The 56,659-nt window shown below is 70.0% G+C and carries 53 protein-coding genes and 1 pseudogene (1 of these 54 cut by a window edge); 24 read left to right on the forward strand and 30 right to left on the reverse strand.

From position 1 onward, the window contains the following. Positions 1-395: 395 nt before the first annotated feature. Together ACYVD1_RS11485 and ACYVD1_RS11490 are read left to right on the forward strand one after the other, a co-directional pair. Positions 396-902: a VOC family protein gene (locus ACYVD1_RS11485; RefSeq protein ID WP_460771186.1), complete on the forward strand. Its 507-nt coding sequence runs from the start codon at positions 396-398 to the stop codon at positions 900-902. A gap of 28 nt (positions 903-930) precedes the next feature. Next, complete coding sequence (locus ACYVD1_RS11490) at positions 931-1,731, forward strand: MerR family transcriptional regulator (protein ID WP_460771189.1); 801 nt, start codon at positions 931-933, stop codon at positions 1,729-1,731. Position 1,732: 1 nt separating this feature from the next. Here the strand turns inward: ACYVD1_RS11490 and ACYVD1_RS11495 are convergent, their stop codons facing one another. Then, the gene (locus ACYVD1_RS11495; RefSeq protein WP_460771191.1) at positions 1,733-3,529 is read right to left on the reverse strand and encodes an acyl-CoA dehydrogenase; all 1,797 of its coding nucleotides are present in this window, start codon (positions 3,527-3,529) and stop codon (positions 1,733-1,735) included. Between the two features lie 133 nt (positions 3,530-3,662). Here ACYVD1_RS11495 and aroQ point away from each other — a divergent pair, with 133 nt between their 5' ends. Further along, positions 3,663-4,118: a type II 3-dehydroquinate dehydratase gene (gene aroQ, locus ACYVD1_RS11500; RefSeq protein WP_460771195.1), complete on the forward strand. Its 456-nt coding sequence runs from the start codon at positions 3,663-3,665 to the stop codon at positions 4,116-4,118. Between the two features lie 99 nt (positions 4,119-4,217). On the opposite strand, the gene ACYVD1_RS11505 is transcribed toward aroQ, so the two are convergent. Further along, positions 4,218-4,853: a histidine phosphatase family protein gene (locus ACYVD1_RS11505; protein ID WP_460771197.1), complete on the reverse strand. Its 636-nt coding sequence runs from the start codon at positions 4,851-4,853 to the stop codon at positions 4,218-4,220. A 174-nt stretch (positions 4,854-5,027) separates the two neighbouring features. On the opposite strand from ACYVD1_RS11505, the gene ACYVD1_RS11510 reads away from it, so the two are divergent. Then, positions 5,028-6,230, forward strand: a complete 1,203-nt coding sequence (locus ACYVD1_RS11510; protein ID WP_460771199.1) for an FUSC family protein — start codon at positions 5,028-5,030, stop codon at positions 6,228-6,230. Here the strand turns inward: ACYVD1_RS11510 and ACYVD1_RS11515 are convergent. Continuing rightward, positions 6,227-8,542 (reverse strand): FdhF/YdeP family oxidoreductase, encoded by a 2,316-nt coding sequence (locus ACYVD1_RS11515; protein WP_460771201.1) that lies wholly within the window; start codon positions 8,540-8,542, stop codon positions 6,227-6,229. The two genes, ACYVD1_RS11510 and ACYVD1_RS11515, sit on opposite strands and share 4 nt — an antisense overlap. Positions 8,543-8,663: 121 nt before the next feature. Between ACYVD1_RS11515 and ACYVD1_RS11520 the strand changes: the two genes are divergently transcribed. The 3 genes from ACYVD1_RS11520 to ACYVD1_RS11530 all read left to right on the forward strand — a co-directional run bounded on the left by ACYVD1_RS11520 (position 8,664) and on the right by ACYVD1_RS11530 (position 11,343). Next, positions 8,664-9,626, forward strand: coding sequence for a LysR family transcriptional regulator (locus tag ACYVD1_RS11520; RefSeq protein WP_460771203.1), 963 nt, complete (start codon positions 8,664-8,666; stop codon positions 9,624-9,626). 199 nt (positions 9,627-9,825) lie between these two features. Further along, a complete protein-coding gene (locus ACYVD1_RS11525; RefSeq protein WP_460771206.1) occupies positions 9,826-11,175 on the forward strand; it encodes an L-lactate MFS transporter in 1,350 nt (449 codons plus the stop codon). A 3-nt stretch (positions 11,176-11,178) separates the two neighbouring features. Beyond that, on the forward strand, positions 11,179-11,343 hold the full coding sequence (locus ACYVD1_RS11530) for an MFS transporter small subunit (protein WP_460771210.1): 165 nt from the start codon (positions 11,179-11,181) through the stop codon (positions 11,341-11,343). Between the two features lie 75 nt (positions 11,344-11,418). Here ACYVD1_RS11530 and ACYVD1_RS11535 read toward each other — a convergent pair whose 3' ends face one another. Beyond that, positions 11,419-12,030, reverse strand: a complete 612-nt coding sequence (locus ACYVD1_RS11535) for a hypothetical protein (RefSeq protein ID WP_460771212.1) — start codon at positions 12,028-12,030, stop codon at positions 11,419-11,421. A gap of 183 nt (positions 12,031-12,213) precedes the next feature. Between ACYVD1_RS11535 and ACYVD1_RS11540 the strand changes: the two genes are divergently transcribed. Both ACYVD1_RS11540 and ACYVD1_RS11545 read left to right on the forward strand, forming a co-directional pair. Continuing rightward, on the forward strand, positions 12,214-12,678 hold the full coding sequence (locus ACYVD1_RS11540; protein ID WP_460771215.1) for a hypothetical protein: 465 nt from the start codon (positions 12,214-12,216) through the stop codon (positions 12,676-12,678). A gap of 271 nt (positions 12,679-12,949) precedes the next feature. Continuing rightward, positions 12,950-13,318 (forward strand): hypothetical protein, encoded by a 369-nt coding sequence (locus ACYVD1_RS11545; RefSeq protein WP_460771219.1) that lies wholly within the window; start codon positions 12,950-12,952, stop codon positions 13,316-13,318. 127 nt (positions 13,319-13,445) lie between these two features. Here the strand turns inward: ACYVD1_RS11545 and ACYVD1_RS11550 are convergent, their stop codons facing one another. Then, entirely contained in the window at positions 13,446-13,928 is a 483-nt protein-coding gene (locus tag ACYVD1_RS11550; RefSeq protein WP_460771221.1) for a YbaK/EbsC family protein, read from the reverse strand. A gap of 105 nt (positions 13,929-14,033) precedes the next feature. Between ACYVD1_RS11550 and ACYVD1_RS11555 the strand changes: the two genes are divergently transcribed. Beyond that, entirely contained in the window at positions 14,034-14,564 is a 531-nt protein-coding gene (locus tag ACYVD1_RS11555; protein ID WP_460771224.1) for a GNAT family N-acetyltransferase, read from the forward strand. 12 nt (positions 14,565-14,576) lie between these two features. On the opposite strand, the gene ACYVD1_RS11560 is transcribed toward ACYVD1_RS11555, so the two are convergent. The 5 genes from ACYVD1_RS11560 to ACYVD1_RS11580 form a co-directional block, all read right to left on the reverse strand. Continuing rightward, positions 14,577-15,230, reverse strand: coding sequence for a YdcF family protein (locus tag ACYVD1_RS11560; protein WP_460771226.1), 654 nt, complete (start codon positions 15,228-15,230; stop codon positions 14,577-14,579). Positions 15,231-15,291: 61 nt separating this feature from the next. Then, positions 15,292-15,747 (reverse strand): MaoC family dehydratase, encoded by a 456-nt coding sequence (locus ACYVD1_RS11565; RefSeq protein ID WP_460771228.1) that lies wholly within the window; start codon positions 15,745-15,747, stop codon positions 15,292-15,294. A 23-nt stretch (positions 15,748-15,770) separates the two neighbouring features. Beyond that, entirely contained in the window at positions 15,771-17,276 is a 1,506-nt protein-coding gene (locus ACYVD1_RS11570) for an acyl-CoA synthetase (protein ID WP_460771231.1), read from the reverse strand. Positions 17,277-17,280: 4 nt separating this feature from the next. After that, on the reverse strand, positions 17,281-18,171 hold the full coding sequence (locus ACYVD1_RS11575) for an amidohydrolase family protein (RefSeq protein WP_460771233.1): 891 nt from the start codon (positions 18,169-18,171) through the stop codon (positions 17,281-17,283). Continuing rightward, a complete protein-coding gene (locus ACYVD1_RS11580) occupies positions 18,171-19,088 on the reverse strand; it encodes an SDR family NAD(P)-dependent oxidoreductase (protein WP_460771235.1) in 918 nt (305 codons plus the stop codon). The genes ACYVD1_RS11575 and ACYVD1_RS11580 overlap by 1 nt, the downstream gene beginning before the upstream one ends. A gap of 186 nt (positions 19,089-19,274) precedes the next feature. Between ACYVD1_RS11580 and ACYVD1_RS11585 the strand changes: the two genes are divergently transcribed. Beyond that, on the forward strand, positions 19,275-20,123 hold the full coding sequence (locus tag ACYVD1_RS11585) for a PaaX family transcriptional regulator (protein ID WP_460771237.1): 849 nt from the start codon (positions 19,275-19,277) through the stop codon (positions 20,121-20,123). Here the strand turns inward: ACYVD1_RS11585 and ACYVD1_RS11590 are convergent. The 12 genes from ACYVD1_RS11590 to ACYVD1_RS11645 form a co-directional block, all read right to left on the reverse strand. Next, positions 20,110-21,177, reverse strand: coding sequence for a branched-chain amino acid ABC transporter permease (locus tag ACYVD1_RS11590; RefSeq protein WP_460771239.1), 1,068 nt, complete (start codon positions 21,175-21,177; stop codon positions 20,110-20,112). The genes ACYVD1_RS11585 and ACYVD1_RS11590 overlap by 14 nt on opposite strands. Continuing rightward, positions 21,174-22,037: a branched-chain amino acid ABC transporter permease gene (locus ACYVD1_RS11595; protein WP_460762630.1), complete on the reverse strand. Its 864-nt coding sequence runs from the start codon at positions 22,035-22,037 to the stop codon at positions 21,174-21,176. Before ACYVD1_RS11595 ends, ACYVD1_RS11590 begins: the two co-directional genes overlap by 4 nt. Further along, positions 22,034-22,696, reverse strand: coding sequence for an ABC transporter ATP-binding protein (locus tag ACYVD1_RS11600; RefSeq protein WP_460771241.1), 663 nt, complete (start codon positions 22,694-22,696; stop codon positions 22,034-22,036). Before ACYVD1_RS11600 ends, ACYVD1_RS11595 begins: the two co-directional genes overlap by 4 nt. Then, positions 22,693-23,466, reverse strand: coding sequence for an ABC transporter ATP-binding protein (locus tag ACYVD1_RS11605; protein ID WP_460771243.1), 774 nt, complete (start codon positions 23,464-23,466; stop codon positions 22,693-22,695). The genes ACYVD1_RS11600 and ACYVD1_RS11605 overlap by 4 nt, the downstream gene beginning before the upstream one ends. 2 nt (positions 23,467-23,468) lie before the next feature. Continuing rightward, positions 23,469-24,647: an ABC transporter substrate-binding protein gene (locus ACYVD1_RS11610; RefSeq protein WP_460771245.1), complete on the reverse strand. Its 1,179-nt coding sequence runs from the start codon at positions 24,645-24,647 to the stop codon at positions 23,469-23,471. Positions 24,648-24,990: 343 nt separating this feature from the next. Beyond that, positions 24,991-26,301: a YeeE/YedE family protein gene (locus ACYVD1_RS11615; protein WP_460771247.1), complete on the reverse strand. Its 1,311-nt coding sequence runs from the start codon at positions 26,299-26,301 to the stop codon at positions 24,991-24,993. A gap of 286 nt (positions 26,302-26,587) precedes the next feature. Next, entirely contained in the window at positions 26,588-27,445 is an 858-nt protein-coding gene (locus tag ACYVD1_RS11620; protein ID WP_460771250.1) for a hypothetical protein, read from the reverse strand. Beyond that, positions 27,445-27,906, reverse strand: a complete 462-nt coding sequence (locus ACYVD1_RS11625) for a hypothetical protein (RefSeq protein ID WP_460771253.1) — start codon at positions 27,904-27,906, stop codon at positions 27,445-27,447. The genes ACYVD1_RS11620 and ACYVD1_RS11625 overlap by 1 nt, the downstream gene beginning before the upstream one ends. A gap of 191 nt (positions 27,907-28,097) precedes the next feature. Continuing rightward, positions 28,098-28,868 carry a DUF4097 family beta strand repeat-containing protein gene (locus ACYVD1_RS11630; RefSeq protein WP_460771255.1) on the reverse strand — a complete coding sequence of 257 codons (771 nt, stop codon included), beginning with the start codon at positions 28,866-28,868 and terminating at the stop codon, positions 28,098-28,100. Positions 28,869-29,081: 213 nt separating this feature from the next. Next, positions 29,082-29,966 carry a glycoside hydrolase family 16 protein gene (locus tag ACYVD1_RS11635; RefSeq protein WP_460771259.1) on the reverse strand — a complete coding sequence of 295 codons (885 nt, stop codon included), beginning with the start codon at positions 29,964-29,966 and terminating at the stop codon, positions 29,082-29,084. Between the two features lie 285 nt (positions 29,967-30,251). Next, the gene (locus ACYVD1_RS11640; protein ID WP_460771263.1) at positions 30,252-30,698 is read right to left on the reverse strand and encodes a hypothetical protein; all 447 of its coding nucleotides are present in this window, start codon (positions 30,696-30,698) and stop codon (positions 30,252-30,254) included. 2 nt (positions 30,699-30,700) lie between these two features. Next, positions 30,701-31,957, reverse strand: a complete 1,257-nt coding sequence (locus ACYVD1_RS11645; RefSeq protein WP_460771266.1) for an MFS transporter — start codon at positions 31,955-31,957, stop codon at positions 30,701-30,703. Between the two features lie 71 nt (positions 31,958-32,028). Between ACYVD1_RS11645 and ACYVD1_RS11650 the strand changes: the two genes are divergently transcribed. Then, entirely contained in the window at positions 32,029-33,051 is a 1,023-nt protein-coding gene (locus ACYVD1_RS11650) for a GlxA family transcriptional regulator (RefSeq protein WP_460771269.1), read from the forward strand. On the opposite strand, the gene ACYVD1_RS11655 is transcribed toward ACYVD1_RS11650, so the two are convergent. Then, positions 33,026-33,631 (reverse strand): TetR/AcrR family transcriptional regulator, encoded by a 606-nt coding sequence (locus tag ACYVD1_RS11655; RefSeq protein WP_460771271.1) that lies wholly within the window; start codon positions 33,629-33,631, stop codon positions 33,026-33,028. The genes ACYVD1_RS11650 and ACYVD1_RS11655 overlap by 26 nt on opposite strands. Before the next feature lie 128 nt (positions 33,632-33,759). On the opposite strand from ACYVD1_RS11655, the gene ACYVD1_RS11660 reads away from it, so the two are divergent. After that, positions 33,760-34,773, forward strand: coding sequence for an SDR family NAD(P)-dependent oxidoreductase (locus tag ACYVD1_RS11660; RefSeq protein ID WP_460771273.1), 1,014 nt, complete (start codon positions 33,760-33,762; stop codon positions 34,771-34,773). 272 nt (positions 34,774-35,045) lie between these two features. On the opposite strand, the gene ACYVD1_RS11665 is transcribed toward ACYVD1_RS11660, so the two are convergent. Continuing rightward, positions 35,046-36,530 (reverse strand): acyl-CoA synthetase, encoded by a 1,485-nt coding sequence (locus tag ACYVD1_RS11665; protein WP_460771275.1) that lies wholly within the window; start codon positions 36,528-36,530, stop codon positions 35,046-35,048. Between the two features lie 499 nt (positions 36,531-37,029). Here ACYVD1_RS11665 and ACYVD1_RS11670 point away from each other — a divergent pair, with 499 nt between their 5' ends. From ACYVD1_RS11670 to ACYVD1_RS11695, 6 genes are all read left to right on the forward strand, one after another. After that, positions 37,030-39,882, forward strand: a complete 2,853-nt coding sequence (locus ACYVD1_RS11670; RefSeq protein WP_460771279.1) for a cellulosome protein — start codon at positions 37,030-37,032, stop codon at positions 39,880-39,882. Between the two features lie 120 nt (positions 39,883-40,002). Beyond that, positions 40,003-41,073: a LacI family DNA-binding transcriptional regulator gene (locus ACYVD1_RS11675; protein WP_460771281.1), complete on the forward strand. Its 1,071-nt coding sequence runs from the start codon at positions 40,003-40,005 to the stop codon at positions 41,071-41,073. 85 nt (positions 41,074-41,158) lie between these two features. Further along, on the forward strand, positions 41,159-42,412 hold the full coding sequence (locus ACYVD1_RS11680; protein WP_460771285.1) for a sugar ABC transporter substrate-binding protein: 1,254 nt from the start codon (positions 41,159-41,161) through the stop codon (positions 42,410-42,412). Between the two features lie 35 nt (positions 42,413-42,447). Continuing rightward, positions 42,448-43,437 carry a carbohydrate ABC transporter permease gene (locus tag ACYVD1_RS11685; RefSeq protein WP_460771287.1) on the forward strand — a complete coding sequence of 330 codons (990 nt, stop codon included), beginning with the start codon at positions 42,448-42,450 and terminating at the stop codon, positions 43,435-43,437. Beyond that, positions 43,434-44,249 carry a carbohydrate ABC transporter permease gene (locus ACYVD1_RS11690; RefSeq protein WP_460771289.1) on the forward strand — a complete coding sequence of 272 codons (816 nt, stop codon included), beginning with the start codon at positions 43,434-43,436 and terminating at the stop codon, positions 44,247-44,249. The genes ACYVD1_RS11685 and ACYVD1_RS11690 overlap by 4 nt, the downstream gene beginning before the upstream one ends. An 80-nt stretch (positions 44,250-44,329) precedes the next feature. Further along, a complete protein-coding gene (locus tag ACYVD1_RS11695) occupies positions 44,330-46,267 on the forward strand; it encodes a glycoside hydrolase family 127 protein (protein WP_460771292.1) in 1,938 nt (645 codons plus the stop codon). A 365-nt stretch (positions 46,268-46,632) separates the two neighbouring features. Here the strand turns inward: ACYVD1_RS11695 and ACYVD1_RS11700 are convergent, their stop codons facing one another. Continuing rightward, positions 46,633-47,319, reverse strand: coding sequence for an RraA family protein (locus ACYVD1_RS11700; RefSeq protein WP_460771294.1), 687 nt, complete (start codon positions 47,317-47,319; stop codon positions 46,633-46,635). Between the two features lie 169 nt (positions 47,320-47,488). Between ACYVD1_RS11700 and ACYVD1_RS11705 the strand changes: the two genes are divergently transcribed. The 4 genes and pseudogenes from ACYVD1_RS11705 to ACYVD1_RS11720 all read left to right on the forward strand — a co-directional run bounded on the left by ACYVD1_RS11705 (position 47,489) and on the right by ACYVD1_RS11720 (position 48,788). Then, a complete protein-coding gene (locus ACYVD1_RS11705) occupies positions 47,489-47,650 on the forward strand; it encodes a hypothetical protein (RefSeq protein ID WP_460771296.1) in 162 nt (53 codons plus the stop codon). Beyond that, a pseudogene (locus ACYVD1_RS11710) lies at positions 47,647-47,763 on the forward strand (glutamate synthase-related protein); the annotation flags it as partial. The gene ACYVD1_RS11705 and the pseudogene ACYVD1_RS11710, both read left to right, overlap by 4 nt. Next, positions 47,721-48,245, forward strand: coding sequence for a glutamate synthase-related protein (locus tag ACYVD1_RS11715; protein WP_460771405.1), 525 nt, complete (start codon positions 47,721-47,723; stop codon positions 48,243-48,245). The pseudogene ACYVD1_RS11710 and the gene ACYVD1_RS11715, both read left to right, overlap by 43 nt. 105 nt (positions 48,246-48,350) lie before the next feature. After that, a complete protein-coding gene (locus ACYVD1_RS11720; protein WP_460771298.1) occupies positions 48,351-48,788 on the forward strand; it encodes a PPOX class F420-dependent oxidoreductase in 438 nt (145 codons plus the stop codon). 50 nt (positions 48,789-48,838) lie between these two features. On the opposite strand, the gene ACYVD1_RS11725 is transcribed toward ACYVD1_RS11720, so the two are convergent. Genes ACYVD1_RS11725 through ACYVD1_RS11740 form a run of 4 tightly spaced genes read right to left on the reverse strand, consistent with a single transcriptional unit; the run spans position 48,839 to position 54,023 of the window. Beyond that, complete coding sequence (locus ACYVD1_RS11725) at positions 48,839-50,569, reverse strand: ABC transporter ATP-binding protein (protein ID WP_460771301.1); 1,731 nt, start codon at positions 50,567-50,569, stop codon at positions 48,839-48,841. Continuing rightward, on the reverse strand, positions 50,566-51,450 hold the full coding sequence (locus ACYVD1_RS11730; RefSeq protein ID WP_460771304.1) for an ABC transporter permease: 885 nt from the start codon (positions 51,448-51,450) through the stop codon (positions 50,566-50,568). Before ACYVD1_RS11730 ends, ACYVD1_RS11725 begins: the two co-directional genes overlap by 4 nt. Continuing rightward, a complete protein-coding gene (locus ACYVD1_RS11735; RefSeq protein WP_460771308.1) occupies positions 51,447-52,403 on the reverse strand; it encodes an ABC transporter permease in 957 nt (318 codons plus the stop codon). The genes ACYVD1_RS11730 and ACYVD1_RS11735 overlap by 4 nt, the downstream gene beginning before the upstream one ends. 3 nt (positions 52,404-52,406) lie before the next feature. Further along, on the reverse strand, positions 52,407-54,023 hold the full coding sequence (locus ACYVD1_RS11740; RefSeq protein ID WP_460771311.1) for an ABC transporter substrate-binding protein: 1,617 nt from the start codon (positions 54,021-54,023) through the stop codon (positions 52,407-52,409). A gap of 240 nt (positions 54,024-54,263) precedes the next feature. Between ACYVD1_RS11740 and ACYVD1_RS11745 the strand changes: the two genes are divergently transcribed. Beyond that, entirely contained in the window at positions 54,264-56,051 is a 1,788-nt protein-coding gene (locus tag ACYVD1_RS11745; RefSeq protein ID WP_460771313.1) for a gamma-glutamyltransferase family protein, read from the forward strand. Positions 56,052-56,361: 310 nt separating this feature from the next. Here the strand turns inward: ACYVD1_RS11745 and ACYVD1_RS11750 are convergent, their stop codons facing one another. Then, positions 56,362-56,659, reverse strand: the end of a protein-coding gene (locus ACYVD1_RS11750; RefSeq protein WP_460771317.1) for a family 16 glycoside hydrolase. Its footprint extends 2,696 nt past the window's final position; only the last 298 of its 2,994 coding nucleotides appear in the window; its start codon lies off the right edge, out of view — the gene reads right to left on this strand; the stop codon is at positions 56,362-56,364.

The following is a 56,659-nucleotide window of genomic DNA, read 5'->3' on the forward strand; positions in this document are numbered from 1 at the left end:
TGGCCCGCCAACGCATCAATGTGCTGTTCGCGATGCTGCGGGACGGGACCTTCTACCAATCACGCACGCCAGCGGTCGATCTGGCCGCGTGAAGGGCTTGACGAAAAACATAGAGGCACCCTTTCCCGATAGCCGCCAACCCGCCGTCGGAGCGGAGCGGGTCAAGGTGGAGCGCCGTTGACGCGCGAAGCGCTCGATGGCGACGACCTTGAGGCGCGTAGCGGAGACGGCCACAATCGGGCGGCGGGAAAGGAGGACACCCCAAGGCAACAAGGCAACCCCCAACCAAAGGAGAACCCCCTAAACACCGTCCTCACGCTTGACTCTCACGCGTGACTCTCACGCTTGACTCTCGCACTTGACCCTCACGCGACGTGAGGGTTCACGATGACGACATGAGCGAATACTTTTCCGCATTCAGCATCAGCCCTGTTCCGCAGCCCGGCCCCGGCGCCGTGCCGCCCGAGCAGTTCCGTGGCATCTACGGCATGCCGATGTTCCTGAACGTGCCGAGTGGGGACCTGGCCGATTCGACAGACTTCTGGGTGCGCGGCCTGGGGTTCATCGACCTGTTCTCGATGCCTGAGCAGATCACGCATCTGCGGCGCTGGGCGTTCCAGGACGTGTTGCTGGTGCCGGGCGAGCCGCCGTCGGAGGCTCCTGCGGCGGGTGTGAGCTTCTCGTGTGTGCTGAGCCAGATCGACGGGATCGCCAAGGCCTGCGAGGAGCTGCGCCCCGGCTGCACGAGGGGGCCGCGGCAGACGCCCTGGAACACGGTGGACGTGGAGGTGGTGACCCCGGAGAACACCCGGGTGATCATGACTGCTGCACGCCCGCACGACCCGGACAGCGCTGAGGCGCAGTACATCCGTGACATGGGCATCGAATACCCCGGGAAGTAACGGGGGACCGACTGGCACACTGGGACCTGTGAAGGACCAAGAGGGGGCCGCGGTGACCGTTGGGGCCGCGGCCTCGCTGGTGGGCGTCACTGTCCGGGCGCTCCACCACTGGGACGAGATCGGGCTGGTCCGCCCGTCGGGGCGCACGGCCGCGGGGTACCGGCTGTACACGACCGAGGACGTCGCCCGCCTCCACCGGGTGCTCGTGTACCGCGAGTTGGGCGTGTCCCTTGAGGACATCGCGGCGTTGTTGGACTCCCCTTCCGAAGAGGCGGCCGAAACCCTGCTCCGCCAGCGCGACCAGCTGCGGGAGCGCATCGGGCGGTTGCGGCGTATGGCGGACGGCCTCGACCGCATGGCTGAGGCCAGGCGCGCCGGGATCCTGCTGTCGGCGGAGGAACAGGTCGCGATATTCGGCAAGCAATGGCAGCCCTCGTGGGCCGCTGAGGCGCGTGAGCGCTGGGGCCACACCGACCAGTGGGCACAGGCGGCCGAACGCGCGGCCGAGCGCACGCCAGAGGACTGGAAGGAGATCGCTCGGCGGGTCGAGGATCTCGACGCCGACCTCGCCGCTGCCAAGGCCGAGGGGGTGGCCCCCGGGAGCGAACGGGCCAACGCTCTGGCGGAACGGCACCGCGCGTCCATCGGGGCCTACTTCGACTGTACGCACTCCATGCACGTGTGCCTGGGCCGCATGTACACAGAGGATCCCGGTTTCCGCTCCCACTACGACAACATGGCCCCGGGTCTGGCCGCCTGGCTGCGTGAGGTGGTCGACGCCAACGCGCGGTCCCGGGGCGTGGACCCCGAGACCGCGGTCTGGGAGTAGCTCAGAGGACGTCGGGGGACACGTCCAGGACGGTGCGGTCGCGGGAGGCCACCAGGTCGAACTGGGGTCCGGTACGGGGCAGCTCGTGGTGGAAGAAGTACGCCGCCGCGGCCCGCTTGCCCTCGTAGAAGCCGCCCGACTTGCCGTGCGCCGCGACCAGCTGCTCGAGCCAGAGCCAGGCGATCACCACGTGTCCGACGGCCTCGAGGTACGGCGTCGCGTTGGCGAGGGCCACCGCGGGGTCGCCCTCGGACCAGGTGGCCGCCGCGGTCTCGGCAATGCGGTTCAGAGCGGCGTCGAGCAGGTCGGCGTATTCGGCCTCATGGCCGCCCAGCGCGCGGGCGCGTTCGGAGGTGGCGCGGGCGGTCTCCACGAGGACGGTCAGCCGGGCTCCGCCGTCCTGGACGGCCTTGCGTCCGAGCAGGTCCAGGGCCTGGATGCCGTGGGTGCCTTCGTGGATGGCGTTGAGGCGGTTGTCGCGGTAGTGCTGCTCCACGTCGTACTCGCGGGTGTAGCCGTAGCCGCCGTGGACCTGGATGGCGAGGCTGTTGGCTTCCAGGCACCACTGGGAGGGCCAGCTCTTCACGATCGGGGTGAGCGTGTCGAGGAGCAGCTGGGCCTTCTTCGCGGCCTCGGGGTCGTCGGTGCTGGCCCTCTCGTCCACGAGCCGGGCGCAGTACAGGACCAGGGCGAGCGCGCCTTCCACGTAGCTCTTCTGGGCGAGCAGCATCCGGCGGACGTCGGTGTGCTCGATGATCGGGATCTGGGGCTCTTCGGGGTCCTTCGCCCCGAGCGGGCGGCCCTGGACGCGCTCGCGGGCGTATTCGAGGGACTTCAGGTAACCGGTGTAGCCGACGGCCATCGCCCCGGCACCCACGCCGATCCGGGCACCGTCCATCATGTGGAACATGTACTTGAGGCCTTGGTGGGGTTCGCCCACGAGGTAGCCCACCGCTCCGGCCTCGCCTCCGGGGGTGTGCTGGCCCTCACCGAAGTTCAGGAGCGCGTTGACGGTACCCCGGTAGCCCATTTTGTGGTTGAGTCCGGCGGGGACGACGTCGTTGCGCTCACCGAGCGATCCGTCCGCGTTGACCAGGTACTTGGGCACGATGAACAGGGAGATGCCCTTCACCCCGGGCGGCCCTCCGGGGATCTTGGCCAGGACCAGGTGGACGATGTTGTCGGTCAGTTCGTGGTCGCCCGCGGAGATCCACATCTTGTTGCCGAAGACGCGGTAGGTGCCGTCACCGACCGCCTCGGCGCGGGTGGTGATGTCGGAGAGCGAGCTGCCCGCCTGGGGTTCGGACAGGCACATGGTCCCCGTGAAGCGCCCTTCGACCATGGGGCGTACGAAGGTCTCCACCTGTTCGGGGCTGCCGTGCGCGACGAGCAGGGACGCGTTGCCTGAGGTGAGGAAGGGGTAGGCGGAGGTGCCCAGGTTGGCGGCCTGGAAATAGGCGCTGCAGGCGCTGGAGACCACCCGGGGGATCTGGTCGCCGCCCACGGAGGCGTCCATCGCGATGGAGGACAGGCCGGTCTCGGCGTAGACCTCCAAGGCTTTCTTCACCTCGGGGATGACGTGGACGCGCTCGCCGTCGAAGTGGGGTTCGTTGGCGTCGTTGGCCTTGTTGTGCGGGGCGAAGTGGTCGGTGGCCACGCGTTCGGCCAACTCCAGGGCGCCGTCGAAGGTCTCCTTGGAGTGGTCCGCGTACCTGGGGCGCTGGGTGAGGGCCTCGGTGTCGAGCCATTCGTAGAGCAGGAACTGCAGGTCGCGCGCGGACAGCAGGGTGGACGCCACGGGGTTGCCTCCAAAGGTTATGAACCGACTGGTCGGTATGCTACCCGGTTCGGCAAACCCGCACGTGACCGGGGCCACCCGCCACTCCGGGCTAACCTGGTGCCACCAATCCGAGACGCTAGGAAGCACCCCCATGACCGAGACCGCCCGCACCGTCCTGCTGCTCAACGGCCCCAACCTCAACCTGCTGGGCACCCGCGACCCCGAGCAGTACGGCACCACCACCCTCGGCGAGGTCGAAGGGCGGATGAAGGCCCTGGGCCAGGAGCTGGGGGTGGAGGTCGTCTGCGAGCAGAGCAACAGTGAAGGCGGCATGGTCGACCGCATCCACGCCGCCCGGCACATGGCCGGCGTGGTCATGAACCCCGGTGCCTACGCCCACTACAGCATCGCCCTGCGGGACGCCGTCGACGCGATCGAGGCGCCGGTGGTCGAGGTGCACATCTCCAACGTCTACGCCCGCGAGGAGTTCCGGCACACCTCCGTCACGGCTCCGGTGGCCGCCGGCTACGTGGCGGGTTGCGGGATCCTCGGCTATGAGCTGGGCCTGCGCGCGGTCCTGGCCCGCGACGCCGAACGCCGTGCCTGAGCGCTGCGGGGGTGTCCGGGGTGTGTCCGAAGGGCGATCCGGTCGGTCCCACAGGCGGGACCGACCAGTCGGTATGGAACGGGCGCAGAAAGGCCCGGATCAGCGGTAGGTCATCAGCTCCGGGCCGCCCTGCTCCAGGTGGGCGTGGTCGTTGAACGACAGCAGCTGCGTCCCGCCGCGGCCGTGGACCACCTTGCTCACGGAACCGTTCACCACCACGCGGTTCATCGCGATGAACCCCGAGGTCGGGGTGTCCACCAGCGTCGAGCACGCGGCACCGATCACCCCCGCGGACGTGAACACCAGCGCGGTCTGCCCCTTGCCGAGGGAGGCGGCCACGTCGCCCAGGGCCGCCCGCACCCCCTCGCGGAACGACGTCCACGACCCCTCGCCTTCGTCACCGGAGGCGGTCCATGACGCCAGTGAAGCGTCCAAACGCTGCTGGAGACTGCCCGTCTCGATCGGGTAGCGCCCCAAAAGGTGCAGGTGGTCGTACTCGTTCCACCGCTCGTCCACGGCGGGCGAGGTGTCGATTCCGGCTTCGGCCAGAGCCGCATCGGCGGTCTGGCGCTGGCGCCGCAGCGAGCCCGAGACCACGGGGCCGACCGGCAGCCCGCGTCGCTTGAGCTCCGCGCCCAGCAGGCGCGCCTGTTCGTATCCGGTGGGGCTCAGCTCGTCGTAGTCCGCCGCCTCGGGGGAGGCCTTACCGTGGCGGATCAGGTAGATCGTTGGCATGCCGCCACAGTAAGGGGGCGCCCCGGTGACTCAGGCCACCGGGGCCGCACCCCGGCACGGCCGCGCGAAACACCGCGCATGGCGTACCCACACTCAGGCACCTCCCATCGGCAACAATAAAACCGGCTGCCCCCGCACCCCCGGAAGGCGTGCCCCTTCATCGGTGAGGAGAACATGGGAGAGCTGCCAACGAGGACCCGCGACGTGCTGCACCGGGCGAGGACCGCATCGGTGGAAGCACGCGAGCGCGTGATCGCCCATACCTCGTCAATCGTCCTCGCCGTCATCGCCGCGGTACTGGCCTGGGCCATCGCCGGGGGCCTCATCCAGGACCACAACCCGTTCTTCGCGCCGATCGCCGCCGTCATCGCGCTCAACGCCACGGGCGGGGAACGCGGCGCCAACGCGCTCCGACTCCTCACCGGGGTCTTCCTCGGCATCCTCGCGGGAGAGCTGGCGCTGATCGTCACCGACCGCGGCTTCGCGGCCTTGGCGCTGGCCACCGCGGGCGCCATGACGGCGGCTGTCGCGATCAACGCCGAACGGATCGTGATCGGCCAGGCCGCAGCCAGCGCCATCCTCACCACGATCTTCGTCGGGGCCGACAGCCCCGGCATCGACCGGATCGTCGACGCACTCATCGGTGCCGGGGTGGCCCTGGCCTTCAGCCAGCTCCTGTTCCCGGCCCGGCTCGTTGCCATGCTGCGCCGCATCGAGGAGGACGCCCTCACGGAGATGTCCCGCATGCTGGCCGTCGTAGGACGCTCCCTGACCGAGGAGGGCGACGCCTCCAGCGAACAGATGGTCAACCGGCTCGGCGACCTGAGCAGGCCCATGGCCGAACTCAGCAAGGCACGCGAGAGCAGCAGGTCCACCGTCCGCCTCTCCACGATCCGCTGGGGTGACCCGAGGCCCGTGCTGGACGAGGACGAGATCATCGAACGGCTCATCCTGCTCGGCGAGAGCTGCCTGTTCCTGTCCCGGACCACCACCTCCATGGGCGCCGACGAACGCCGCGAGCTGGCGCCCATCGTTTCCGGCATGGCGGAAGTGCTCGCCACGCTCGCCGACGACCTCAGCAGCCGTGAGGCACGCGAACAGGCCGTGGAACAGGCACTGAGGGCGGCCCGCCAGTACGGCGCGGGCCGCCCGGACGACGACCCCGTGACTCACGCGACGCACCTCGCGGTGGAGATGGTCGCCAGCGACATCATGGTGTTCGCCGGGATCAGGTTCGACGAGGTCGAGGACGTCATCCAGAGCGGCGTGGCCGACCCCTCCGTCCCGCACCCGCCGGGGGAGCCGTGGCTTCCGTGGCTGCGCTGGCGCCCCCGGTGGCGCCTGCGTTGGAGGCGGCATCCACCGAACACGCCCTAGCCGGGCCGGGACGAGGGCTCGAAGCGGACCAGCACCGACTTCGAGGTGGGCGTGTTGCTCACCTCCGCCGTGGAGTCCAGCGGTACCAGTACGTTCGTCTCCGGATAGTACGCGGCGGCACTGCCCCGCGACGTCGGATAGTGCACCACCCGGAAGTGCTCCGCGCGCCGTTCGCGGCCGTCCGACCACTCGCCCACCATGTCGGTGTAGGCCCCGTCGGCCAGCCCCAGTTCGCGGGCGTCCTCGGGGTTGACCAGAACCACCCGGCGGCCCCGCTTGATGCCCCGGTACCGGTCGTTGAGCCCGTAGACGGTGGTGTTGTACTGGTCGTGCGAGCGGAGCGTCTGCAGCAGCAGCCGCCCCTCGGGAACCTCGGGCGCGTAAGTGCCGTTGACGGTGAAGTTGGCCAGCCCCGTCTCGGTGGGGAAGCTCCGGTCGTCCCGCGGCGCGTTCGGCAGAGCGAAGCCGCCGGACTGCCGCGCCTTGCTGTTGAAGTCCTCGAACCCCGGCACGACCGCGGCCACGTGGTCGCGCACCCGGTCGTAGTCGGCCATCCGGTCCCAGTCCACCGGGTCGTTTCCGAACAGCCTCCGCCCCAGTTCCCGGACGATGTCGACTTCGGACCACATCCCCTCCGACAGGGGCGGCAGCACCCCGTGTGAGGCGTGCACCAGTCCCATAGAGTCCTCCACGGTGATCCACCGCGGTTCCCCGTCGCGCAGGTCGCGGTCGGTGCGGGCCAGCGCGGGCAGGATGAGCGCCCGCGTGCCGGTCACCACGTGGGAACGGTTCAGCTTGGTGGACACGTGCACCGTCAGCCCCACCCGGCGCATCGCCTCCTCGGTCACCTCGGTGTCCGGGGTGGCCGACACGAAGTTGCCGCCCATCGCGAAGAACACGCCCACCTCGCCGCGCGCCATCGCCCGGATCGAGTCCACCGTGTCGTGGCCGTGTTCACGCGGTGGATCGATGGCGAACTCCTGGCCCAGCGCGTCCAGGAACGACTCCGCGGGGCGTTCGAAGATGCCCATCGTGCGGTCGCCCTGCACGTTGGAGTGACCGCGCACGGGGCACACACCCGCGCCGGGGCGGCCCACGTTGCCGCGCAACAGCAGGAAGTTGACCACCTCGCGGATGGTCGGCACCGAGTGCTTGTGCTGGGTCAGACCCATCGCCCAGCACACCACGATCCGTTCGGAGTTCACCACCATGGCGGTGAACTCCTCGACGAGCTCACGGGAGAGACCCGTGTCCCGTACGGTGCGGGCCCAGAACTCGTCCTCGGGCTCGTCGAGCAGCGTCTTGGCGAAGTCGTCGAAGCCGTGGGTGAACGTGTCCATGAAACCCTGGTCCAGGACCTTCTCGCCGCGCTGGTCGGCCTCCAGCAGCAGCCGGTTCACCGCCGAGAACAGGGCCAGGTCCCCGCCCACGCGGATTTGCGCGAACAGGTCGGTGAGCTCGGTGCCGCGCCCCAGCATGCCGCGGACGTTCTGCGGGTTGCGGAACTCGCGCATACCCGCCTCCGGCAGCGGGTTCACCGTGATGATCCGGGTTCCGGAGCGCTTGGCCTTCTCCAGAGCGCTGAGCATCCGCGGGTGGTTGGTGCCCGGGTTCTGCCCGGCCACGATGATGAGGTCGGCCCCGTTCAGGTCCTCCAGCGACACCGTGCCCTTGCCGATGCCCAGTGTCTCGGTGAGCGCCGACCCGGACGACTCATGGCACATGTTGGAACAGTCGGGCATGTTGTTCGTGCCCAGCTGGCGGGCCAGAAGCTGGTAGGCGAACGCCGCCTCGTTGCTCGTACGCCCCGACGTGTAGAACACTGCGCCGTCCGGTGTGTCCAGGGCGCGCATCTCGTCGGCGATCATGTTCAGGGCGCGGTCCCATGAGATGGGTTCGTAGTGGGTAGCGCCCTCGGCCAGGTACACGGGTTCGGTGAGGCGACCCTGCTGTCCCAACCAGTATCCGGAGCGGTCGAACAGCTCGGCGACCGGGTAGCGAGCGAAGAACGCTCCGTCCACGGCCTTGTGAGTGGCCTCCTCCGCGACCGCCTTGGCGCCGTTCTCGCAGAACTCCGCCTTGTGGCGCTTGTCGGGCTCGGGCCAGGCGCATCCGGGGCAGTCGAACCCGCGCTTCTGGTTGATGGCGAGCATGGCGGGCAGCCCGCGCCGGACCCCGGCCTGTTCGGTTACGTGGCGGACGCTGTTGAGCACAGCCGGAATGCCCGCCGCGTTTTTCTTCGGCGGTTTGACTTCCGGCGCGTCCTGTGCGGGATCGGGCATGTCCGAGTCGTATTGTGTCACACTTCGCATTCTCTCATTACGCGGATCTTTGTCCAGAGGGGCCTCACGGACAAGGGTAGAATGGGGGCCAGTGGACAAGGGTTTGACCGCCCTTGTTGGCGCTGGCCGCAGACGGCTGTATTATTGCGCGATGTTGCTGAGCCAGCTGAAGTACCTGACCGCGCTGGCGCAGGAACGCCATTTCGCCCGCGCTGCCCGAGTGTGCCACGTGTCCCAACCGGCGCTGTCGGCGGCCATCCGGAAGCTCGAGGGCGAGTTCCGCGTCCCCATCGTCAAGCGGAGCAACCGGTTCATCGGGTTCACGCACGAGGGGGAGCGGATCGTCGCATGGGCCCAGCGTGTCCTGGCCGAACACGACTCCCTGGTCGAGAACGTCAGGAGCTTGCGCGAAGGGCTCAGCGGGCGCCTGCGCATCGGAGCCATACCGACCACCCTGAGCTCGATCTCCCTGATCACGGATGCCTTCTGCGAACAGCATCCCCTGGTCACGCTGTCCGTGGTGTCCATGACGTCGAACGAGATCCAGCAGGGGCTGGCCGACTACACGATCGACGTCGGCCTGACCTACGTGGACAACGAACCCCTGGCACACGTGCGCAAGCGGGCCGTCTACCAGGAGAAATACGTCCTGCTCACCCCCGAGGAAGGTCCCTTCGCCGACCGGGAGAGCCTCACGTGGGCCGAAGCGGCCAAGGTGCCCCTGTGCCTGCTGACCCCGGACATGCAGAACCGCCGCATCGTCGACGAGGCGTTCCGCCGGGCGGGCACCGAACCCGTGCCCAAGATGGAGACCAACTCGGTGAGCGCGCTGTGTTCGCACGTCAGCGAGGGTCGCTGGTCCGCCGTGATGTCGCACGCCTGGCTCTACCTGCATCCGGTGCCGCCGGGCATGCGCGCGATCCCCCTGGTGGAACCCGAGGTCAGCAAGGCGGTCGGCCTGGTCATCGCCGACCGCGACCCCGAACCGGTGCTGGCCCGCGCCCTCCTGGAAGCCCTGGCCGGTGCCGATCTGGAAGGGCAACTGCACCGCCTGCACCCCTCCTCCCCGCCGGAATCCGTGCTTTCCGAGGTTTCCGCGACCGGCCGCGGCTGAAGTTTCCGATCCCGGTCCCGTCGAGGTTTGCGGGACCTCCGGCGGTTCTTGATAATCACGGGTTATTGCCCGAAAGGAAACGTGTATTTGATTGTCGTCACAGAGGCTGTGACGATGTCCCAGGCTTCTCCCTGTCGAACGGGAGGGCGCAGAAAGCGGAAGCGTATTCCGGACCGTAGATCAATCGTTAGGATGGGCCGTGCTGTCGTTTCTCGATCGGGAGAAGAGTGTCGCTCCGCCCGGCTACAGCCGTTGGTTCATCCCGCCTGCCGCGCTCGCGGTGCACCTGTCCATCGGGCAGGTGTACGCGTTCAGCGTCTTCAAGACCCCGCTGGTGGAGCGGTTCGACTCCTCACTGACCGCGATCGGCGTGGTCTTCAGTATCTCCATCGTCATGCTCGGCCTGTCCGCCGCCTTCGGCGGCAAGTGGGTGGAGCGCAACGGGCCCCGTAAAGCGATGTTCGTCTCCGGGCTGTGCTGGGGTGCCGGCTTCCTGGTGGGAGCCCTCGGGGTGGCCACCGGGCAGCTGTGGCTGCTCTACCTCGGCTACGGCGTCCTGGGCGGGATCGGACTGGGCATCGGGTACATCTCGCCCGTGTCCACCCTGATCAAGTGGTTCCCCGACCGCCCCGGCATGGCCACCGGCATGGCGATCATGGGCTTCGGCGGCGGCGCGCTCATCGCCTCGCCCCTGTCCGCCGCCCTCCTCGAGCGCTTCGGCGACACCCCGGCCGACGCGATCGTCCCGGCCTTCCTCATCCTCGGCGGCGTCTACCTCACCGCCATGATGCTGGGCGCGATGACCGTCAAGGTCCCGCCGCCCGGCTGGAAGCCCGACGGCTGGGAGCCCGGCCCCTCGGTCAGCGGGGGCGACGCCGCCACGGAAGGGGTCAGCGTCGAGCGGGCCTTCGGCACTCGCCAGTTCTGGCTCCTGTGGATCGTGCTCTTCTGCAACGTGACCGCGGGGATCGGCATCCTCGAACAGGCCGCCCCGATGGTGCAGGACTTCTTCACGGGGGTCGGCCCGGCCGAGGCCGCGGGTTACGTCGGCTTCCTGTCGCTGTGCAACATGCTCGGGCGCTTCGTCTGGTCCTCCGCGTCCGACGTCATCGGCCGCAAGCGCACCTACATCGGCTACCTGGGGATCGGCGGACTGCTCTACCTGCTGATCGCCGTCGCCGGCACCAGCTCCGTGGTGCTCTTCGTCGCCGTCACCGGGATCATCCTGTCCTTCTACGGCGCCGGGTTCGCGACCATCCCGGCCTACCTGAAGGACCTCTTCGGCTCCTTCAACGTGGGCGCCATCCACGGCCGCCTGCTCACCGCCTGGTCGTGCGCGGGCATCGCCGGTCCCCTGATCGTCAACGTGATCGCGGACTACCAGCTCGCGGCGGGCTACTCCGGCGCGGACCTCTACACGCTGTCCCTCTACCTCATCGTGGCCGTGATGGTGATCGGCTTCGTGGCGAACATGCTGGTCCGCCCGTTGCCTACGGAGCGGGTCCAGGTCGAGACCGTCACGCCGGAACCGACCCGAGAGACGGTGTGACCGATGACGGACACCGACCTTTCGACCAAGGAGAACTCGATGGAACAGAGCACACGTGACCAGGCGTCGAAGGCCGCCGCACTCTTCCTGTGGGTGGTCGTGACCGTGGCCCTGGGGTACGGCGTGGTGCAGACCTCCATCCAGGCGGCCGCCCTGTTCACCGGTTAGCAGCGGCACACTCGAGCCGCGGTACACCGCTCAGGTACGCAAGGGCCGGTTCCGGACTCCCGGGACCGGCCCTCGTCAGTCCTCCACCGTGCCCGCGAAGGTGACCGGCGGGTAGAGCGGCACGAAGTCCTGATCGTGGAACTCGACGGTGTACTGGATCCGGCTGTCTTCCTCGTCGAGCCAGCAGTCCTCGTCCCAGGCCCCGGACTGGCCGGGGCCGAGGCTTTCGGGCGGGTTGACGCTGTCGCCCAGCCCGGGGGAACCGGACTCCTCCAGCGGGTCGCCCACGGCACAGGACTTGGTGACCAGCCCGGTCTGGACGGTCTCCGAGCCCTCGTTGGCCAGCTCGACCGTCCACGAGACGTAGGGCAGGTCGCCCTCCTCGCCGGTGGCCGGGTCGACCCCGCCCTCCTCCACCTCGCGCTCGAATCCGGTCAGGCGGATGGAGAGTCCGTCACCGAAGTCGTGGGTCTCGTCCAGGTCCACGGGCACCGATCCGAACCCGGGATCGGGCCGGTCCCCGCCGTCGTCGTCGGGGAGGGGCGCTTCGGCAGGGGCGTCCTCGGCGCTGGGAGGCGGTTCCGCGGGGTCGTGCGCGGCCCGTTGGGCGAACCACCCCGCGCCGAACCCGACGATCAGCGCGAGCACCGTCATGGCGGCGGCCAGGATCCAACCGTTCCTGGTCATGCGCGGTGTCCTTCCCAAGCCGGGTGTGTGCGAGCGGCCACCCGATGTCACCGGCGACCGTACCGCAGGTGGCCCCGCTCGGCTGAGGACCGACGCCGCACGGTCCGGGCTACGCGCCCGGACGTAGCAGGGCGATACCGAGGGCTGACGCGCCCCGAGGGCCGCTCGCACAGCATGGGGAGCATGAACCGAAGCCACCGAACAGCCCTGGGCCTCTCCGCCCCCGTCATCGTCGGCTTGGCCCTGCTCGCCGCGCCCCGGGTGGTCCTGCAGGACCTCGGCGTCATCCACGAGGGAACCTCCGGCGACGCCCTGTTCGTGTTCGTTCCGCCCGCGGTGTGGATCGCGGTGGCGGTGCTGCGGCGGGTGCCGAACCCCTTCCTGACACTCCTGGCTTTGGGAGCCGTGTACGGGGTGTTCCTGCTGTTGGGCCACCAGCTGCTGTGGAACCTGGCGTGGGAGGGTGACCCGCCGTCCCTCGGCGGCAACCTGAGCGACCTGCCCCCGGGCCTCCAAGAGGCGGTCATGCGGGGTTTCTCGGCCGTGGGCAGCCTGGTCACGGGCACCCTGGTGGGCACCGCCTCCGGTCTCGTGGCCTGGGGCACCAGCAAGGCGGCCCGCATCCGCCCGCGCACCCCGGCGGAGTGAGCTGGCCGTCGTCAGGCAGGCCGGGACAACCGAGGCGAAGGCTTGGACGTCTCCTCGATACCTACTGAGGAGCGACATGCGCACGTTCAGCATCGCCGCGGCGGCTCTCGCCTTAGGGCATGTTCGGCGGACACATACCCTGCTGCGCGTCGCCCCAGCGGCACTGTCACTGCGTTCTCATCAGTCGACAGCCAAACCCGGGCGGGCCCCCGCTGTGCGATGCTGCCGAGCTTGCGAGGCAGCGCACAGTAGGGGAACTCCTTCTTCGGCCTTGTGCCAGCACCACTGGATACGCCGCTCGCGACGGGCAGCATCCACCGAACACGCCCTAGCCCTGAGCGCCTGCGCGCCTGAGGCACCTTTCGAAGAAGAGGAACCGCAGAGGGAGTTCTTCGTAGAGCCCGAGGAGCGGGAACCGGACCGGGAACCTCGCGAGCCCCAAGCCCCCGCGACCGCCACCGACACGGGGTCAACCGTGTACCAGCCGCCCGTTCCGCCTCCGGAAGCGGTAGAGGACACGGCCCCGGAGGTAGAGGACCCCTTCTATCGGCCGCCCGGGTTGGACCCGTGCGAGGAGAACGCCCACGGGTTCGTGGACAACGACGCCTGCCTGGCACAGAACGGGTACCCGGTTGACTGACCCGGTGGAGTGAGCGGAAAACCTCGGGACACCTCAGAGCCCGGTCCGAGGCTTGAACGGTGTCCGCGTGTCCGGACCCTGTTCCTGGTCCGTGCGGGGAGCGGGGACAGGGCGGACCCGGCCAGGGTCAGTTGACCGCGACCTCGGTACCGCCGGTCATGCGCAGCAGCCCGGGGTAGTCGGTGGGGAAGATGGTGTTCGGCGTCCCGCCCGCCGCCCACAACCGCGGGTAGTCGGCCAGGGCGGTGTCCACCGCGGTATCCACGGGTGCCGGGTGGCCCAGCGGCGCGACGCCGCCGATGGCCTGGCCCGTGGCCGCCCGGACCTCCTCCGGCTTGGCGCGCCTGATCTTCGCCTTGCCGAGGCGCTCGGCCAGCACGGCGACGTCCACCTTGTGGCGTCCGCTGGTCATTACCAGCAGCGGCTGCCCGTCGGCCATGAACACCAGGCTGTTGGCGATGGCCCCGACCTCGCACTCCAGTGCCTCGGCGGCCTCCGCGGCGGTCCGGGTGGAGGCGGGCAGTTCGCGCACCCGGCCTTCCATCCCGAGTTCGCGCAGGGCCGCCACCACCAGGCGGCTGCGCTCGGGCAGGTCCTTGACCTCGTCCATGGGTGTTCCTCTCCGGTCCGGTTTCCAGCGGCAGGTTACGCGCCCGAACGCCGCCCGCGCGAAATCGGGTGTCGTCCCGGGCATCCGGGGGGGGAGGATTCGCGGATGGAACGGTTGACCCCGCGCCTGCGGTTGAGCCCGATCGGCCCCGATGACGGTGATGACCTGTGGTTCCTGCACCGGGATCCGGGGATCGCCCGCTGGTTCGCGGGCACCGGGACCCGCGAAGGCGCCCGTGTGCAGGCTGCGGACATGGGTCGGCAATGGCGTGAGCACGGTGTGCACAAGTGGCTTGCCCGGCGGCGCTCGGACGGCGCCTTGGTAGGCCGGGGCGGATGCTCTTGGACCGAACTGTCGGGGACCCCGTGCCTGGAACTGGGCTGGGCGCTGCGCGAAGAGTACTGGGGCAACGGCTACGCGACCGAGATCGGCCGCGCCGGGTTGGAACTGGCCTTCGAGGGCCTGGGCGCCGACCGGGTGGTGTCCTTCACTGAGGCGCACAACCGGCGTTCGCGCGCGGTCATGGAGCGGTTGGGACTGTCCTTCGCGGGCACGTTCGTCCGCCCCGGCCTCGCTGAGGACTCGTGGGAGGAGGTCGACCACGCCGTCTTCGCCCTCTATGAGGCCCGTGCCTGACGCGGGACGACCTCAGTCCCGGATGAGGTGGCCGTCGAAGCCCGCTTCCACCAGGTAAGCGTACGCCTCGCGGGCGTGGTCGGGGACCTCTTGGGGGACGGCGAAGCCGCGGGCCGGGTAGTCCATCACGCGCTGCAGATCACCGACCATCGTGTCCACGACCAGCCGGTCGTCGCCGATCGTTCCGAGGTAGTCGTCGAACCCGATCCTGGCCGAGGCGCACACCGTCTCCGCCTCGGGCCACAGGGCCCTGGTGGTGGCGTGGGCTCGGCGCTCCATGTACGGCTTGCTGACCAGCATCACGGTGCGCCGCGCGACACCCTCGCGTTCGAGTAGCGCCCGGGCCAGGCGGATGTTCTCGCCCGTGTTGGTGGCTTCGGGCTCCACCAGGATTGCCCCATCGGGAACGCCCAGGTCCAGCGCGTGTTCGCGGTAGTGCACGGCCTCGCCGCGGGGGAACCGGGCCAGGGTCGACGGGCTGTTCCCGCCGGTGATGACCATACGGGGGAAGAGCCCGCGCCGGTACAGGTCGGCGGCGCACGCGGCGACCCCCGGGTCGTGGCTGCCCAGCACCACCGCGACGTCGCACCGGCGCGGCCGCTGGCCCATGTGCTGGTAGTCCCAGACGATCCGGGCCCGTAGCCGGACCTCTTCGGTCAGTGCCAACTCTGCACCCTTCCACTCGGGCTCGCCGCCCCGGGGGTCCCTCTCATGGGGTGCCGATCCCTCATTCCAGGAAGCGGAGGACGACCTGCATGACCGCGGCGGGCCGCTCCTGCCCTTCGACCTCCATGCGGCCGTCCACCACGACCTGCACCCCGCCCGACACGTCGGTGACCTCGGCCAGGGTCGCGGCGAGGCGGACCCGAGAGCCTACCGGGACCGGTGCGATGAACCGGACCTTGTTCAGGCCGTAGTTCACCTTGACCGAGACCCCTTCGATGACGAGGACCTCGCTGAACAAGGGGATCAACAGCGCCAGTGTGAGGTAGCCGTGGGCGATGGCGCCGCCGAAGGGACTGTCCTTGGCTCGTTCGGGGTCGACGTGGATCCACTGGTGGTCGTCGGTGGCGTCGGCGAAGGTGTTGACCCGCTCCTGTGCGACCTCCATCCAGGAGCTGTGGCCCAGGTCCTTGCCGGCGGCGGCGCGTAGCTCGTCGATTCCGTTGACGGTGGTGGGCATGGGGATCTCCGATCGTGGTGGTGTCAGGAACTGTCGCGCAGACGGTGTTTGAGGAGCTTCCCGGAGGCGTTGCGGGGAAGCTCCCGGATGAGGGCGAAGGACTTGGGGACCTTGTAGCCGGCCAGGTGCGCGCGGCAGTGCGCGCTCAGGTCCGCCGCCGTGCTCTGCGATCCCTCGGCCGCGACCACGTAGGCGTGGCCCACCTCGCCCCAGGTCCGGTCGGGGACCCCGACCACGGCGCAGTCGCTGACGGCGGGGTGGGCGTGCAGGACGTTCTCCACCTCGGCCGGGTAGACGTTCTCCCCGCCGGAGATGAACATGTCCTTGATCCGGTCGACGATGCGGACGAAACCCTCGTCGTCGGTCACTCCCACGTCCCCGCTGTGGAACCAGCCGTCGGTGTGCACGGCGGCGGTGCTGTCCGCCTGTCCCCAGTAGCCGTGCATGACGTTGGGCCCGTTCACCACGATCTCCCCGGGTTCCCCCGGCTCGACCGGTGTCATGTCGGGGCGCACCACCTGGGCGTCGGTGAAGAAGCTGGGACGGCCCGCGGTGCCGGCCTTGCGCTCGGCGTCGGCCTCGCCGAGGAAGAGCACTCCGGGAGCGGCCTCGGTCATGCCGTAGCCCTGCAGGAAGGTCAGGCCGCGCTTCTGGTAGGTGGCGATGGTGCTCTCCGGGACCGGGGCCCCGCCCGCCTCCAGCATCCGGACCGACGACAGGTCGGCGTCGGCCCAGCGCGGCGACGCCGACAGCGCGTTGAACATCGCGGGGACGCCGAACATCCAGGTGACCCGTTCCCGCTCGATGAGGTCGAAGGCCAGGTCGGGGTCGAACCGGGGGGCGATGACCAGTCGGCCGCCCTTGAGCAGGGTCGGCAGGCAGGTCATGTTCAACGCGGCGGTGTGGAACATCGGTGCCGTGACCAGGGTGACCTCGTCGGCGGTCAGGTCGACGTCGAGGAGGACGTTGACGCAGTTCCACGAGAGGTTGCCGTGGGTGAGCATGGCGCCCTTGGGCCTGCCGGTGGTCCCGGAGGTGTACATGATCATGCACGTGTCGTCCAGCTGGACGGGCTCGTCCAGGACCGCGGGGTTGGCGGCGGCGAGCCGTTGCTCGTAGTCGTCGGGGCCGTGCCCGGAGACGGGCAGTAGCTGGGGTACGGCCTCTCGGGAGTGCAGTTCGGCGGCGGGGCCGGTGTGGTCGGCGCCGTGGACCAGGAGGCACGGCCTGCTGTCCCGGACGATGTGATCCAGTTCGGGGACGGCCAGCCGGGTGTTGAGCGGGACCATGATCGCTCCGAGGCTGCCGCAGGCGAACAGCGTCTCCAGCAGTGACGGGTGATTGGTGCCCAGGTAGGCGACGCGGTCTCCGCTGCAGACCCCGAGCCCGTCGAGGACCGAGGCCAGGCGCAGGACGCGTTCGTGCAGTTCGGCGTAGGTGCGGGTGGTGTCCTCGTGGACCAGGGCGACCCGTTCGGGAGAGGTACGGGCGCGCCGTGCGGTCCACGAACCGATTCCTTGGTTGCGCATCGGGCTATCCCTCCGCCGCGTGGTGGAGCCCCAGCAGGCGTGCGGCGTTGTCCTTGAGGATCTTGGGGCGGACCTCGGGTTTGATGTCGAGTTTGTCGAAGTCGGCCAGCCAGCGGTCGGGGGAGAGCACCGGGTAGTCGGAGCCGAAGAGGACCTTGTCCTGGAGCAGGCTGTTGGCGTAGCGGACCAGGAGCGGCGGGAAGTACTTGGGTGACCAGCCGGACAGGTCGATGTGCACCTCGGGTTTGTGCGTGGCCACCGACAGGGCCTCCTCCTGCCAAGGGAAGGAGGGGTGCGCCAGGATGATCGGCATCCCGGGGAAGTCGGCCGCCACGTCGTCCACGTGCAGGGGGTTGGAGTACTTGAGGCGTACACCGCCCCCGCCGGGTACCCCGGCGCCGATACCGGTCTGTCCGCTGTGGAAGAGGGCGATGGCCCCGCTCTCGCGGATCGCTTCGTAGAGGGCGTAGGCGGAGCGGTCGTTGGGGAAGAACTCCTGCAGGTTGGGGTGGAACTTGAACCCCTTGACCCCGTAGTCGGCCACGAGGCTCCGGATCCTGCGGGCCCCGAGGGCGCCTTTGGCCGGGTCGACGCTGGCGAAGGGGATGAGGGCGTCGGAGTGGGCGGCCGCCGCCTCGGCGACCTCCTCGTTGGGTACCGCGGGCAGCCCGGAGGTGGACTCTGTGTCCACGGGGAAGACCACGCACGCCATGCTCCGCTCGCGGTAGTGGGCGGCGATCTGGTCCAGGGTGGGTCTGCGCTCGCCCTCGACTCCGAAGTAGGCGCTGGACGCCTCGTGCAGGTCGTCGCCGAGCGCGTCTCCGCCGGTGGTGGAGACTTCGGCGTGGGTGTGCACGTCGATGGCGGTGATCCGGTCCAGGTCGATACCGCCCATCAGGCCTCACCCGCTGGCGGTGTCGGTGCGGGGATGCCGACGCTCTGCTCGTCGCGGCCCAGGGTATGGGACCACACTGAACCGATCGCCTCGGCGCTCCAGCCGCCGTCGCGGTAGGCCACGGAGACCTCTTGGGGGTGCGACCAGAGGGAGAGTTTGTCGCCGCCGATGCCGACGCACTGGCCGGTGACGTGCGCGGACTCGTCCGAGGCGAGGTAGGCCACGAGTCCGGCAGCGTCCTTGGGGGTGCCGAAGCCCTCCGCCTGGCGCATCCACCCGGGCAGGGGCACGCCCTCGTCCTGCGCGGCGGCCACGTGCGGGGCGAAGTCGGGGATGGTGGCGGTCATGGCGGTGGCGGCGACGGGGACGACGGCGTTGACCGTGATGCCGGCGCGGGCGCACTCCATCGACCAGGTGCGGACCATGGCGGCGATCCCGGCCTTGGCGGCGGCGTAGTTGGTCTGGCCGAAGTTGCCGCGCTGCCCTGCGGGGGAGGCGACCATGACCAGGCGCCCGCCTTCGCCGCGTTGGCGCATGTGGGTCACGGCGGCGCGGGCGCAGGTGAAGGTGCCGCGCAGGTGGACGTCGACGACGGTGTCGAACTCCTCGTCCGACATCTTCCACAGCACGCGGTCGCGCAGTACTCCCGCGTTGGTGACCAGGGTGTCCAGGCCGCCGAAGTGTGTGACGGCCGTGTTCACGAGGTCGTCCGCGACCTGGGAGGTGCCCACGGCTGCTTCGTGGGGGATGGCGGTGCCGGAGGCCTCGGTGATCTCGGCGGCCACCTTCGCCGCGGCTTCACCGTCAGCGTCGTTGACCACGACCTGGGCGCCGCGCCGGGCCAGTTCGAGCGCGTAGGCCCGGCCGAGGCCGCGCCCGGCGCCGGTGACCAGTGCCGATTTTCCCGTCAGGTCCATCGGTGAACTCCGTTTCTGGAGGGAGGGGTTGGGGGGTTGGGGGGCGATCGATGGAAGGGGGTGGTGGTGCACGAACTTATGTGCAAATCTTGCAGCAGTCAAGAAAATGCACAATATGATGCGGTCGGATGCCCTGAGCAGCCCCGACTACCATTGGGCCAGGTAGAGGCAGGAATGGCGGAATATATGGACGAGCCGACGCACGGGGCCGAAGCGGTGCGGGAACGGGACGGTGTTCGAGCACGACCGCAGTCGTTCATGCTGGCCTTCCTCGGCCGGTTCGTCCTGGGGAGGGGCATCCGGGTCTTCTCCGGATCCTTCATCGACGTCCTCTCCCGCGTCGGCGTGTCCGAGCAAGCGGTCCGCTCCACGCTGAGCAGGATGGCCCAGCGCGGCCTGCTGGACCGCGAACGCAAGGGCCGCCGCGTCTACTACGGGCTCACCCCCCGGTGCGTGGACATCCTCACCGAAGGTGAGAAGCGCATCTGGGACGCCGGGGTGGTCAACCTCGACGACGACGGCCTGTGGACCCTGCTGTCCTTCTCACTGCCGGAGGCCTGGCAGCGCCAGCGGCACGACCTGCGCACCCGACTGTCCTGGTCGGGTTTCGGTCCGCTGCGCAGCGGGCTGTGGATCGCCCCCTCGGTCGTGGACACCTCCGGCTTCGTCGCCGAACTCGACCTCGTCGACCACGTCCGGGTCTTCCACGCGCGCCTGGGACCGCCGACCGAGGCCGGCCAGCTCGTCCACGAGGCCTACGACATCGCCGACCTGGAGCACAGGTACCGGGACTTCCTCGCCCGGTGGGCGGTTCCGAACCCGGTACCCGAGGCCCCCGACGAGCTGGCCCGGCTCCTCTACCTGGTGACGGAGTGGATGAGGCTGATCCGCGCGGACCCGCGCCTCCCGCTCGCCTACCTGTGCGAGGACTGGCCCGCGGTACCGGCCCAGACCCTGGTCAACGAATTGCACGAGACCTATCAGGAGACGGCGACCCAGCTCGTCGAGGAGATCATAGACGTCATTCCCGATTGAGCTCCTCTTCCCGCGCATCGCGGTGGCGAACGCTCCGGCGTCGTCGCCACCGCTCACGGACGGAGGGAACGATCCCGTGCGGCAGGAAGAGCACCGTGACCACCAGCAGAAGCCCGTAGACCGCGTACGAGAACACGCTCGGCGCGTAGTCGGGCATGCCGTCCACGGTCCCCAGCACGCCGAGGAAGTGGACCCCGACCGTCACGAGGGCGGTACCCACGACGGCACCCCACACGGATCCCAGTCCGCCGACCACCGCCATCACCACGTAGCTGATCGACATCGCCACCGGGAACATCCCCGGTGAGAGGAACCCGATGTAGAAGGCGTAGACACCGCCGGCTGCCCCGGCGAACGCGGCCGACAGGGCGAAGACGGTGAGCTTGTACCGGCCGACGGGGATCCCGGAGGAGGCGGCCGCGGTTTCACTGGTGGCCAGCGCGCGCAGGGCCCGGCCCGGCCGGGAGTCCACCGTGTTGCGTGCCACCAGGACCACGACGGCGAGCACCGCGAGCGACAGGTACGCGTACCCGAGGTTGGTCGACACCTCCCAAGGGCCCAACGAGAGCAGCGGGACGCCCTGCAGGCCCACGCTGCCACCGAGCGCGTCGGTCTGTGCCACGACCACCAGGAACATCATGTGCACGGCGATGGTGGCGAAGGCCAGGTGGTGGCCGCGCAGGCGCAGCAGGGGCAGGCCCAGCAACAGGGCGATTCCGGCCGCCACCAGGGGAGCGAGGAACAGCCCCGCCAAGGTGGGCCACCCGTGCATGGAGACCATCGCCGCCGTGTAGCCGCCGACTGCGAAGAACACCGCCTGGCCCAGTGAGACCTGACCGGCGTACCCCATGAGCAGGGAGATACCGACAACCACGCACGCGCTGAGCGCCACCTGGACGTACACGGCCAGGCCGCCGCTGTCCAAGACGAGCGGTGCCAAGAGGGCGGCCGCCGCGAGCAGCGCGAACCCCAGGTGGCGGGGCCACCGGCGCGGTGGGGAAGGCAGCCCCGACTCTTCGGAACGGTCCGGGGCGGACACGGTCGCACTACTCACGCAGTCACCTCCTGGTGAACCGTGGGGCGTCGCGCCGCGTGCCAGACCATCACGGTGAGCATGACGACGAGCGCGACCATGGTCTGGTAGGCGGCATTGCCGTACCCGGCGACCAGTGCCTCGACGACACCGAGGAGGACGCCGCCGGCGAGCGCGATCATGGGCCGGGTCAGCCCGCCGAGGATCGCGGCCGCGAAACCGTGCACGATCAATGACACGTCCGAGTTGAACGACATCGGCCGTAGTGGTGTGAGCAGCACACCGGCGAGCCCGCCGAGGACACCCGCCAGCACGAAGGCGAACAGCGCCATGTGGGCCACCGGGATCCCCACCACCCGAGCCGCGTAGGGGTTGGTGGCGCAAGCGGTGAGCGCCTTGCCGAGGTAGGTGCGGGTCAGGAACAGCCACAGCAGAACGAACACCACCGCGGTGACCGCGATGACCAGCAGGTGGTGACGGCGTACCGGCACACCCATCAGCGACGTCATCCCGGACAACCCCGCCGTGGAGCGAGGTGTGTCGCCGAACGCCGCGACCAGGACCGCGTAGGCGAGGAAGCTGATCGCCAGGGTGACGATGAGCGCGGTCATCGGGGAGGTGCCGCGCCGTCCCAGGGCCAGCGCCCAGGTGAACGCCCCGACCAGGCCGGCGACGGCCACCGCCGCCAGCTCGGCGACGCCGTGCCAGAGCCCGGCACTGAGGAAGGCCGCCGCCGTCATCCCGCCGACCACGGCGAACATGCCCTGGGCGAAGTTGACGACGCCGGTGACCCGGTAGATGGTCACCAGCCCGCTGCCCACGAGCGCGAACCCGCAGCCGATGGCGATACCGCTGATCACGTGGTGGAGGAACTCGGTCACGACGCCACCCCCTCGCCCAGGTAGGCGCGGGCCACCGCGGGGTCCCGCGCCAGGCCGGCGCTGGACCCCTCCGCGACCACGCGCCCTGCCTCCAGGACGTAGGCGCGCGAGCACACGTCCAAGGCCAGCCGGGCATTCTGTTCGATCAGGAGCACGGCTGTTCCGCGCTCGGTGTTGAGGCCGACCAGGTGGCGCACCAGGTTCCCGACGATCTTGGGCGCCAGCCCGAGGGACAACTCGTCCACGGCGATCACGTCCGGCTGGGCCATCAGCGCCCGCCCGACCGCGACCATCTGCTGCTGCCCGCCGGACAGCGCACCCGCCCGGCGGCGGTGCAGTTCCCGAAGGTCGGGCAGGACCTCGTAGACGTGGGCGGGGTCGCGTTCACGCACGCGCCACGCGCCCAGCCGCAGGTTGTCCTCGACCGTGAGGTCCCCGAACAGCTGGCGCCCTTCGGGTACGTGGGCCAGCCTGCCCTTGATCTCGGCCCGGCCCGAGGCCGGACGCAGCACTCCGGACAGGGTGTCCACCAATGTGGACTTTCCAGCACCGTTGGGCCCGACCAGCGCGACCATCTCGCCCTCGCCCACGGAGAGCGAGACCCCGTCCAGGGCGGTGGCCGCTCCGTACCGGACCACCAGGTCCTCTAGGGCGATCACGCCGCGGCCCCTTCCTGCGTACCGAGGTAGGCGGAGACGACCCGGGGGTCCCGGCGCACCTCGTCGGGTGTTCCCTCGGCGATGACCCGCCCCAGGTCCAGGACGGTGATCCGGTCGGAGAGGCGGGCGACGAAGGACACGTCGTGTTCGATGAGCAGTGTTGTCTGGCCGGTCTCCCGGAGCTCCTCGACGATGACCGCGAGCCGTTCGCGCTCCTGTGCGCGCAGGCCGGAGGCGGGTTCGTCGAGCAGGAGGAGTTCCGGGTCAGCGCACAGCGCCCGGGCCAGCTGCATCGCGCGCTGCTGGCCGATGGGCAGGGACTCCGCGGGGGCGTCGGACCGGTCGGACAGGCCGACCCGGTCCAGCGCCTCGCGGGCCAGGGCACTGATCCGCCGTTCCGTGGCGTGGTGGGCGGGCAGGCGCAGGATCGCCGAGGTGAACCCGGAGCGCTCGCGCAGGTGCGCGCCGACCATCACGTTCTCCAGCACGCTCATACCGGGGAAGATACGTGCGCCCTGGAACACGATGGCTACGCCCCTGCGGGCGCGCCGGTGGGCGGACAGGCGGCCCAAGGACCGCCCGCCCAGCGCCACGGTGCCGCGGTCGGCGCGCAGGTGACCGCTGATCAGGTTGAAGATGGTGGACTTGCCCGCGCCGTTGGGGTCGATGATGCCCCGGGTCTCGCCGTCGGCGACGGTCAGGTCCACGTCCTGGACGGCGTGGACCCCTCCGAAGGACCGACTGAGACCGGCGATGTCCAGCTGGGGCACGGTCAGCCTCCGTAGGTGGCGTTGAGCTGTTCGATCGACCACGGCACCGGGACGAACTCGCCGTCCTCCACCTGGTTGACGGAGATGGCCTCCGTGCTGATCCCGGCGTGGTCGGTCTCGGAGTAGGTGTAGGTGCCGTTCGGTGTGACGAGCTCGAGGCCCTCCAGAGCCGTCAGGATGTCCTCGTGCTCGGTGGAACCGGCGGACTCGATGGCCTCGACCAGGAGCTGGACGGCGGTGTAGCCGTCGAGGGCGAACTGGGGCGGCTCCTGGCCGTGCTCCTCGGAGTAGGCGTCGACGGTCTCGAGGATGACGTCCTTCTGGTCGCTCTCGGGGAGGTGCTCGCCGACCACGCCGATGGAGCTGAGGACGGTCACACCCTCGGTGGCCTCCCCGGCCGGCTCCAACCAGAGGTGGGAGGCCTGCGAACCGGTGACCACCAGGGGGATGTCGGCGTCCACGGCGTCGTACTGCTGCGTGAAGGTCACTCCGGGCGGGCCGGTTCCCCAGAAGAGGAGGGCGTCGGGTTCTTCCTCGTCCAGGCCGGAGAAGACGTGCCCGAAGTCGGTGGTGTCCTGCTGGTACTCGTTGACCTGTACCAGGTCGATCCCGTAGTCGTCGGCCAGCTCGTCCATGGCCAGGTAACCGGCGACGGCGTAGGAGGTGGCCGAGTAGGCGACGGACACCCGGTCCATGCCTTCGGCCTCGAAGTACTCGAGGGCCCGTTCGGCGTAGGCCGCCGCAGTGGCGGGGACGACGAACACCTCGTCGCGGAGGGGGTCGAGCTGTTCGTCCGCGGGGGTGGGGGAGAGGTAGGGGACACCGCTGCGCTCGATGGCGGGGATGGTCGCCATGGCGCTGTCGGAGAACGCCGAACCGATGAAGGCCGCCGGCTCTTCGGACTGGATGTCGTTGAAGGCCAGTACTGACTGGTCGGGTGAGCTCTGGTCGTCCCGGGTCTCGAGTTCGATATCGCGGCCGAGGACCCCGCCGTCTTCGTTGACCTGCTGGACCGCCAGCTCGACGGCCTGCTCGTTGTCGGTACCGAGGTTGGAGAAGTCGCCGGTCAGCGGGGTGATGTAGCCGATCACCACGGGTTCGTCGGTGTTTTGCTCCTCATTGCCGCATGCGGTGGCCGCGATGAGAGCGAGACAAGCGCTGAAGGAGAGAAACCTGCGCACGGAGGTACTCCTGGGAAATTTGGGGGGTGGGGGTAAGCAAGCGCCCCTGGTCCGGGGAGCTGGAGGCCGCTGTGACGTGGGCGGATGACGCACCACGGGAGCGGATCTGTGAGTGTTCGGGGACACTCCGTGGGGATAAACTTAGGCACAATTCTTGCATCAGTCAACATCATGCAAAAGTTGGTGCGCACGGCTCCGCAGGGCTCCGCGGCGCCCTCGCGGTGCCTTCGCGCGAGTGGTGCGGTGGACCCCGGACACGCCGACGCCCACCGGGCCGTGGTGCGGCTCTCCGGTGGGCGTCGGTGCGTTGTGCGGGTTGTCGGTTCCCTCTGGGCGGGTCGCCTCAGCAGGCGCTGTCACTGGGCTTGGGCACGGCCAGGCCGAACAGGGAGCGGGCGTGCAGCCCGGCCCAGGTTCCGGCCAGCGCGAAGGCGGCCCACAGCCAGCCGTGGAGGCTGCCCGAGCCGATACCGGCCAGGTATGCGCCGATGTTGCAGCCGCCGGCGAGGCGGGCGCCGATGCCCATGAGGATGCCGCCGACCAGGCCGGCGGCCACGAGGTTCCAGCTCAGGCCCGAGTGCAGCTTCCAGGTGCCCGCGGCGCCGGCCGCCACCGCGGCGCCCAGGATGATGCCGATGTTGGTGAGGCTGTTCTTGTCCTGAAGGATCGGGTCGGCCAGCTGGGCCGCCTGGTCCGGCTGGGCCCAGAACGCCCAGGTCTCGGGCTGCACGCCGACCAGCTGCAGGGCCTTGGCGCCCCACAGGTTGAAGGCCGAGGTGATGCCCCAGGCCCCGCCGGAGACGACGAGCACGGCCGCGCCGAGGAAGGCCAGGACCAGTGCGCCCGCGATCAGCGGCCAGCTGCCGCGCACGATCCGCAGCAGCCCCTGGGCCGAGGGCGGGGCGCCAACGGGCGGCGGGACGCGGCGGTTCTGCACCGCGCGGGTAATGACGACCAGGCCGATCAGCGCCGCGATGGTCAGGGCCCAGGAACCGCCCCAGCCGACGTGGTCGGAGAGGAGCATCGGCGGAACCTCGGGCAGGTCGGCGACCAGTGGCCACGCGAGACTGTAGATCTGGGAGCCGACGATGAAGCCGAAGAGCGTGATGACGATGGCGGACTGGCCGGAGCCGACCGCGAAGAGCGTGCCCGAGGCGCATGCGCCGCCGAGCTGCATGCCGATCCCGAACAGGAAGGCCCCGGCGAACAGGGCGATGCCGATCGGACCGGCCATGGGCTCGGGCTCGTTCCCGAACAGACCCGTTCCGGTCCCGATGACCAGCGCGAACAGGGTGGCGGTCGTCCCGAGCAGGACCGCGTGGGCGCGCAGACCAGTGCCGTTGCCGACGGCGAGGAACTGGCGCCAGGCCGAAGTGAACCCGAAACGGGAGTGGAACAGGGTGAAGCCCAGGCCGGTGCCCAGCAGCAGGAGGACGGCGGGCAGCGCTCCGTGCTCGGACCACACGAAGGCGGACAGGCCCAGCGCGCCGATCAGGGCTACGGCGAGCGGCCACCAGCGGACCGGCTCGGCCTCGGCGGCCTGGGGCGGCGGGACCGAGAGCGTGGGGCGCCACTTCAGGGCGAAGGGAGAGGCCTCGGTCGGGTGGACTTCGGAACCGGCATTCCCGGTCGTTGCGGTGGGTGTTGCGGTCACAGGGGTGGCGTCCAAACATGACGGGGCGGGACGGCCTGGGCCGTGAATACGTCAGGGGTGCACCGGTGCCGCGCGGGGTGCGGGAAGACGGGTCGGGTCAGCGCACGCGAAGACGGCACCGGCGGCGACACAGGCCGTTGTCGGTGCTCGTGAGCGACATGGAGATCAGAACCATGCGCAGAAAGCGTGCGGGACCGGACATGGTGAGGATTCTAGGGCATAGCGCAAGGTCCATCACGGGGCCGCCTACATGAGAGAGCCCACATGCGGCCAGGCCAGGGCGGTGTCAGCGGCCCTCGGGGTGCCCCGGTGGGTCGGGATGCTCCGAGGAGTCGGGCGCGCGGTGGCGGCCCGGGCGTCTTCGCGGCGGCTCCTGCGGAGGCTGCCCCAGCGCGGGGTCCGGCGCCCACTGGCCCTCGAGGGGAGGCTGCTGGTGCGCCAGCTGTTCCGGCGGGGCCGGCGGCCGGTGGTCCGAAGGTGGCGCTTGGGGTGCCCAGTGCGGCGGGGGAGCGGCCGATCCCTGCGGCGGTGTTGCGGGCGGCGGAGCAGGCGGCCCCTGGGGCCCGGGCGGTTGCTGTGGTCCGCTGTGGCCGTAGGGCATGGGCGGATGTTGCGGCCCGCTGTGCCCCTGGGCTTGGTGGTGGGCCTGCTGGTACTGCGCGCCGTACGGCTGATCCCCTGCGGGTTGTTGGCCGGGGTGCGGTGGCTGCTGCCCGTGGGGTCCGAGCTGCCCGTGGGGCCCCGGAGGTCCGGTCGGCCCCTGGTGTCCGTGGTGCCGAGGTGTCCTGGCCGCCGCTGCGCCGGACCGGGCCAGTGCGATCACCAGCAACAGCGCGATGGCGCAGATGAGCAGCCAGCTGCCGTAACGCCATGCCGGTTGAAGCACGTTCTCCATGAAGGCTTCCATCGGAGTGAGCTCGGGGGCGTCCACTCCCGGCACGGTCGCCGGGACCGGTGGGACCGACATCCACAGGACCTGCATGGCCGCCGACCAGAGCGCGTAGAGGCAGGCCAGCGCCCCCGCGGTCATGACGAGCCCGCGTGCCCGGCCGGCTCCTTTGGCGCGCACCAGCGCGAGAATACCCACGACCCCGAAGAACAGTGCCTGGGCGAAGGCGATCACCGTGTTGAAGATAATGAGCATCAGGTACCTCCGTGCGGGCCGGTGTGACCCGGTCCGGGCTGCCCTGGTCCGGGCTGTGCGGGGCCGGGCTGCCCGTAGCCGGGGTGCGGCTGGGGCATGCCGGGATGGGGCGCTGGTGCGCCCTGCCAGGGTTCGGCCTGCGGGCGAGCCGGGTCCACCGGGTCGCGGCGGGTGGCGGCCAGGGCCAGGAACAGCAAACCGGCGGCGATCATGAAGCTGCTCAGGAATCCCACGACGGTGGAGACCTCGAACAGCCCAGCCCTCCACAGGAGTCTGAAGACGAAGAGTTCCATGAGTAGGTGCACCACGGACGAGGCGGTGAGCAGGACCAGCCCGCTGATCGCCATACCGCGGGCCGCTCGGGGGAACCGGGAGAGGAGGCAGAGTCCGACCACTCCCACTACTGCTGGGAGGCAGGAAAAGGCCAGGCTGATGAGGTAACCGGGGTCAAGAGGGGGCATCCGTGCTCCCGTCGGGGGCGGTCTCCGGGCGGCGCTCCGGGGACTGAGGAGCGCGTGTGGTCAGTCACGGGCACGCGTGGTGATTCTAGGCGAAGGGCAGGTCGTATCCCATCACCGCACCCCGTGGCACGGTGGCCGGACCCGGCCGCCCGCTCCCGAGTCCCGTGTCAGGGAAGCACGGTCGGGCCGGGTCAGCCGGTGGAGACGAGAGCGATGGTGCCGGTGTCGGTCCGGGCGGTGACGGTGCTGTCCCCGGAGTCGTCCACCGGGATCTCGGAGCGGATCTCGCCGTTCCCGACCGTCTCGAACACCGCGTAGGGGCCGCCGGGCAGCGCGACCGTCGCATCGCCGTTGTTGGTGCTGATCTCCACTTCGGAGGGTGCCTCGGAGAACCGGGCGTCGATGGTGCCGTTGTCGGTGGCAGCCATCAGGCTCTCCGGCCCGGCTTCCTCGACGTGCAGGTCCCCGTTCCCCGAGGTCAGGGTGAGCGGGCCGCGGACGCTGGAGACCCGCACGGGTCCGTTTCCGGTGGACACCTCGACGGGGGCGGTGAAGTCGGAAACGGTGGTGGTGCCGCCGGAGGCCTGTACCGACAGCGCTGTGTCGGCGGGCAGCGCGACCTCGTAGCGCACTTCGCAGTCGGTGAGGGTGCCGCAGTCGGCCTCCAAGGTGAGCGTGTCACCCTCCAGGTCCCAGTCACCGCCCGCGGCTCCGGTCTCCTCGCGCGTCACCCGGATCTGCTCCGTGTCCGCGGGGACCAGCTCAAGATCGGCGTCCTCCACCTCGACCAGGAGCAGTTCGGGAATGTCGTCGAACGCCTTCTCCTCCGGTTCGTCGAAGGCACCGCCCGAAGCGCAGCCGGTGGCGACGGCCAGGGCTAGGAGGGCCCCACCGACGGTGAGTGCACCCCCTGTCGGCCGATGGTCCGCCTTCGACGGAGTGGGTTCCGAGGGTCCGTCCATGCCGTGAACGTAACATGACGCTGGGTATTGCCTGCTTAAAGCACGGACATGAGCGGCCCCACCCGGGGAACGGTGCTTCCACCCGGGAGGTCCGCGGTGGATCCCGACAGCAGTGCCGCACGCGGGGCCGGGGCCCGAGGCAGCTGCCTCGGGCCCCGGCGGCGGGGGTGTTGGCGACGGTGGTGTGGTACTGGTCCGGCGCCGGGTCGGTCCCTACTCCATGTCGTAGACGCGGACGTAGTCCACGACCATCTCCTGCGGGAACTCGGTGGTCTCGTCGGGGTAGCCCGGCCACTCACCGCCCACCGCGACGTTGAGGATCATGAAGAACTCCTGGTCGAAGACCCAGTCGCCGCTGACGTCGTCCGGGGTGATGGTGTTGTACTCGACTCCGTCGACGGACCAGGTGATCGAGCCGGGCTCCCAGTCGATCGCGTAGACGTGGAAGTCGTCGGCGAACGACCCGCCGTCCGGGTGGTCGTAGGAGGCGCCGACCCCGTCGCCCGCCGAGTAGCCGGGGCCGTGCACGGTCCCGTGGACGGTCTCGGGCTCGCTGCCGATGAGCTCCATGATGTCGATCTCGCCGGAGTCGGGCCACTCCGTGTCGGGGAAGTCGGAGCCGAGCATCCAGAAGGCGGGCCAGACACCCTGGCCGCTCGGCAGCTGAATGCGCGCCTCGATCCGGCCGTAGGCGTGCTCGATGTTGTCCTGCGTGGTCATGCGGGCGGAGGTGTAGCCGCCGTCGTCCTCCTCGATCGCGGTGATGACGAGGTTGCCGTCACCGTCCAGGGCGGAGTTGTCCCGGCTGGTGGTGTAGTTCTGCAGCTCCTGGTTGCCCCAGCCGTGGTCGCCGGTCTCGTGGTTCCAGTTGTCGGGGTCGGGGGCGTCGCCCTGAGCGCCGTCGAACTCGTCGGACCAGACGAGCTCGCCCTGCTGGGCGGCGTCCGTCGACGTCAGTTCGGTGTTGGGGTCCGCGTCGCCCGCGGTCCAGGTGAGGGCGGTCGCGGTGAGGGCCGCGGCGGCCCCGAGGCCCACGGTGGCGGTGACGGTGTGTCGTACCGTCTTCCTGTTCTGTTCGGTCTTCCTGCTCGTGTGCATCGTGCTCTCCAATGGGGGTGCGGGTTCCGAGGCCCCTGACACGCGCGAGCTAGCGGGTCGCGCGCGGGTCCCGTTGAGGGTTCGAATCGCCCGCTGAATGGGTGTTAAGTGACTGTACGAGCGCGCTAGATGCGTAACAAGGGGGTTTCGGCAAGAATTTGGGATCGCTCCCAAATGCATTCCGGCCTGAGTTCCAAAGGGTGGTGAATGCCGATCGGACCGGAGTCCCCTTCGGTCCTCCGGGCCGAGCCCGCTCACACGATCCGCGCTACCGCTACGCCGCGACTACGCCTTGCCCCGAATCCACGCCGCGCGGATCCAGCCCCCGATCACCACTCCGAACGCGCCGACCGCGACCAGGACGAACAGCGCTGAAAGCATCCACTCGCGCGAGCCGTCGGGCCCGTACACCCGGTCGGCGGCGCCGGCGTCCACCGCCGCGACCTCCTCACCCTCCACGCACGTGGACCGGTCGGCGGCGTGCAGGCGGACGTCCTGCCCGTCCCCGGCGGCACCCGCGCCGTCCTCGGCCGACTCCGGGGTGAACGTCCCCTGGCAGGTGCAGGACTCGTGCCCCGGGTGCTGCACGCACGACACCGACTCCGCCACGAACGCACCCGGGACTCCCTCGCCCTGGGCCGCTCGCACACCCTGCTCCAGTCCGGTCAGCCCCACGTAACCCAACAGGCCCGTGATCACCAGAACCACCAGTGAGAAAGCACTCGGGCGCATCGTCAGGCCTCCCGACCGATCCGCAGGGACAGCAGGGCCCCGAACACGCACAGCGCCGCCGCCAGCAGCCACAGCGGCCCGTATCCGCCGCCGACGTCGCGCACCAGGCCGCCGGTGACCGCCATCGCCCCGGCACCCACCTGGTGCACCGCGTTGATCCAGCCGAACACCACCGCGCCGTCCGCGCCGAACATCCTCCGGCCCAGCAGGATGGTGGGCGGCACCGTCGCCACGTCCAAGAGGCCGAACAGCACCACGAAGGCCAGCATCGCCGGTCCCGCGTCCGGCCCCAGGATGAGGGGCAGCAGGGCCAGCAGGGCGGCCCGGCCGCCGTAGTACACCGCCAGCAGCAACCGCGGGTCGTACCGGTCCGAGAGCCACCCCGAAAGCACCGTTCCCACCAGCGAGAACACGCCCACCGCGGACACCAGTGCGGCCGCCACCGTCACCGGCATGCCCTGGTCCTGGGCGGCGGGCACGAAGTGCGCCCACAGCAGCCCGTTGGTGGTCGCCCCGCACACCGCGAACGTCCCGGCCAGCAGCCAGAAGCGACGCTGGCGCACGGCGCCGGCCAGCACCCGGACCGTCCGTGCGGCCGCGCCCCGCTCCGGCTCGGGCTTGGGTGTGAACTCGCGCGCTCCGTAGGGGCGCAGGCCCACGTCCGCGGGGTGGTCGCGCAGGGCCACGGCCACCAGAGCGGCCAAGGCCAAGGAGGCCAGGGCCAGCGTCACCACGGCCGGGCGCCAGGAGTGGTGGTCCACCACCCACGCCAGCGCTGGCAGGAACACCAGCTGTCCGAAGGCGCTCGCGCCGGTGAGCGCGCCGACCACCAGGCCGCGGCGCTCCACGAACCAGTTGTGCGCGACCGTCGCGGCGAAGGTCATCCCCAGGGCGCCGGCCCCGGCACCCACGAGCAGCCCCCAGTACAGGGTGAACTGCCAGGGCTGGGCCATCACGGTCGTGAGGAAGGCGCCCGCGACCACCACCGCCAGCGCTGTCAGCGCGATCCGGCGGATACCGAAGCGGTCCATCAGGGCGGCGGCGAAGGGGGCGATGAGTCCGTAGACCACCATGTTCACCGAGGCGGCCAGACCGATGGAGGCGCGCGACCACTGGTACTCGCTGTGCAGGGGGTCGGTGAGGAGTCCGGGCATCGCGGCGAAGGCGGCCGCCCCGGTGATGGTCAGGCCCGCAACCAGGGCGATCAGCCAGGCGCGGCGCGGCCGGGCGGGTGCGTGGTTCCGTGTCGTGTTGAGCATGGAACCAGCGTCCTGCGGAAGGCACCCTCGCCGACAGTGGCCCGAAAGCCAATATGTGAAAGAATCAGGCCATGTCTGTCTTCATGCACCCCGAGCGCCACCCGGTCGCCGTGCTCGTCCGCCACCGGCTCCTGCCGATCGAGACGGGTATCGTCCACCGCCTCTTCGGGCAGGCCCGCGGGGCCGACGGGAACCCGCTCTACGAGGTGGTCACCTGCGCACTGGAACCCGGCGAGGTGGCCACCGACTCGGACTTCAGCATCAACGTCCCCCGCGGCCCCGAGGTCCTGGCCGAGGCGGCGACGGTCATGCTGCCCGCCGCCGAGGAGGACTACGTCGAGCGCCCCCACGACCCCCTCGCCCCGGACCTGGCCGCGGCCCTCGACCGCATCCCCGCCACCGCCCGGGTCGCCTCCATCTGCAGTGGCGCCTTCGTCCTCGCAGCCGTCGGGCTCCTGGACGGCTGCCGCGTGACCACCCACTGGCGTTCGGCGGGCTTCTTCCGCGCCATGTACCCGCACATCGACCTCGACCCGGACGTGCTGTACACCGACAACGGCGGCCGTGTGCTCACCGCCGCCGGGGTCGCCTCCGGCATCGACCTGTGCCTGCACATGATCCGCTCCGACCACGGCGCCGCGGTCGCCAACGAGGTGGCCCGCGGCACCGTCGTCCCGCCGCACCGCGACGGCGGCCAGGCCCAGTATGTGCGCCGCCCCGTGCCCGAGCAGGCCCGCGCCGCCACCGCCGGAGCCCGGGCATGGGCCCTCGAGAACCTGGAGGACCAGCCGGGCCTGCGCGAGATGGCCGAACACGCCTCCATGAGCGTGCGCACCTTCACCCGCCGCTTCCGGGAAGAGACGGGCCTGTCGCCCGGCCGCTGGTTCGCCGAGCAGCGCCTCGACCGCGCCCGCCACCTGCTGGAGGAGTCCGATCTCGTGGTCGACCGCGTCGCCGCCCAAGCGGGCTTCGGCACGGGGGCTTCCCTTCGCCAGCACATGCAGCAGGCCCTGGGCGTGAGCCCCAGTGCCTACCGCCGCACCTTCCGAGGGCCAGGGGGCTCGCCGATCATCCGGACCGCAGACACCGCATGACCATCGCGGTCGTGCGCTCCATGACGCCGGTCGCGTTGGCGGGGTCGCGCGCGATCCGGCGGACGCCGGCCTCGAGCAGCCCGGAGACGAGTTCGATATCGAGGTGGACGTCGCCGGTGTCGCGGAACTCCCCGCGCGCGACACCCTCGCGCACCACGCCGACGAACCGGGCCTTGATGAACACGTACGGGCCCGCCGCCGCCAGGTCCTCTGAAGCGCGGGGCTGAAGCTGGCTCTGGAGGACGAAGAGCCGGTGCGTCTCGGTGGAGAACGACTTCAGGAGGGCTTCGACGATCGCCGTGATGCGCGCGGCGGGGGAGGAGGCCCGGTCTTCGGCGATCTCCTCGATCCGCCGCGCCATCGCGGCACCGGAGTGCTCGACGGTGGCCGCCAGGAGCGCGGTCTTGTCCGGGGCGTAGTTGTACACGGTGTTGCGCGCGATCCCGGCCCGGGCGGCGACGTCCCCAAGGGAGACCTGTTCGAAGGAGTGCTCGGTGAGGAGGCCGTCGAGCGCCTCCGTCAGCGCGGTCCACGTGCGTTCGCGGTGGTCGGCGAGGTTCTCGCCCCGGATTCTAGGCATGCCACCAGTATCCACACACCACGTGACTTTCGCGACTGAATGTCCTAATGTTTGCGACAGGAAGTCGTTATATTTCCGGCTCGGATAGGCGACCCTCGGAACCGAGCCGACACAGGAAGAGGGACACCATGGCGGATCAGAGCTCGCCGCTGACCGGAAGCAGCACGATCGGTGTGTGGCTGGCGCACCCCGAAGGCGCTGAAGCCCTCGGTGAACTCCTGGCGCGGGCGGGGGTGGGCACGGACTCCCTGGCCCCGGTCAGCAACCTCCCGCTCCAGCAGATGGTCGAGCTCAGCCAAGGGTCGGTCACCCAGGACACCGTCGACGACCTGGTCCGCCGGGTGAACGGGGGAGTGATCCCCGAGGGGAGCGGCACCGCGGCCGGGTGGCGTGAGCGCGTCATCCCGGGCCGCTTCGACGGTCAGACCGTCGTCGTCACCGGCGGAGCCTCCGGGATCGGTCGTGCCACCGCCTCCCGAGTGGCGCGCGAGGGCGGTCGTGTCATCGCCGTCGACATCTCCTCCGACGGCTTGGACGCTCTGGCCTCGGAGCTGTCCGGTTCCGACGTGACCACCGTCGCGGCCGACCTGACCGAGTCCGATGGCGTGGCGCGCATCCTCGAGGCCGCCGGTCCGCGCATCGACGGGCTCGCCAACGTCGCGGGCATCAGCGACGATTTTTCTCCGATCCACGAGGTCTCGGACCAGATGTGGGAGCGGGTGTTCGCCGTGAACGTCGTCGGCCTGTTCCGCATCACCCGGGCCGTGGTCCGAGTGATGCTGGAGACGGGTGGCGGCTCGATCGTCAACGTGGCCTCGGAGGCGGCCCTCAAGGGATCGACCTCCGGGGTGGCCTACACGGCGTCCAAACACGCCGTCGTCGGCATCACCAAGAGCTCGGCCTTCATGTACGGACCGCAGGGCATCCGGGTCAACGCCGTGGCCCCCGGCGGTGTCGCCACCGGAATGAGCGCGGGCGGATCGGAGTACGGGCGCGGCCGCCTGGACGACTTCCTGGCACTGGTCCCGCCGATCGCGACCGCGCCGCAGCTCGCCGCCTCGATCAGCTTCCTGCTGAGCGACGACGGGGTGAACGTCTCGGGTGCGATCCTGCCCTCCGACGGGGGCTGGTCGGCACAGTAGCCGGCCGGGAGCGGGCCGCAGGCATCCGGAGCGAATCCGGATTCGGGCCCCGGGAATAGTCACCCGCCCCACCCCGTTGTGCGTGGTCCGGGCCGGTGCGGTAGCAAGTGTCCCCCGGGCTCAACTGAAGCCTTCACGGAATACCGAACCCCTCGTGGGCGCCAGGAACCGTGTTGTGCCACCCGCCGTGAGGCGACCGCCGCACCGGTCCGGGCCGTGTCGGCCCCGTCGAGCACAGCTCGGCGGGGCCGTCCTCTTGTCCGCTTCCCTGGTCAGGTATGGAGCTCCCGTTTGAGGATCTTGCCCATGTCGTTGCGGGGCAGCGAGTCGACCACGTGCAGTCGACGGGGGCGTTTGTGCGGTGCCAGCTCCGCCGAGACCAGCTTCGCGAGCTCCTCCAAGGACGGCGGGGCCGACCCGCTCGGGACGATCCAGGCGGCGACGCGTTCACCCAGGTCCGGGTCGGGCTCCCCGGTGACGGCCGCCTCGGCCACACCCGGATGGGAGAGCAGCACGTTCTCGATCTCCCCGGCACCGATTTTGTACCCGCCGCACTTGATCAGGTCGGTGCTCTTGCGGCCGACCAGCCGAACGGACCCGCCGCCGTCCCACACGGCCATGTCCCCGGTGCGGAACCAGCCGTCCGACATCGCCTCGGCCGTGGCCTCGGGCCGGTTGAGGTAGCCGCTGAACAGGTTCGGGCCGCGCACCTGGACCTCGCCGATCTCGTCGGACCCGCCGCCGCTCTCGTCCGCCCCGGATACGCCGTTCCCGGACCCGCCGGGCTCCAGAGGCGTGCCCCCGTCGTCGACCAGGCGCACCTCCACGCCTTCCAGCGGGGTGCCCACTGTGCCGGGGCGCGAGGGGCCGCCGGGGCGGACACTGGTGTTCATCAGGGTCTCGGTCATGCCGTAGCGCTCCACCACCCGGTGGCCGGTCGCGGCGGTCAGGCGCTCGTGGTCGGACACCGGCAGCGCGGCCGAACCGGACACGAGCAAGCGCGCGCGGGCCAGGTCCCGGGCCAGCGACGGGTCCTCGGTGACGGCCTCCGCGAGGCGGTGGTACATGGTCGGGACGCCGAAGAGCACCGTGCCTTCGGTGAAGGATCGGGCAGCCGCGACGGGGTCGAACCGGCCCAGGTGGCGTAGGTGTCCGCCCAACCGCAGCGGTCCCAGGACCCCCAGTACCAGGCCGTGCACGTGGAAGAGGGGTAGCGCGTGCACCAGCACGTCGTCGGCGGTCCAGTCCCAGGTCCGGGCGAGGGTGTCGAGGTTGGTCCGCACCGCACGGCGGGACAGCAGGACCCCCTTGGGCGGCCCCGTCGTGCCGGACGTGTAGACGATCAGCGCGGTCCGCTCGTCGTCGACCCGCCGTACGAGCGGGGGAGTACCCGGTGCGGGCGCTGCGTCCACCGCCAGGCGGGGCAGCGAGTGCACGGCGTCGGGCAGGTCCTCGCCGCCCTCCCGGGGCGAAGGGGAGTGGAGAAGCAGGTCCGGGGCACTGTCACCGACCACGTGCCGCAGCTCGCTCTCCCCAGAGCGCGGGTTCAGCGGCACGGCCGGAACACCGGCCAGCACCGCCGCGGTCACGGCGACGCACGTCTCGAGGGTCGGGGTCGCCCACACGGCGACTCGGCCGTCGCGGGGGAGCTCGGCGGCCAGCCGGGAGGCGGTCTCGGCGAGCTCCCGGTAGCTGAGGGACCGGTCGCCGAAGCGCAGCGCGGGCCGGTCGACGGGCTCGGTGACGAGGGGGAGCAAAGGACGGTTCCCTTCGGGGCGCGGACAGGACGGGGCACGACGGTCCCCGGGGCATCCCCTTCGTACCCTGGGCCGTCCGCCGGGGAAACGGTCAGGCGGGCGGTCTCCGACCGGTGGGAAGCGGTCGCGGTCCGTGCGGTCCGTCGGGGCTGCCGACCAGGGCCGGGAGACCAGCTCGGAGCGGTTCGTTACCGCTCGCATTCAGCACGATCCGCTCAGGCGAACACCACCGCGGATCGTTGTCGTTGCCCCTGCGGCGACGGGGACTACTACGCGAATCATCTGACGAAAGGGGGTTGACCGTGATGATGTTCGCGTTAACAATTGGCGCAATCGCAAGCGTGGTCCCCATGCCTGGTGTGTTAGGGCGGCCGCGGGTCCACACCCATCGTCGAACCGGTTCGACGATGTAGATCGGAAACAGAGAGGAATCAGGGGATCCCCGTCCGTGGAACGGATCGGAACCCGGCAGGTACAGCCACAACAGGAGCAGCCCCCCATGGTGCCCAAGACGCCGAAAAAGCCCCTCTTCTGCGTGTTCTCGGCCGCGCTCGCCAGCACTCTGGCCGTGAGCCCCATGACAGGAGCCACCGCCTACGCGGGCCCTCAGCCGGGCTCCACCAGCGATCAGTACCCCGCTGACGTCCAAGTTGCAGTCGACGACCCCGCATTGGTGGCAGACGTGAACCACAGCCCGCGGATCAACGACCCCGACGACCAGCGGCTCACCGTGGACCTGGCCGCTGGTACCGGAGATTTCCACGGAGGAGCCTCCGGCCTCCTGTACGGCCTCTACGGCCCGGGTCTGCCGACCGACAACCTCATCGAGGGGATGAACGTGCGCACCGTGGCCACCAAGGGCCAGGACGGCGCACAGCACCCCGGTTCGGACGCACTGGAGGTTCTGCCCTCCCTGGCGGAGGCGACGGACGGCGACATCTACGTGCGGACCACCGACTACTACCGCGGCTTCCCCTACGAGTGGCCGGGGGAGACCCCGGAGGAGAAGCTCTCCGGCTACATGGAGGTCGTCGAGACCCAGCTCGGCCAGATCAAGGATCTGGACCCGGCCCTGCTGGACAACATCGTCGTCGAGCCCTACAACGAGCCCGAAGGCAACATGTTCGGGGACGGTGAGTGGAGCTACGACGGCACCAGCTGGCTGGACGATCCCACCGACTTCTTCCGGGCCTGGGACGACACCTACGCGCTCATCCGCGAGGAACTGGGCGACGTCCGCATCTCCGGCCCCAACACCAGCATCCTGTTCGACGAGGTCGAGGGGTTCCTCGAGCACACCGTCGCGGCGGGGACGGTTCCGGATGTCATCACCTGGCACGAGCTCAGCCACCCGGACCAGATCCGCGGGTCCGTCGAACGCTACCGCGGCTGGGAAGCGGAGGTCTTCGCGGGAACGGAGTACGAGGGCACGGAGCTCCCGATCAACATCAACGAGTACGCCTTCAACTACCACACCTCCGTCCCCGGGCAGATGATCCAGTGGATGTCGGCGATCGAGGAGTCCAAGGTCGACGCCATGATCGCCTTCTGGAACATCAACGGCAACCTGTCGGACAGCGCGGTCCAGGCCAACCGGGCCAACGGCCAGTGGTGGCTGTACAACACCTACGGCAACATGACCGGGCAGACGGTCGAGGTGACCCCGCCCCACCCCGGCGAGAACTACACCCTCCAAGGGGTCGCCACCCTGGACGAGGAACGGGCCCTGGCCCGATCGGTCTTCGGGGGCTCCGACGGCGCGGCCCGGGTCGCGTTCGACAACGTCCCCGAGGAACTCTTCGGCTCCAGCGTCCACGCCTGGGTGCGGGAGATCCCCTGGACGGGGCAGATCGGCGACGCCGCCCAGCCCCGATTGATCGCCGAGGAGGTCGTCGACGTCCGGGACGGTTCCGTCACCTTCGACTTCGGCGACGCACTGCCCTCCCTACAGGAGTCCTCGGCCTACGAGGTCGTGCTCACCCCCGCCGGCGACGGCACCCCCACCGGTGAGCCCCCGTTCCAGTGGCAGGGATCGTACGAAGCCGAGGACGCCGAGTACACCGGCAGCGGTTACAGCCTGAACGGCCCCGAGGGGTCGCCCGAGGACGTCTCCAAGTACTACACGTCCGGCGGCTACAACGTCGGAGGGCTCAGAACGGGGTCGGACGGTGTCCTCGACTTCACCGTCGACGTCCCCGAGGCCGGGACCTACGACCTGAGCGTCTTCGCCAACTCCCTCTACACCGACGATCTGGTCGAGGACCAAGGGCCCACCAACGTGTTCCTCCGCGTCAACGGAGAGGAGGAGCAGGAGCAGGAGCTCTTCCTGCCCCTGGCCTACAACTGGGTGGTCTGGGACCACACTGACACCACCGTCGAACTCCAGGAGGGGGAGAACGTCATCTCCCTGGCGGCGGAGAGCCTCGACGGTGAGGGCGCCACCCAGGGTGACGCGATCATCGACCGCATCACCCTTGACTTGCCCTCAGGTGCGGAGGGCAGTACCTACGAGGCCGAGACGGCCGTCCTCGAGGGGGCCACACCGGTCTACCGGGACGAGCGCCTGCAGGGGCGGGACGTATCCGGCTCCGGCGCGGTCGAGGTCGGCTCCGGTGGCAGAGTCACCTTCTGGGTCTACTCGGAGGAGGACGCCGAATCCCTCCTCGAGGTCCGCTCGCTGGGTGAGGGGGCGGCCGACCTGTCGGTCAACGACCGGGGCGTCGCCCGGGTCACCGAAGGGACGACCGCCACGGCGGTGTCGCTCTCCGGCGGGGTCAACAAGGTCACCGTGACCGGCGACGAAGGAGCCGTACTGGTCGACCGCCTCGACGTCACCGACGGCGGAGGGCACTTGGCATCGAACGTCCACGAGGCCGAGGAGGCCCGCATCGAGGGTTCGGCGGAGGTCGTGGACCTCTCACTCTCCGACACAGGGTCGGCGGTCGAAGGCATCGGCGGTGAGCCCGGCAACCAGAACACGCTCACCTTCGACGTGGTGGCCGAGGAGGCGGGTTCCCACGTCATGCGGGTGCGCTACGCCAACCCGGAGACCTCTCCGTCGACGCACTACAACCCCAACCCCGTCGCTCGCAGGGCCGACATCTCGGTGAACGGAGCCGAGGCCGAACCCGTCCTGTTCCCCCCGACCTACCACGCCAACAACTTCTGGGAGCTCAGCGTCCCGGTGGAACTGGAGGAGGGGGCCAACACCGTCACGTTCGCCTCCGAAGAGCTCCCCGACTTCGACGGCGACTCCTACGCGTCCGAGACCTGGCCGGACTTCCTGCTGCGGTCCCAGTACGCGCCGGTCATCGACAACATCACCGTCACGGGGCTCGCCGCGGACCTCTGACGGGACTGACGAGTACGCGTGGCACCACACGGGGCAGCCGGGTCCCGCAGGACGTCCTCCGGGACCCGGCTGCCCCCTTCCCGAACACTCAGCGAACCGGTTCGACCGGCTGGAGGGCCAATGGTCACCATCGGCGACGTGGCACGGGAGGCGGGCGTCTCCAGGAGCACCGCGTCCTACGCCTTCTCGAACAAGCGCCCCATCTCGGCCGAGGTACGACAGCGGGTGGCGGAGGCCGCCGACCGCTTGGGTTTCACGCCCAATGCGGGCGCGAAGGCCCTGGCCACCGCACAGACCATGGTGATCGGCCTGCTCGCCCGGTTCCTGGACGACGAGTTCGCCCCGGCCATGCTGCAGTACATCACCGGTGTGTCCGACAGCGCCAGGAAACTCGGATACGACACCCTCCTGGTCAGCGAGGCCGACGGCGCCCGTGCCCTGCGGCGGATCACCCGCTCCCGGAAGGTGGACGGGGTGGTTCTGCTCAACGTGGCCGAGGACGACGACCGCCTCCCGGTCCTGCGGGAGGCACCGCAGCCCGGGGCCCTCGTCGGACTGCCCGGGGAAGGCTCCGGTGTGGACGTGTTCGACCTGGACTTCGAGCGCGCGGGGCGCCTGATGGTCGATCACATGCACTGGCTGGGCCACCGGGAACTCATCTTGGTCTCCCAGCCCCAACACGTGGTGGAGCGGGGCGGCGCGTACGTGTGGCGCCTCCAGAACGCCGCTCTCGACCAGGCCCGCCAGCACGGGGTTCGTCTGCACGCCGTGTTCGGCGAAGCCCAGCAGCCCGCCATCGGCCGCAGGCTCAACGCCCTCCTGGACACCTATCCGGCGGCCACGGGCCTGCTCCTGAACAACGAAGCCGCGGCTGCCGCGCTGCCGTCCGTTCTGCACGGTCGCGCCAGAAGCGTTCCGGAGGACCTGTCGGTCGTCGGCCGCTACTCCGACGAGTTCGCCCGTACCTTCTCGCTGCCCTACTCGTCCGTCGAGAGCGCGCCCCGGGACCTGGGGCACATGGCCGTCCAGCAGCTCGTCCGCCGTATAGAGAGCACCGCACACAGAGCCGAACCATGGGTCACCCGGCTCCTTCCCCCGCAGCTCGTCGACCGGGGCAGCATCGGCCCCCCGCCTGGCCGCGCAGAACAGGAAGCGCACGGGTCGAGGAATCCACCCGTTCCCCGCCGGTAGCCACCGGCCTCCCACCGCCGCCCGTACGCGTCAGCGACCGCGGGCCCAGCAACAGCGAACGACGGCAATCCCCTGAGAGGTAACGATGAAACAGCACGGCAACCGCGGGCGGAACCTAGTCCGCGCGGGAGCTGTCACCGCTTCCGTCCTCCTGCTCGCCTCCTGCTCGTCGGCGGACGGTGACGCGCCCGCCGACGCCGACACCTACGTCTGGTGGGACCCCTACCCCCAGCACGAGGATGCCTCCGACTGGGCCCAGCGGGTGGACTCGTGCGGCGAGGAGGCAGGGGTGAGCATCGAGCGCGCGGCCTACGACACCACGGACCTGACCAACCAGGCGCTGTTGGCCGCGCAGGAGGGTTCGTCCCCGGACGTCATCCTGCTGGACAACCCGGCGGTGCCCACCCTGGCCGAGACGGACATGCTCACGACCATGGACGAGTTCGGCCTCGACACCTCCGAGATCGACGACAACCTCCTGTCCGCGGGGGTCATCGACGGCGAGGCCTACGGCATCCCGGTCGGTGCGAACACGCTCGCGATCTTCTACAACGAGGCCGTACTCGACGAAGCCGGGGTGGACCCGGAGTCGGTCACCGACTGGGAGTCCCTCACCGCGGCCTTGGAACAGGTGTCCGGCACCGACCACCGCGGCATCACCTTCGCCGGGATCGGCACGGAGGAGGGATCCTTCCAGTTCCTGCCCTGGTTCTGGGGCGCCGGCGCGGATCTGCGCGATCTCGACTCACCCGAGGCGGTCGAGGCACTGGAGCTGTGGCAGGGCTGGCTGGACGAGGGGTACGCGCCCGACTCCGTGCTGACCAACTCCCAGAACACCGTGTGGGAGGAGTTCGTGACCGGTGAGTTCGCCTTCGCCGTGAACGGCACCTGGCAGGTCGACAGTGCCGCCGGGGCCGACTTCCCCACAGGGGTCATCACGTTGCCCGGACAGGACGGCGGTATCGCGCCCACCCCCACCGGGGGTGAGTTCATCACCGTTCCGGTCCAGGGCGACGAGGAGCGCTACGAGGTCACCACGAAGATCGTCGAGTGCATGACCACGCCCGAGGGACTGGTGGAAACCGCCAACACCTTCGCCTACTACGTTCCGTCCACCACTGAGGGACAGGAGACGCTTCTGAGCGAGGACGGCGAGCTCGAACCCTGGGTGGACGCCGTCCGCAACGCCAAGGGGCGCACAGGTGACGAGCTCGGATCCGACTACCCGCTCATCTCAGAGGCCCTGTGGAGCGCCGTGCAGAACACCCTGAGCGGGTCCATGACCGCGGAGGAGGCGCTGGCGCAGGCTCAGGAAGAGGCGGCCGCCCAGACCGACTAACCCACCTCTCGGACCGACCTTAGGAACAGCACGTCATGAGTTCGACGCTGCGCAGCACCGGGTCACCGTCCCAGGGGGAGCAAGCCTCCGCCGAGTCCGTCCTATCCCGTGACCAACGGGGTGCGCCACGGTCCCGGCGGAGACTCCCCGGGCGGCGGTGGGCCGCGATCGCCTTCATCTCACCACTGATCGCCTACCTGGCGGCCTTCTACGCCTTTCCGCTCTACAGGAACCTCGACCTCAGCCTGCACGACTACACCCCCCGGGCCTTCGTGCAGGGCGAGGCGGACTTCGCCGGTTTCGCCAATTTCGCCGAGATCGCCTCCTCGGGAACCTTCGGTCCGGCCCTGTGGAACACGATCCTGTTCACGCTGGTCTCGATCACGGCCCAGTACACGATCGGACTGGCGCTGGCGGTCTTCTTCAAGGCCCACTTCCCGCTCTCCGCCGGGTTGCGGGCCGCCTTCCTGATCCCCTGGCTCCTGCCCATGATCGTCTCGGCCTCGACCTGGTCGTGGATGCTCAACAGTGACAACGGCCTCGTCAACTCCGTGCTCGGCACGTTCGGTATCGGCCAGATCAACTGGCTGACCTCACCCGAATGGGCGCTGGTCTCGGTCATCATCGCCAACATCTGGCTCGGGATCCCCTTCAACCTGGTGATCCTCTACGCCGGGCTGCAGAACATCTCCGAGGACCTCTACGAGGCCGCTGAGCTCGACGGGGCCAACGCCTGGCAGCGGTTCTGGCACATTACCGTGCCGATGCTGCGCCCGGTCTCAGTCATCACGCTGCTGCTTGGCCTGGTCTACACGCTCAAGGTGGTCGACGTCATCTGGATCATGACGCTCGGCGGCCCGGGCGACTCCTCCACCACTCTGGCCATCTGGTCCTACCGTAGGGCCTTCGGTACCGGGCAGCCCGACTTCTCCCAAGCCGCGGCCGTGGGCAACCTGCTCATCGTCATGGCCCTGGTCTTCGGGTTCGTGTACCTGTACCTGCAGCGGCGGGAGGAGAGGGCGTGAACGCACGGCGCGCGTGGTGGAAGACCGCGCTGGGAGTCCTCTTCACGGGGATCATGCTCTTCCCCGTGTACTGGATGTTCAACATCTCCCTCACCCAGACCGAGAACCTGCGGGCGGACCCGCCGCACTGGTACCCCAGAGACCCCACACTCGACGGCTACGCCGCGGTCTTCGAGCAGCAGCTGCCCCATCTGGGCACCAGTCTGGTCATCGGCCTGGGCTGCGTACTGCTCACCCTGCTGGTCTCCCTGCCCGCCGGGTACGCCCTCGCCAAGCTGTCCCCGCCTGGGCCCGGCGTGATCGGTTTCCTGCTCCTGGTGGCGCAGATGATCCCGAGCGTGGTCATGGCGATGGGCTTCTACGCCATCTACGTCCGCCTGGGCTGGCTCAACACGGTGTGGGGCCTGATCGTCGCCGACTCGACGATCGCCGTCCCCTTCGCGGTGATGCTGTTCACCGCCTTCATGTCCGGGATCCCCAAGGACATCATCCAGGCGGCGAAGGTGGACGGGGCCAGCACCTGGCGCATCTTCCGTTCCATCGTGCTCCCGGTCAGCCGGAACTCCATCCTGACCGTCTCGCTCTTCGCCTTCCTGTGGGCGTGGTCGGACTTCATCTTCGCCTCCACGCTCAACCGGAACGGGGACCTCATCCCGATCACCCTCGGGATCTACAACTACATCGGCAACAACACCACACAGTGGAACGCCATCATGGCCACGGCCGTGGTCGCCTCCATCCCCGCGGCCGTCCTGCTCGTGGTGGCGCAACGGTACGTGGCAGGCGGAGTGACCGCGGGAGCGGTCAAATGAGCCACCGGGTGCGCAGAGGAAGCGCGCCCGGCCGCTACCCGTCGGCACAGCCGACCGAACAGCAACGTCAGGAGACACGCGTGACCGCCCAAGAGCAAGCAATCTCTGCCGGACCCGCGGGGGGAAGCCCCGTAGTCCCCTCCCGCGGCAGTCACCGCCCCCTGGGTCTGGACGAGATCACCATCGACTCGGGCTTCTGGGCGACGCGGCAGCTCGCCAACTCCCGCAACACCCTGCGGCACTGCGAGGAGTGGATGGAGCGGTTGGGCTGGATCGGCAACTTTGACAGGGTCGCCGACCGCACCACCGGTCCGGACCGGCCCGGATGGTGTTTCACCGACTCCGAGGTCTACAAACTCATGGAAGCCCTGGCCTGGGAGCACGGCAGGACCGGCCGCCCCGAACTGGACGCCTCCCTCCGACGGCTCACGGAGAAGGTGGGGCACGCCCAGGACACCGACGGATACCTCAACACCTGCTACGGCCACGGTGGGCAAGAAGCCCGCTACAGCGACCTCGAGAACGGCCACGAGCTCTACTGCACCGGCCACCTGCTCCAAGCGGCGGTCGCCCGGGTGCGCACCCGCGGGCCCCGGGACCAGCTCGTCGACATCGCGAGGAAGGCCGCCGACCACGTCTGCGCGGTCTTCGGCCCCGACGGGAACCACGGCCTGTGCGGCCACCCCGAGATCGAGGTCGGCCTGGCCGAACTGGGCCGGGCCCTGGGGGAGGAACGCTACGTCGAACAGGCCCGGATCTTCCTGGACCGGCGCGGTCACGGGACGCTACGCGGGGACCGGGTGCCGTTGGGAAGCGCCTACTTTCAGGACGACGTACCGATCCGGGACGCGCACACCCTGCGCGGACACGCGGTCCGCGCCCTCTACCTCGCGGCCGGAGCGGTGGACGTGGCCGTCGAACAGGCAGACGGGGAACTGCTCAAGGCCGTGGAAAGGCAGTGGGAGCACACGGTGGCCCGGCGCACCCACATCACCGGCGGTATGGGCTCACGCCACCAGGACGAGGGGTTCGGAAAGGACTGGGAGCTGTCGGCCGACCGCGCCTACTGCGAGAGCTGTGCCGGCATCGCCTCGGTCATGCTCTCGTGGCGGCTGTACTTGGCCACCGGTGAGGCCCGGTACGCCGATTTGATCGAGCGGACCCTCTTCAACGTGGTGGCGACCTCCCCCAACCAGGACGGCACGGAGTTCTTCTACGCCAACCCGCTCCACCAGCGTGTCAGCGCGGACCGAACGGACCTGGACGCCCTCTACACCAGGGCGGAGGGCGGCATCCGCTCCCCGTGGTTCGACGTCTCCTGCTGCCCCACCAACCTCGCCCGCACCCTGGCCACCCTGCAGACCTGTGTGGCCAGTGTTGAACTGGAAGGGCTCAGCATCCTCCAGTACGCCGACGCGAGTCTGCGCGCACCTTTGGACGACGGTCGGGTCATCGGCGTGGACATCCGGACGGACTACCCCGACGACGGGACCGTCACCGTCCGGATCACGGATCCGCCGCCGGGCGCGGTGACCGTTCGCCTGCGAGTCCCCTCCTGGGCCCGGGGAGCGGTGGTCGAGGAGGCCGGAGTGCGCCGAACGGTCGATCCCGGGTTCGCGGTGGTGGACCGCGAGCTGGTCCGAGGCGAGGAGATCGTGCTCCACCTGCCCATGGAACCCCGCGTGACCTGGCCTGATCCGAGAATCGACGCCGTACGGGGCTGCGTGGCGGTGGAACGGGGGCCGCTGGTGTTCTGCGCGGAGTCGGTGGACCTGTCCGGGGTGAGCGACTTGGACGAGGTGATGGTCGACCCCTCCGTCCCACCGGCCGACCACGGAGGACGGGTACGCGCCCGCGGGTCGGTGCGCTCTTCGGCGGCCACCGACCCGCAGTGGCCCTATGCCTCGGGTCCCGCCGAGGGGAGGGGTGAACCCGTCGACGTGGTGCTTTCCCCCTACCACCAGTGGGCGGAACGCGGCCCGACCGCCATGCGGGTCTGGCTGCCGACGGTTCCCTGAACCGAAGCGGTTGACGTCCTCCCCGTGTACGACGGGGATTCCGGCCCGCCCGCACGGGCGGGCCGGTGCCCGCGCCTCACGGCGCGCGCGGTTCCTGTTTCACCGGGTCCTGCCAACCTCAGGCGGCTGGTCTTACGGTCCCTCCGCAGGCGTTTTCCCTGTCGGCCCGCCCGGCCGCCAGAACGGTACAGGCCGCCTTCACGTCCCGATCATGGAGGGCTTTGAACTCCAGCATGCGCACAAAGCCCGACCGCCCTGCTCATGGGCCGCATCGCCGAACCCCGGGACGGCGCCAGCCGGAGGGCCACCACGCCCAAGCTCGTCGAACGGAGCAGCGTGGCCGCACCGCCCGCGGTCTGACCGGTTCACTGTTCGCTACTGCGCTGCTCGCCCCTGCGCAGCGCTTCGGGGTCCTCGTCCCTGATGACCGGCAGGAACTCCTGGTCCGTGCGCCGGATGCGCTCGGCATCGGCGAGGATCCGGTCCACGGAGGACTCGGGGATGACGACGGCACCGGAGCGGTCGGCGAAGACGTAGTCTCCGGGGCGGACGGTCGCACCGCCCACCTGCACGGGGACGGCGGCGCCGTATGGCGCAACGGTGTCACCGCCCCACCGGGTGGCCTCCCCGGAGCACCAGGTGGCGAAGGGCTGTCCGGCGAGCTCGTCGAAATCGCGCAGCCGCCCGTCGGTGAGAAGCCCGGACAGTCCGTTGTTGGCGATCCGGGACAGCTTCGTGGCGCCTCCGTGGGAGGCATCCGGGTAGCCGCCGCTGGACATCACCAGGACCCTTCCCGCGGGGTCCTCACCCACGGCCCGGTAGAACCACCCGGCGAAGCCCAGCCGGTTCCCCGCGTCGAAGTCGTCGCGGTAGGGGAGGAAGGCCACGGTCGCCGCCGGGCCGAACAGGACCCGCTCCGGGGTGGGGCTGACGAGGTCGAGGACGTGCGCGCGGTGCCCGTGCACGCGGGTCATGGCGTCGACCAGGTCGGCGCAGCCCACTCCGTCGGGTACCGCACGGGCCGCGGACCCGCCGGTGTTCCCATCCGCCATGACAGCCCCCCGTCCGTCGGCGGGCACGGGCGGACCGTGCCCGGTGGTCCCGCAGATCATCCTTCGTGCCCCGGCCGCCCCGGTCAACCGCCTTGACGGGTTCGGCGCCCCGAATTTCCCCGCGGCTGCCCCGGCGCCGGGGCGCGGTCGTCCCTAAGCGTCGAGAGGTGTGTTCTACCCGGTCAGGGCGGGAATCGTTACCGCACGCCGAATCACCGCCCAACTGGCTGCCGCACCGCTGCTGGACGAGGAGCCGGTCGGCACCGACGTGGTGGTCGGCCCCGGCACCGAGCGTCCGCTGCGCCTGGACACCCCCTGGTCTCCGATATGAGCTTCGGCGCCCTGCCAGAGGAGGCCAAGACCGCCCTGGCCACCGGCGCCGACCACGCGGCGACGGGAATCTGCTCCGGCGAGGGCGGCATGCTCCCCGAGGAACAGGCGGCCAACGGCCGCTACTTCTACGAGCTGGCCTCGGCCGGGTTCGGCTTCTCGACGGACAAGGTCGCCCGCTCCAGGCCTTCCACTTCAAGGGAGACCAGACCGCCAAGACGGGGACCGGCGGCCACCCGCCCGGGCACGAGATCCGGGGCCGCATCGCAGAGGTACGCGAACTGCCCGAAGGGGAAAGTGCCGTGTCACCGGCCCGCTTCCCCGACCTGACCGCGCCCGCCGGCTTCCAGGAGGTCGCCGAGCGGGCCCGGGAGGCCACCGGAAGCATCCCCGTCGGGTTCAAACTCTCCGCCCAGCACATTGAGCGCGACATCCACGCGGCCCTCGACTACGTGATCCTGGACGGGCGCGGCGGCGGCCGGGGCGGTACGCCGATGACGTCCGCGGCCGGGCGATCACCGACTGCGGACACTTCCTGCCTGAGGAGCAGCCGGAGGAAACCCTGTGCGAACCTCCGTGCGTTCCTGGACACCTGACCGGTCGCAGAACTTCGGATCTTCGCGGAGGCGCGGGCCTGGGGCGAGCCCCCGTGTCCAAGGCGACCATGGTGGGGCCGACCCGTCGGCGTTATCCTCGGACGCATGACTACCGGAGCGTTCGACCCGCGGCAACTGCTCGCCGAGCGGAAGCTGGGCATTCTCGCCACCCTTCATCCGGACGGCCGCCCCCAGCTCTCACCGGTGACACCCTTCTACGACCGGGCCGGGGAACGCATCCTCGTCTCGACGCGCGCCGGGCTCGTCAAGGCCGCCAACCTCGGACGCGACCCGCGTGCGGCGCTCAACGTCACCAGCGGCGACGGCTGGTCCTGGGCCACGGCAGAGGGCACCGCCACCCTCACCGGTCCCGGGAACGATCCGCACGACCCCGCCGTCGAGGCGCTCGTCGCCTACTACCGCGCCGCCGCAGGGGAACACCCCGACTGGGAAGAGTACAGGTCCGTCATGGTCTCCGAACGGCGGCTCCTCCTCACGATCGCCGTCGAGCACGTCTACGGGGCATCCATCGGCTCCGAGTAGGTGACGGCGGGGCGCCCGCGGGCAGCGGTCCGCGGGCGCCCCGAACCCGGCTAATGCACACCGGAACGGTTCCGCTGGACTTCGGGGTCGGGGACCGGGGCGGCGCTGATGAGCTGCCGGGTGTACTCGTGCCCGGGTGCGGACAGCACCTGCCGGGCCGCTCCCTGCTCGACGATCTCCCCGCGGCGCATCACCGCCACCCGGGAGGCCAGCAGTTCCACCACCGCCAGATCGTGGCTGATGAACAGGCACGCGAAACCCAGGCGCCGCTGAAGACCGGTGAGCAGCTCCAGCACCTCGGACTGGACTGACACGTCGAGGGCGCTGGTGGGCTCGTCCGCGATGAGCAGCGAGGGCCCGAGCGCGAGCGCCCTGGCCAAGGCGACCCGCTGGCGCTGGCCGCCGGACAGCTGATGGGGGTAGCGCTCCCGCATGCCGGGGTCGAGCGCCACGTCACGGAGCAGGTCGGCGACGCGGCCGCGCAGATCCGCCCCGCGGGCGACACGGAAGCGGCGCAGCGGTTCGGCGATGGTGTCGCCGATGCTCATCCGCGGGTTGAGCGACGAGGCCGGGTCCTGGAAGACCATCTGCATCCGCCTGCGCAGCGGCCGCATGGCACGCCGGGACAGCCCGGAGATGTCCGTGCCGCCCACGGAGACGGTTCCGGAGGTGGGACGGGTGAGACCGGCGGCGCACCTGCCAAGGGTCGACTTGCCTGAACCCGACTCCCCGACCAGCCCCACGATCTCGTCGGCCCCGACCGTGAGCGAGACCCCGCGCACCGCCTTGAAGGACCCGAAGTCCACCTTCAGGTCGCGGACCTCCAGCGCCGGGGCCGGCGGCTGCCCCTGAGCTTCCTCCGGCGCGGACCGGTCGTCGGGGCCCGCTCCACTCTCCTCCGTGGACGCCCGTTCACGCACGGACACCCGCCCCCGCTCCGTCGCGGTACGGGCCGACCCCAGGTGCGGGACGGCCGCCAACAGCTTCTGCGTGTAGGGGTGCTCAGGGGCCCGGAGCACCTGGTGCACGCCACCGGTCTCCACGACCTCACCGCGGTGCAGCACCGCGACGCGGTCGGCGATGTCGGCGACGACCCCCATGTCGTGGGTGATGAGGAGGATCGCGGTGCCGAGCCTCCGTCGGAGATCGCGCAGCAGCTCCAGGACCTCCGCCTGGACGGTGACGTCGAGCGCCGTGGTCGGTTCGTCGGCGATGAGCAGCCCGGGGTCGCAGGCGAGCGCCATAGCGATCATCACCCGTTGGCGCTGGCCACCGGAGAGCTGGTGCGGATAGCTGCCCAGACGGCGCTCGGGGTCGTCCAGCCCGACCAGTTCGAGCAGCTCGGCGGCGCGGGTGCGAGAGGCAGCCCGGGAGAGCCCCATGTGCAGGCGCAGCACCTCGCGGATCTGCCAACCCACCGTGAACACCGGGTTCAGCGACGTCATCGGCTCTTGGAAGACGAAGGCGACCTCCTTGCCGCGTACACCGCGCAGGGCGCGCTCTCCCAGCCCGATCAGCTCCCGGCCGCGCAGCCGGGCCGATCCCTGTACGGACGCACCGTGCGGGACCAGGCCGAGCATCGCCATGGTGCCCATGCTCTTGCCCGAACCGGACTCGCCGACCAGCGCGAGCACCTCACCGGAGCGCACCTGCAAATCGATACCGGACACGGCACGCACCGGGCTGTCGCGGTCCTCGCCGGGCAGGTCGACGGTGAGGTCCGAAGCGCGCAGTACCGGCTCCGTGTCCGGCTCCGCGCCGTCGTGGCGGATGGCGGTCATCGGCGCCTTCCCTTCGGGTCGAGTGCGTCACGCAGGCCGTCGCCGAGCAGGTTGAAACCCAGGGTGAGCAGGACGAGCACCAACCCCGGGAACACGGCGAGCCAGGGGGCCTGCGCGAAATAGGCCTGCGAACTGGACAGCATCGTGCCCAGCGACGGGGTGGGGGGCTGAACGCCCAGACCGAGGAACGAGAGCATGGCCTCACCGATGACGGCGGCCGGGATCCCGACACTGATCTGGACCAGCAGGGCGTTGGCGGCGTTGGGCAGGATGTGCCGGAACAGTACCGCGAAGTCTCCGGCCCCTCCGGCGATCGCGCCGTCCACGAAGTCCTCCTCCGCGAGCCGCATGGCCTCACCGCGCAACACCCTGAGCACGGTGGGGATCTGTGAGACGCCGATGGCGATGGCCGCGTTGACCAGCGAGGGTCCGAGGATCGCCGCCAGGCCCACCGCCAGTACCAGGAAGGGGAAGGCCATCACGGCGTCGTTGAGCCGGGAGATCAGCGGGTCGACGTAGCGGCGGTAGTACCCGGCGAGCAGCCCCAGGGGAGCGGCGATCACCAGCGCGAGCAGGACCGCCGCCGCTGCGACCAGGAGCGAGGAGCGCACGGCGTACATCACGCGCGACACCTGGTCGCGCCCGAGCTGGTCGGTGCCGATCGGATCGGCGGCGCCGGGCTGGGCCAGGATGCGGTCGAAGTCGACGGCGGCCGGATCCTGGGGCGCGATCACGGGGGCGAGGAGTGCGACGGCCACGAAGGCCGCGGACAGCACCAGGCCGACCATGCCCGCGGGGTTGCGCCACAGGCGGTGCCAGACCGACCGCCGGGTGGTCGCGGGGTCCGGCGCCCCGGTGCTCTGTGTGGTTTCGGCGCTCACCGGCGGCCTCCCTGGACGCGGATGCGGGGATCGATCAGCGAATAGCACAGGTCCACGAGCAGGTTCACCAGGATGTAGCCGATCGCGGTGACCATGACGGTCGCCTGCACCACGGGGAAGTCACGGGTGAAGACCGCTTCCACCATCAGGTTGCCGAAGCCCGCGAGCACGAAGATCTGTTCGGTGACCACGGCACCGGAGATCAGGGCCCCGAGCTGCATGCCCAGGATGGTCAGTACGGTGATCATGCTGTTGCGCAGGCCGTGCACCAGTACGACCCGGCCGGGCCCGAGCCCTTTGGCGCGGGCCGTGCGGATGTAGTCCGACCCGAGCACTTCGATCATGGACGACCTGGTCTGCCGGGTGACCACCGCCGCCAGCCCGGTGCCGAGCACCACCGCAGGCATGAGCATGCTGGCCAGGTTGCCGCCGACCGAATCGGTCAGGGGCACGTATCCCGACGCCGGCAGCCAGCCCAGGGCCACGGCGAACAGCAGGATCGCCATCAGGCCCAGCCAGAAGTTCGGTACCGACATACCGAGCAGCGAGAACGCGTTGGCGGCCCAGTCCGCGGGCCGACCCTTCCAGACCGCCGCGACGACACCAGTGAGGATGCCGATCGTCGCCGCGACCAGCAGGCTCAGGAAGGCCAGCTCCAGAGTGACGGGCAGCCGGGTCAGGATGGCCTCGGACACCGGCAGGCCCGTGCGTACCGAGTCGCCGAAGTCGAAGCGCAGCATCTGCCCGATCCAGATGAGGTACTGGACCGGTAGCGGCTGGTCCAGCCCCAGACGGTTGCTGATCTCCTCCACGGCTTCGGGGCTGGGATCCTCCCCGGCGAGCAGCATAGCCGGGTCGCCGGGCATGGCCCGTACGCCCGCGAACACGGCGATGGAGACCAGGAAGAGTGTGACGGCCGACTGCCAGAGCCGACCCAGAAGATAGCGTCCCATACCTCACCCCTGACCCTGGACGTGTCCGGCCTCGGCCGCGCGGATCAGGCCGTCGGGTCGGAGCTCGATCCCGGCGACGCCGTCGTGGTGGGCGTTGTAGAGGCGGTTGCGGAAGAGGTAGATGATGGAATTGGTCTCCTGAAGCTGGGGGACCAGCTCGTCGTAGAGCTCCGTGCGGCGCTCGTCGTCCGTCTCCGAGGCGGCTTCGACGATCAGTTCGTCTGTCTCCTCGGTGAAGTGGCCCGAGTAGTTGTTGCCCCCGCCCTGCAAGTGGAACTGGCCGATGTTGCCGTCGGGGTCGACCCGCCCCGACCAGCCCTGGACGTAGGACTCGAAATCGCCCGCCTGCGCGGTGGCGATGGACGAGGCGAACTCGGTGGGCCGCAGCCGGACGTCGAACCCGACGTCGCCGGCCATGGACTGGATGACCTCGCCCAGCAGCACGTTGGTGGGGTCGTTGGGGATCATCATCTCCATCGTCACGGGGGTGTCCACACCGCTCTCCTCCACCAGCTCGGCGGCTCGTTCCGGGTCGTGGTCGGGACAGGCCAGGGTGGCTTCCGTCGCGAACTCGCTGATCGGTGGGATGGGTCCGCAGGCGGGTTGGTAGACGCTGTTGAAGACGACCTCGTTGATGGCCTCCCGGTTGAGGGCCAGGGACAGGGCCTCGCGCAGCTCAGGGTGCTCGGCCAGCGGTCCGTCGAACTGCCGCGGGTCGTTGCCGACCCCGTCGGCGTTGAGCACGTTCACGGTGAGGCCCATGTACTGGAGGGAGGGCTGGCTGAGCAGGTGCAGCCCGTCCTCCTCCTCGACCTGGGCGACCTCGTGCGGATCGACCTCCTGGATGACGTCGAGCTGCCCGGAGCGCAGGTTGGCCAGCCGGATGGTGCCGTCCGGGATGGCGCGGTAGATCAGCCGGTCCAGCAGCACGTTCTCGGAGTCGTAGTAGTGCTCACTCCTCTCCAGAACGACGCGGTCCTGGGCGACGCGTTCGACGTAGCCGAAGGGCCCCACGCACTCGGGGGCCTGGGCGAAGTCCTCACCGAGCTCGTCCATGGCCGCTGGCGACATCACCATGCCGGCCCGGTCCGCGAGCGTGGCCGGCAGCGCGGGGTCCGGGCGCGACAGGCGCAGCACCACGGTGGAGTCGTCGGTGGCCTCGACGGCTTCCACGGATTCGAGTTCGGTGGCCCGTACAGAGCCCGGGAGTTCGCGGTGCCGGTCCAGGCTCTGCTTGACGGCGTCGGCGTCGAAGGGAGTGCCGTCGTTGAACAGGACCCCGTCCGCGCGCAGGGGGATGGTGACCTGGAGCCCGTCCTCGGAGGTCTCCGGCTCTCCGTCGGCCAGTTGGGGGACCAGGTCCAGGTCTCCGTCGACGTCGTAGAGCTTCTCGCACATGGCGTCGAAGATGTGGCGGCCGACCAGGGTCGTGGCCAGTGTCGGGTCGAGCGCGTCGGGTTCCTGGTCCAGGCCGATGACCAGATCGCCTCCTTCAACCAGCTGCCCCTCCACGACGCCGCGGTCCTCGGCGGCGATCTCTTCGGGGTTGACCAAGGGTGTGCACCCGCTGAACAGCAGGGCGGCGGCGACCGCGGCGCAGCCGGGAACGGTGGGCGGCACACCCCGTCGCCGCTTCGGGAACGGCCCCGTCCGCCGGTGTTGTGTGGGGTGCTGGCGCAACGGAGAACACCTCCGCTCTGGGAAGGGGATCGCCTTCCCTGGTTGGGGCTTTCTTCAGGCAAATGCGACCATATACAGTATCCAGAGTTTGTGGGTCACTATTGAGTTACGACTAGTAGTTCCTGGTGCGCCGATATCCGGCGGACCAACCCGTCCCCACTGGTAGGAGTCTTGGACAACATGCGCGAGTTCACCACCCGGCCTGAGTTGCGTGGAAACTTCGGAATGGCCGCTTCCACGCACTGGATCGCCAGCGGTGTGGGAATGGCGGCTTTGGAACGCGGGGGGAACGCCTTCGACGCGGCAGCCGCGATGGGTTTCACCCTGCAGGTGGTCGAACCCCATCTGAACGGGCCCGGCGGCGAGGCCCCGGTCGTCTTCAAGGCAGCCGGGGAACGCGCCACCGTGCTCTGCGGTCAGGGGCCCGCCCCGGCCGCGGCGGTACCCGAGGCATTCGAGGGTATGGACCGGATCCCCGGCAGCGGCGTGCTGCCCGCGATGGTCCCGGGTGCCTTCGACACCTGGCTGCTGCTGGCACGGGATCGCGGCCGCATGTCCTTGCGCAGCCTGTTGGAGCCAGCCATCGGCTACGCAGGCCGCGGCTACCCCCTCATGCCGCAGATCGTCGACAAGATCGCTTCGGTGCAGCAGGTCTTCACCCAGCTCTGGCCGACCTCGGCGGAGCTGTGGCTCAAGGGCGGGGACGTTCCCGCCGCCGACTCCTTCCACCGCAACCCGGCCCTGGCGGACACCTACGAGCGGATCCTCAACGAGGCAGAGACCGTCGGCAGCCGCAGGGACCTCCAGTTCGACGCTGCTCGGCGGATCTGGCGGGAAGGGTTCGTGGCCGAGGCGATCATGGATTTCCTCGCCGAACCCGTGGCCTCGGGCGACGGCCGCTACCACCGTGCCCTGCTCACCGGGGACGACCTGGCCGGGTGGAGTGCATCCTACGAGGACACGGTCAGCGTCGACTACGGGGGGCTGACCGTGCACAAGACCGGCGCCTGGGGCCAAGGGCCGGTCTTCCTTCAGCAGCTGCGCCTGGCCGAGGCACTCGGGCTGGGCGGTGCGGAGGGGCCCGGCGTCCTCTCACCCGAGTTCGTCCACCTGGTCACCGAGGCGGCAAAGCTGTCCTTCGCCGACCGCGACGCCCACTACGCCGATCCCCTGTTCGCCGACGTTCCGCTGGACATCCTGCTCAGCCGGGCCTACGCGGAGGAGCGAGCCCGGTTGGTCGCGGCGGAGGCGTCACTGGAGCTGCGCCCTGGCTCCCCTGACGGGCGCGAGCCCTTCATTCCGCCGCTGTGGCTGGCGGGGCAGACGCCCGGCACCGACCGGGCCAGCGGAGAGCCGACCGTGGACCGGACCGGAGACCAGCGCGGCGATACGTGCCACCTCGACGTCGTCGACTCGGAGGGCAACATGGTCGCGGCGACCCCGAGCGGCGGATGGCTCGCCAGCTCGCCGACCATCCCTGCGCTGGGCTTCGCCCTGGGGACCCGCGGGCAGATGTTCTGGCTGGACGACCGCTCTCCCGGGGTGGTCGCCCCCGGCAAGCGGCCGCGGACCACGCTCACCCCGACCCTCGTCACCCGCGGGGACGAAGGGGTGATGGCGCTCGGTACACCCGGCGGCGACCAGCAGGACCAGTGGTCGCTCACCTTCTTCCTCCGGCTGCTGCACGGAGGCATGAACCTCCAGGAGGCCATCGACGCGCCGATGTTCCACAACAACGCGTTCCCGGGATCCTTCTTTCCACGCGAGATCGCACCCGGGGAGCTCGTGGTCGAGGACCGTGTCGGCGAGGCGGCCGTCTCCGAGCTGCGGCGCAGGGGCCACCGGGTCACCCACGGCGGTCCGTGGTCCCTGGGACGCATCTCCGCCGTCTCCCGCGACCCCGAGAGCGGCGTGCTGCGCGCGGGCGCCAACCCCCGCGGCATGCAGGGTTACGCGGCGGGCCGCTGAACTGCCGGAGGTACTTGCTGTACAGCAGGAACTCCGTCGCGCGTACATCGGTGGACGGGGCGAAAGGTGGGGTGAAGGGGTCAGTCGCCGCCTTCAGCAGCCAACACGCGACCGGTGCCTGACGACGGCGAAACGGCCCGCACCCCCGGTTCCCGGTGACATCGAGAAGACGCCCCCAGGGATCCGGGCACGCGGGCCGTGATCCCGCCGCGGCGGCGCGGGCCGGCCGGTGCCGCCGCCTACGTCGCGGTCATACCCTGCTTCGCGGCCTCAACCGGGAAACAGCGGAGGCCTCAGGCCTCCGCCCACCTCAGTCGAGCTCCTTGACCTGCACGTTGCGGAACCAGACGTCGGAACCGGTGTGATGGTTCTGCAACCCGATGCGGCCCGAGCTGAGGTCCCGGTCGGGGTCGGCCCCCTCGCTGTCGAAGTCGTTGACCAGCACGTCGTTGAGGTACACCTCGACGTTGTGCCCCTCGACCACGATCTCGTAGGTGTTCCACTCACCTGCTGGATTCAGCGCCTCGTCCCTGGCCTCGATGTCCGCGCCCTGAAAGCTGTAGATCGCGCCCGTCGAGAGCTCGTCCTCGTCCATGGCGTCGATCTGC

This window comes from Nocardiopsis nanhaiensis (assembly GCF_054778635.1).

Coding starts and splice junctions, on each gene's coding strand:
- ACYVD1_RS11485 (WP_460771186.1), top strand. CDS start 396: ATGAGCGAATACTTTTCCGCATTCAGCATCAGCCCTGTTCCGCAGCCC.
- aroQ (WP_460771195.1), top strand. CDS start 3,663: ATGACCGAGACCGCCCGCACCGTCCTGCTGCTCAACGGCCCCAACCTC.
- ACYVD1_RS11505 (WP_460771197.1), bottom strand. CDS start 4,853: ATGCCAACGATCTACCTGATCCGCCACGGTAAGGCCTCCCCCGAGGCG.
- ACYVD1_RS11510 (WP_460771199.1), top strand. CDS start 5,028: ATGGGAGAGCTGCCAACGAGGACCCGCGACGTGCTGCACCGGGCGAGG.
- ACYVD1_RS11515 (WP_460771201.1), bottom strand. CDS start 8,542: ATGCGAAGTGTGACACAATACGACTCGGACATGCCCGATCCCGCACAG.
- ACYVD1_RS11520 (WP_460771203.1), top strand. CDS start 8,664: ATGTTGCTGAGCCAGCTGAAGTACCTGACCGCGCTGGCGCAGGAACGC.
- ACYVD1_RS11530 (WP_460771210.1), top strand. CDS start 11,179: ATGACGGACACCGACCTTTCGACCAAGGAGAACTCGATGGAACAGAGC.
- ACYVD1_RS11535 (WP_460771212.1), bottom strand. CDS start 12,030: ATGACCAGGAACGGTTGGATCCTGGCCGCCGCCATGACGGTGCTCGCG.
- ACYVD1_RS11540 (WP_460771215.1), top strand. CDS start 12,214: ATGAACCGAAGCCACCGAACAGCCCTGGGCCTCTCCGCCCCCGTCATC.
- ACYVD1_RS11550 (WP_460771221.1), bottom strand. CDS start 13,928: ATGGACGAGGTCAAGGACCTGCCCGAGCGCAGCCGCCTGGTGGTGGCG.
- ACYVD1_RS11555 (WP_460771224.1), top strand. CDS start 14,034: ATGGAACGGTTGACCCCGCGCCTGCGGTTGAGCCCGATCGGCCCCGAT.
- ACYVD1_RS11565 (WP_460771228.1), bottom strand. CDS start 15,747: ATGCCCACCACCGTCAACGGAATCGACGAGCTACGCGCCGCCGCCGGC.
- ACYVD1_RS11570 (WP_460771231.1), bottom strand. CDS start 17,276: ATGCGCAACCAAGGAATCGGTTCGTGGACCGCACGGCGCGCCCGTACC.
- ACYVD1_RS11575 (WP_460771233.1), bottom strand. CDS start 18,171: ATGGGCGGTATCGACCTGGACCGGATCACCGCCATCGACGTGCACACC.
- ACYVD1_RS11580 (WP_460771235.1), bottom strand. CDS start 19,088: ATGGACCTGACGGGAAAATCGGCACTGGTCACCGGCGCCGGGCGCGGC.
- ACYVD1_RS11585 (WP_460771237.1), top strand. CDS start 19,275: ATGGACGAGCCGACGCACGGGGCCGAAGCGGTGCGGGAACGGGACGGT.
- ACYVD1_RS11620 (WP_460771250.1), bottom strand. CDS start 27,445: ATGCTCATTATCTTCAACACGGTGATCGCCTTCGCCCAGGCACTGTTC.
- ACYVD1_RS11625 (WP_460771253.1), bottom strand. CDS start 27,906: ATGCCCCCTCTTGACCCCGGTTACCTCATCAGCCTGGCCTTTTCCTGC.
- ACYVD1_RS11630 (WP_460771255.1), bottom strand. CDS start 28,868: ATGGACGGACCCTCGGAACCCACTCCGTCGAAGGCGGACCATCGGCCG.
- ACYVD1_RS11635 (WP_460771259.1), bottom strand. CDS start 29,966: ATGCACACGAGCAGGAAGACCGAACAGAACAGGAAGACGGTACGACAC.
- ACYVD1_RS11640 (WP_460771263.1), bottom strand. CDS start 30,698: ATGCGCCCGAGTGCTTTCTCACTGGTGGTTCTGGTGATCACGGGCCTG.
- ACYVD1_RS11645 (WP_460771266.1), bottom strand. CDS start 31,957: ATGCTCAACACGACACGGAACCACGCACCCGCCCGGCCGCGCCGCGCC.
- ACYVD1_RS11650 (WP_460771269.1), top strand. CDS start 32,029: ATGTCTGTCTTCATGCACCCCGAGCGCCACCCGGTCGCCGTGCTCGTC.
- ACYVD1_RS11655 (WP_460771271.1), bottom strand. CDS start 33,631: ATGCCTAGAATCCGGGGCGAGAACCTCGCCGACCACCGCGAACGCACG.
- ACYVD1_RS11660 (WP_460771273.1), top strand. CDS start 33,760: ATGGCGGATCAGAGCTCGCCGCTGACCGGAAGCAGCACGATCGGTGTG.
- ACYVD1_RS11670 (WP_460771279.1), top strand. CDS start 37,030: ATGGTGCCCAAGACGCCGAAAAAGCCCCTCTTCTGCGTGTTCTCGGCC.
- ACYVD1_RS11675 (WP_460771281.1), top strand. CDS start 40,003: ATGGTCACCATCGGCGACGTGGCACGGGAGGCGGGCGTCTCCAGGAGC.
- ACYVD1_RS11680 (WP_460771285.1), top strand. CDS start 41,159: ATGAAACAGCACGGCAACCGCGGGCGGAACCTAGTCCGCGCGGGAGCT.
- ACYVD1_RS11685 (WP_460771287.1), top strand. CDS start 42,448: ATGAGTTCGACGCTGCGCAGCACCGGGTCACCGTCCCAGGGGGAGCAA.
- ACYVD1_RS11700 (WP_460771294.1), bottom strand. CDS start 47,319: ATGGCGGATGGGAACACCGGCGGGTCCGCGGCCCGTGCGGTACCCGAC.
- ACYVD1_RS11720 (WP_460771298.1), top strand. CDS start 48,351: ATGACTACCGGAGCGTTCGACCCGCGGCAACTGCTCGCCGAGCGGAAG.
- ACYVD1_RS11725 (WP_460771301.1), bottom strand. CDS start 50,569: ATGACCGCCATCCGCCACGACGGCGCGGAGCCGGACACGGAGCCGGTA.
- ACYVD1_RS11735 (WP_460771308.1), bottom strand. CDS start 52,403: ATGGGACGCTATCTTCTGGGTCGGCTCTGGCAGTCGGCCGTCACACTC.
- ACYVD1_RS11745 (WP_460771313.1), top strand. CDS start 54,264: ATGCGCGAGTTCACCACCCGGCCTGAGTTGCGTGGAAACTTCGGAATG.